Genomic DNA, 46,414 nt, shown 5'->3' with positions numbered 1-46,414 from the left:
CCTGAATTATTCATAGAAAATCATTAATTGGTTACAATCGTTATTCCAATAAGCTTTTTTGTTAAATGTTAATTCACTTGATAAATGAAAAAAGAATCCATTTCTGATAAGGTTAAAACAACGACGAAATAACCACAGAAAGGATTCTTATAATGGCTACTTTACCGCAAATTACCCTTGATTTCAATCGCAAAATTAAATTGTCAAATGATGGAGGGGATCTGTCCTCCGATACTGGTGAATTTCTTTTTAGGGAATTCGATGAGAAAATTGGATTTTCAAAAACACTAGAAAACCATTTGAGGTTAAACGATTCTAGGGCCTATTACCTCCATTCAAACGAGAACTTATTACGTCAAAAGATTTATCAAATGATTGCGGGCTATTCCGAGGATGATGCAGCTGATCATTTAACGAAAGATCCAGTTTTCACCCAAATCATAGGAACGCCAGCGCTCGCTTCACAACCGAGTTTATCTCGTTTTTACACACGTTTTGATAAAGAGTCTATTGATCATTTAAATCAAGCAAACCAAGAATTACTTGATAAAATCCATTCATTTCGGGGGTCCGAAGCTTTATTTATCGATTTGGATTCAACCCATTCTGATACTTATGGAAATCAAGAGGATTCTTCCTACAATACGCATTATGGAACAATGGGTTTTCATCCATTGGTTGCTTTTGATGGTGCTACAGGTGACTTTCTTAAAGCGAAGCTTCGTCCCGGAAATGTATATACTTCAAATGGTATTGTTGAGTTTATTCAGCCATTAATTGAACACTACAACCAAAAGTTCCCTGAAACGAATTTATTCCTTCGTGGAGACAGTGGGTTTGCCGTCCCCGACTTGTACGAATTGTGTGAAAAGGAATCCGTTTTATATGTGATCCGATTAAAATCTAACCTACAATTACAAAGTCTTGCTAAAGAATACCATCCTTCTTCTGCACCACGAGATGTTTCAGAAACAGAGCGCTATTTTGAAGAAGCCACTTATCAAGCCAAGTCATGGTCGAAACCAAGAAAAGTGATTATCCAATCGGTACGACCAGCTGGTGAATTACTTTTTGCCCATTCCTTTTTTGTTACAAATTTTGAAATAGCTTCTCCAAAAGACATCGTACGAGCTTATCAAAAAAGAGGAACGATGGAAAACTATATCAAGGAATCAAAGAATGGCTTTTATTTGGATCACATGAATAGTCATTCTTTTCAAGTCAACACGGTAAAAATGATGCTAAGCCTGCTTGCTTATAATTTAACGAATTGGTTACGAACCATTTGCTTTCCACAAGGTCAAAAGATGATGCAAATTGATACCATACGTACAAGGCTTATTAAAGTTGCCAGTAAACTAGTGAAATCAGGTAGATCTTATTACTTTAAATTGTCATCAAGTTTTGTCTATCAGAAATTCTTTTGGAACGTATTGGGTCAAATACAAAAACTCCAGATTGAGTAGCTTAACTTGGTTTTACCAACTGAAAAAAATTTAAATTTCAGTTAAGGGGAGAAGTCTGCCTAAAAATAGGACATTTCCAATGGGAAATAAATTAATTAGATTTTAAAGGTTAGAAAATGTTCAATCTTATAAAAAGATAGAAAACTCTCACCTGCATTTTAGAAAAACGTGCATCTTTTAAAGTGCTATGAATATTTCAGGATACAGTATGTAAAACAAGAATTGACAATGAGAAATTACCGTGCTAATATTTTGTTAATTCGAAAAAGTACATAAAAAACTCTTATGTAGAGAGGTGGAGGGACTGGCCCGTTGATACCTCAGCAACCATTCTTTTTTAAGAAAAGGTGCTAATTCCAGCAAAGCGATGATGCTTTGAAAGATAAGAGGGGGATAAAGATACACGACGAAACCTCTCTTTTTTATAAAGGGAGGTTTTTATTTTTTATTATAGAAATGAACTGAAAATTAAATAGCGCAAATAGGTGCTTATGAATTCCCATTCATGGCTTAAAAGGGAAGACCGGTTAGAATCCGGCGCGGTCCCGCCACTGTAAGGAGGAACAAATTCTCATATCCACTGTCTTAACTAGATGGGAAGGAGAGAAGGAGTGATGATCCTAAGTCAGGAGACCTGCCTATTTGTAAGTAAGCTACTCTACGTGGATATAGAGGAGGGAGAATATGTGTTGGGAGAAGAATTGTCTCAACTCTAGTTAGTGCTGAACTTAAATGAGAAATCTCATAAGAGTCTGACTCCACTGTTTATCTAGGAAGCAAGAAAGTAGAGAGCTTCTATATAGATATGTGGACGTCCGGCTCTTTTTTTGACTAACTTTTGCTAGAGATAAAAAAATCGGAAATGGGGAAACAGCATGTATAAAAGTTCTAATTTAGGCTATCCAAGAATTGGAGAGAAACGAGAATGGAAAAGAGCATTGGAGCGTTATTGGAAGGGGGAGAGTTCGGAAGAAGAGCTGCTGGAAGAAACGAAAAAGCTTCGATTAAAAAACATACAAAAGCAAAAGCATCAAGGAATTGATTTAATTCCTGTTGGTGATTTTAGTCTCTACGATCATGTATTAGATACGGCTGCGATGTTTGGGCAAGTGCCAGCTAGATTTGCTTATAATGGGGGGAAGGTTCCCTTGCAAACTTATTTTCAGATTGCTAGAGGAAATAAGGATGCAGTAGCATCAGCCATGAAAAAATGGTTCAATACAAACTATCACTATATGGTGCCAGAGCTGGGAGAAAGAAAGCCACTATTAACAGAGAATCGCCCACTGGCATTTTTCCGGGAAGCAAAGGAAGCATTAGGAATCGAGGGAAAACCGGTATTGTTAGGACCACTGACCTTTATAAAATTAGCAAAAGGCTATGAAGAAGATAAGCTAGAAGAAACAGTGGAATCTTATCTCCCTTTATATGCACAAATTTTAACAGAGCTAGAAAGAGAGGGAGTGGAATGGCTTCAAATAGATGAACCATATTTAGTTACAGATGTCACACCAAGAGAATGGAACATTACACAGCAAATCTATCAAACATTGCAAAAGGCGGCCCCAAAATTAAAAGTGATTCTTCAAACCTATTTTGACGCTGTGACAGATTATAAAACGATTATTTCGTTACCTGTCGCAGGAATTGGTTTAGATTTTGTTCACGATGACGGAGAGAATTTAGCATCTATTCAGCAATATGGATTTCCAAAAGAGAAAGTCCTTGCTGCAGGTATTATTGATGGCAGAAATGTGTGGAGAGCTAATTTGGAAGAAAAGGGAGAGCTGCTTGCAGAAATACAGAAGGCTATCGGAAGTGACAAGATAATCATCCAGCCGTCATCAAGCTTGCTTCATGTACCAGTAACGGTGAAGGAAGAGCAAATAGATTTGATTTTAAAAGAGGCACTTTCCTTTGCAGATGAAAAATTACAAGAAATAAATACGTTAACAGAGGGAGCCAGAAAAGGAAAAGCAGTCATTCGAGCTCAAATCGATAAAAGTAAAGAAGGGATTATTAGATTGAACTCGTCCAGTGCAAGAAATAATCAAGTTCTTCAAGAAGAATTAAAAAGGGCTGCTGGCAAACCAGAAAGAAGCGATAATGCAAAAATAAGACAGCAAGCACAACAAGAAGCTTTCAAACTTCCAATTCTTCCGACAACGACAATCGGAAGTTTTCCACAGACGAAGGAAGTGCGGAAGGAGCGGTTAAAATGGCGAAAAGGAGAAATAACCAATGAAGAGTATGAGACTTTTATTCAAGCAGAAATTAAAAAATGGATAGAGATACAAGAGGATTTAGAGTTAGAAGTATTTGTTCATGGAGAATTTGAACGGACAGATATGGTGGAGTATTTTGGTGAGAAGCTAGCCGGCTTTCAGTTTACTAGGTTTGCTTGGGTTCAATCCTATGGTTCTCGTTGTGTGAAGCCACCCATTATTTATGGTGATGTCGCATATGAGAATCCAATGACCGTGAAAGAAACGGTCTATGCGCAAAGTCTGACGACTAAACCTGTAAAAGGAATGCTGACAGGGCCAATCACCATTTTGAACTGGTCATTTGTAAGAGATGATATTTCAAGAGCAGAAGTAGCGAAGCAAATCGCTTTCAGTCTCAAGAAAGAAGTGGAGGAGCTTGAGAGAAACAATATTCGTATGATTCAAGTAGATGAACCAGCTCTTCGGGAAGGACTGCCACTAAAAAAAGAAAAATGGAAGAAATATTTAGATGCAGCTGTCTACTCTTTTAAACTTGCAACAACGTCTGTGGAAAGAGAAACGCAAATTCATACACATATGTGCTACTCGAATTTTGAGGACATTATTGATGCCATTGATGCACTCGATGTCGATGTGATTTCTATCGAAACATCCAGAAGTCACGGGGAATTTATTCAAACATTTGCAAAGAAAACATACGAAAAAGGAATTGGACTTGGCGTATATGATATACATAGTCCAAGAGTGCCAACAAAAGAAGAAATTACCGAAAACATCGAAAACGCTCTAGCTGTTCTTGATCCACGCTTATTCTGGATTAATCCGGATTGTGGCTTGAAGACAAGGAATGAAGAGGAAACAATCGGTGCACTAGAAGTAATGGTAGAGGCAGCAAAGGGAATGAGAGAAAAGCTATTAGTGCAAAACCAGTGATAGATATAAAAACTTGTAACTTTTTATTTGTTGCAAGTTTTTTGTATTAGGCGCTGTTATTATTCATTGTGATTTTTTAGTAGCAGGAGAACGAATAAGCGGAGAATTTCCGACTAATGTATAGAGAAGGAGCCTAAATAGCGGATATAAAAGTAATGTTAGAATTTTCTCTGGACAAATTTGTCTAAGCTTTGCCACAAAGTTTTTAACAAAAAGCTGAATAAAATGGCCATTTCATGTATAATGTTAGTGGCTTTAAGAAATGGCAGGTAGATAAACGCGAAATACAATCAATAAAAGTTGAAGAAATGCTGTGTTTTTATCTATAATAAATAAGTTGAATGTATAAGCAGAAAGAGAGTGTTCATAATGGGTCGTAAATGGAACAATATTAAAGACAAAAAAGCTTCAAAAGATGCAAATACTAGTCGTATTTATGCAAAATTCGGCCGTGAAATTTTTGTAGCGGCAAAACAAGGGGAACCAGATCCAGAATCTAATCAAGCGCTAAAAGTTGTCCTAGAGCGCGCAAAAACATATAGTGTACCAAAACATATTATTGACCGTGCAATTGAAAAAGCAAAAGGCGGTTCCGAAGAAACATATGATGAGCTTCGCTATGAAGGCTTTGGTCCTAACGGTTCGATGGTAATCGTTGATGCTTTAACAAATAACGTAAACAGAACAGCTTCAGATGTTCGTGCCGCATTTGGTAAAAATGGTGGAAACATGGGAGTAAGTGGTTCCGTTTCTTATATGTTTGATGCAACAGCCGTTATTGGGGTAGAAGGAAAAACAGAAGAAGAAGCATTAGAGCTTCTAATGGAAGCAGATGTAGATGTACGCGATATTATGGAAGAAGAAGATTCTGTTATTGTATACGCAGAGCCAGATCAATTCCACGCTGTACAAGAAGCATTTAAACAAGCTGGTGTAACAGAATTCACCGTAGCCGAGCTAACAATGCTTGCACAAAACGATGTAACATTAGATCCAGACGCACAAGCACAATTCGAGAAAATGATTGATGCGATTGAAGATTTAGATGATGTGCAGCAAGTATATCATAACGTCGATTTAGGCGAGTAAGCTAGATAAGGATAAGGGAAAACTCACTTTTTGGTATGGAATTGGAACCATACAGAAAGGGAGTTGGAGCTTAAGCTACGATATACTATATCAAAAATCATAATATTTATGATGATAAACTAAACTCATTTTTTGTATGAAATTAAATTCATATGGAAAGTGGGTTTTTTGTTTGTTATTAGATGATGTATACTGAGCTGTTAGAGTTACAGATCACGCTGGATACAACGAAGGTAATGGAGTTACTTATAGACCAATATATGCGAGCGAATTCAATCCAGCATCTAGTGTACTTTATAAAGACAATATCGAACCATTCTCAGAGAGTGGTATGGATATTGTAAAAGATCATCCGGTATTCACATATTTCTTGAAAAGTGATTTAAATGAAGGTATATACGACAATAAACAAATAGGTTTTATTGCAGAAGCGGCACCTATGCTTAGAAAAGGTGACACAATTAATATGTATAAAGGTTTATCTATGAACAGGAAAGCTACTCAAGAACTAATAACAAGGTTAGAAGAAGCTGAACATAAAATTGCTGATTTAGAAATGGCGGTGAATTGAAAATGGCTGAGAAAAAACAAGTTACTGTAAATGAACAAATCGTAATGGGGAATCTTGCTCAACAATTGGCTAATTTACAGGTGACCTTAGCAATGAAAGACGCATACATACAAGATTTAGAAGGACAATTAAATGAGTTGAAACAAACAAAGGATACTACTAAATAAAAGTATCCTTTTATTACTTGAAAGGAGTATTATAGATGCCTAATTATCCTTATCCAACATTAGGGACAAATATAAATAGAGATTACCGAAACCTTTTTAATGATAATTTAAAACGTATTGAAGTACCATATAAAAAATGTTCAATCATATGGAGAAGGTTTTCAAGCTCAAGTGGATAAATTAATTAATGAAAATCCTCAACCTTCAGAAGTTGTCGATTTACGAGTTAGTTTGAAAGGACTTGTATATCCTACTGCAAGGGTTTATATAACTTCTTTAGAGCAGCGTATCGAAGAACTTGAAAACACAATTAGTGAAATGGTAAATAACGAATAGCATAAAAAGACTCGGAGTTAAATTTCCAAGTTCTCAAAGATTTCCCCGGAAACCGCAACAACTGACAAAATGTTCTTTATTTCGAATAATTTCCTCCCTGCTATTCTCTTAATATGGTAAAATATAGAGAAATATGGGAGGTAAAGTTATGCCGTGGAATAAAAATGAGAATATTAGACAATCAGCAGAATGGTTATCTGAAAAATACAAATTAATGGATGATAAAGAAAAAATGCTAAATTCACATGCCAGTAAACCAAAAGTAAGAGGTAAAAAGCCACCAATTAGAGATGTTTTTCGTGGTGGAGTGTATTGGGTCAATTTTGGGAAAGGTAATTTGGGTGCTGAGAAAAATAAAACTAGACCTGCAGTAATAGTCTCTCCTAATCACTTAAATACTGGGGAAACTGTAGTGGTTATACCTATATCTACAAAATTCCCTTATAGTGTGGCTCATGGAAAGAAAATACCTAAGTATAAAAATCATTTCTTTTTATATAAAAATAAATACAAGGAATTAGAAGAATTATCAGCTATAAAATGTGAAGATATTAAAACTATAGACATTAGTCGTATTGGTGATTTGATATTTAATATTGAAAAGAAAGATATGAAATTATTGAAGTCCAGATTAATGTATATGTTTGGATATTAAATCTTTGACCGCCTAGCATAATATTGATAATATTGAATAAAATAATAACGTACTCTTTCATAGATAGGATATATGTTTATCTCTTGACATAAAGAAAGTTATTGTTTATTATTAGAGTATAAATTATGTTAGATCACCTTGTCGTGATCGTCTGACACCTATCTATGATAGGGTGTATTGTTTAATGGCAGTTGTTGTCATTACATTTAAAAGGACTCTTACCTTAACTGGTGGGGGTCTTTTTATTTTAAATTATAGAGAAAGGGGAATATAACCTAATCCTCATGAAAAAATGTCTCTTTTATCTAGCTTTAACTTCCAAAGAAAACCTATTATCATTAACGACTAGATAATTTAAATTATAATAAATGTTAATAACTTCATACACTAAATGATTAGTGAAAACATTGATATAGTAATATAAATAGCAGCCTTAATTTAGATGATGTGCAGCAAGTATATCATAACGTCGATTTAGGCGAGTAAGCTAGATAAGGATAAGGGAAAACTCACTTTTTGGTATGGAATTGGAACCATACAGAAAGTGGGTTTTTTGTTGTTTGAAGAAGAATATTTAAGCATATTTAAATTATTAATTTCCAAACTACACATAAATGTGTACGATTCTTGTTCAATAAACAGAGCAAAATTATTTTTCCAAATATATGTATAAGAACGTATATTCGTGTTATAGTTTCATTATAAAGTTATCTGGGGTGAGAATGATGAACTTACGAAACATCCATATGGAAGAACGAATGGAATATTATAATGTAAACGGTTTAAGTATTGCATTATTCGAAGAAGGTCAAATCAGTGGAACAAAAAACTATGGTTTACTTGAAGTGAAAAGCGATAGAAAGGTAAGTGATGATTCTATTTTCAGTGCATGTTCCATTAGTAAGTTCCTGACTGGAATAATAGCAATAAAGTTACTGGATGAAGGGCTTCTTGATTTAGATGAAAGTGTAAATGAAAGACTTGTAACGTGGAAAGTGTCTGAAAATAAATATACAAAAAATAAAAAAGTTACTTTAAGAAACTTACTTAGTCATCAATCGGGAATCAAGGACCCTGAAGGTAGTTTTTTTGAACAGAATTTAGATATAGGGTTTCCCTCGATGGTTGAATTGTTAGAGGGAAAATCCCATTATTGTAAAGTTCCTATTGAGGTGCAATTCGAGCCAGAAAGTGAATTTCATTATTCTGACGCGGGCTATTGTATTATTCAGCAACTAATAGAAGATGTAACGAAAAAGCAGTTTAATCATGTGGTAAATGAGCTAATATTTAAGCCATTGAAAATGGAAAATAGCTATTTAAATACAACGATGTTCGAGATAGGTAAAAAGGAGTTTTCTTGTGGTCATAATAAAAACGGTAAGTTGGTAGAAGAAAAATATCCTATCTACCCTTATCCTGCAGCTGCAGGATTATGGACGACTGCATTAGATTTAGCTACACTAGTCCTTGAGTTAATGAATGCATTAAAAGGAGAAAGTAAAATTGGAATTTCAAAAAGATTAGCTAAAGAAATGATAACTTCTCAAATAGGAAAAAGCTGGACTGGATTAGGTGTATTTTTAGATGGTTCCGAAAAAGAATTAGAAATTACATCTATGGGATGGGGAGTAGGTTTTCAATGTATGATGGTGGCGTACCCACACATAGAGAAAGGTGCCGTTATTATGACGAATGCAGAATTAGGTGTGCATCAATTGAAAGGGATTATTGGAGAAATTTATAAATCTCTTTTATTGTAATAAGCGTTAAATGTCTTATTGAACTAGCACTTTCTTTATTATTCCCAATAGGTTTTATCATAGGATTAAGTTTGCTTTTAGTAGGAATATTTAAGAAATCAGATACAAATAATTCCATGTGATAGATATTTGATTAAAGGAAATTGACATAAGTTGTTATTCTTTTTTTTGATTATTTCAGTAACTAAAGGGGTTAGTTGAAATAATAGAAATATAAAAGGGGAAGATAAACGATAATCAGGTTCTTTCAGTAGTATAAGATTTTGTGAAATGATGTACTTAGAGTAACGGAGGCCTTTCTTTAAAAAGAAAGTATATTTAATATATTGATAGTTCCTAATATTCCTAAAAAAGTTAGAAGAATTTATTTGTAGATGATTGTATCTGAAAATATAGTATGAATGGGAGTAGCAAACACAAGTTTTGCTACTCCATCTTTATCTAGGAATTCATTTCTCTTTGGACTAACAGGGTAGCATGGTTGAATAAGCTGAATTTTCTTGTATTATAAAAGTGAACATACGTTCGTTTGATTTTTTCCTAACTTTGGGGGGGCTTAGAAAATGAATAAAATCAATCAATATGAAGACATAATTGAAAAATTATTTGAATTAAAGGACTATCCTGAAAAAATCCTTAATGAACCTATTTCAGAAGGAAAGTGGTCCATTAGAGAGATAGTGGGACATTTGTTTTATTGGGATAAATTTATATTAGAAAAGATGGTACCTTTGATGGCTAACGAGATGGTTTTACCGCCTTTTCCCAATCACGATTTACATAACAAGGAAGCTGTCGCCCATTTAAAGAAATATAAAAATGTTAGGGAGATAATCGATGATTTCGCAAAAACACGGAAACAATTAGTGAAAGAGTTAAAAGAGCTTGATAGGGATATCGAATTTTATATCGAAAATGAGCCAAACTCATTTTCACCAGAAAAATTCATTGAAATATTTTTGGAACACGATATCCACCACTTAAACCAAGTGAAAGAAAAACTTAGATAATTAATGCTCTTTTAGCATAGGAATCTTCAAGGTTTTACTGGAATAGAATTGGAAAGTTAAAGAAGAATATTCTTAAAATGAGCAGAGTAGATAGGTTGTAATCTTCCGAGTATGGTTTTGTTATGTAGATTTAGGTTATTTAATGTACATAACTAAAAATTGGGTGGGATTTAAATGACGATTAGTCTAAGTTTTGTTTTTGCAATTGGCTTTATTTTTATTCATTTCTTTTCTAAAGCAATGAAGTTTATCAAAGATTCACCTAGAAGTAGGTTTCTCTCCATTGCGGGAGGGATTGCTGTTTCTTATGTATTTATCCATCTATTGCCCGAATTAAGTAAACATCAAAGAGTATTGGAGCAAGCAGGAGCTAAAGGAGTCTTTCACCTATTTGAGAATCACGCCTATCTGATAGCTCTACTGGGATTGACTATTTTCTATGGACTAGAAAGAATGGTGAAGAATTCAAAAAAAGAAAGTGGTATGAAAAAAACGAAACCCGGTGTATTTTGGATTCATATAACATCTTTTTTTGTATATAATGCGCTAATAGGCTACCTTTTGATTAGAGAAACATATAAAAGTCATTGGGGGATGTTTTTCTACTTCTTAGCAATGGCGGTTCATTTTGTTACCAATGATCACAGTCTAAGGAAAGATCACAAAGAAATATATGACCATTTTGGAAGATGGTTACTGACATTGGCAATATTATTAGGATGGGTGGTTGGAGTATTTACAGAATTAAAAGAAGTTTATATCTCATTGCTCACAGCATTCTTGGCAGGTGGGATAATATTAAATGTACTAAAGGAAGAGTTGCCAGAAGAAAGAGAGAGCAGTTTCGTTGCTTTTTTTCTTGGTTTGGTGAGTTATTCTGTCTTGTTATTGCTTATTGAGCTAAGGGGGAAATAGGAATGTCCACAGTGCAATAAGGTATTATAAAGCGGATTTAGGAGAGCAAGGTTATAAGTGAAACCCACCTTTGAATGATTTGAAAATATCTAAGGGGTGGGTCTTTTGGTTGTTAAACGATGTCTTCAAATGATACTTTTTTTATCCTTTTGATAGAGGTAATGCATCCAATACAGAGAATAGGGGGGATAAAATTTTTATAGTGACCAATAATATAATTCAAACAAGAAAAAATTACTTAAATTAAAAAAATATCGATAAAAGGATGGTTAGATGTCAGATTCTCGTATTGAACTATTTGACAAGGCGGTGAAATTGAGAAAAGAGTCTACCAAAGCTTTTGTAGATAATTGGTTAGATTATTCCCTTTATACAACTTTTGAATTTTGGTTATTGGTCCTCCTCTTTTTTGTTCCATTGATACTTGTGATATGGAAAATTGATAAGGAAAAGATTTTTGTAATTGGATTTTATGGATATAGCGTGCATATTTTTGGTCATTATATAAATTTAATAGGAATTAATACCGGAATTTGGAACTATCCTATTTCCTTAATTCCGCTAATTCCCAGTGCATCCTTTGACGCATCTGTGGTGCCAGTCACATATATGTTAGTATATCAATGGACATTAAATAAGAAAAAAAACTACTATTTTTATCTCTTCTTTGCTGCTATGGTCTTCGCCTTAGTTTGTGATCCAATTTCAGTAAAGTTAGGGCTACTTAAGATGTACGGAAACGTTAATTTTCTATACAGTATCGGATATTATTTATCTATAGCATTAATCGCAAAAGTTATCACAAATGTTTTTATTAAATTATCTAATATTACAATAATTAACAATTAATGCTGTTGATTATTGTAACTATACTTTCTCGAAGGAATCTTCATATAATTAAAGAAGGAGAGTAGCGTTTTAGCAATAGAATCTCTTCTTCATATGTCCCTATAGGCAGCCTATCTCCTTACCACTCGCGCAATAAGAATAAATTGATTATCATCATTCATATTCAATGATCAAGTTGTGAAACTATGCAATCGAATAAAATGACATATAGAGAATAACTCATTGTGGCTGCCCCCTAAGTTTAGGTGGTCTTATTTCATCAAGACCTCACTAAGATAGGTTCATTTCCAGTAAACCAATGACAATTTTTCGAATGGGTTGGAAAAGATAACATGTTGAAAATTTAATATTGATTTCGCTTTTACCCGGTTGGAGCTTTAAGCAAATAGTGGGGCTGTATTATTGGTATAAAAAGTGTAGTTGGTTTAGGAAGATTTTTTAATAAACAAGCTTAGCGATGTATTATTAGATTTATTCAGGATAACATATTATTAAAAAGGAAAATAATACAAACGATGATTTTTCTATTTATTTCCATTATTTTATTTAATTTAATTGCCTTTCAAAAAAATAAAATAGCTAGCATGAATGCAATGTTTAGTATTTGGATATTTACCATTGCATTTCAGAACGTTTTTGATGTGATGGTCGAATTCAAGTACCATGGATATTGGTATTTTGATAAAGGTATTGATTGGCTTGGTGTCCTTGCACATACATTACTGATTCCTCCAGTAAACATCCTATTTTTAAGTTGGTTTCCTTTTGTATCCGATTTGAAAAGAAAGGTAATTTATATTGCTAGTTGGACAGTGGGAGTTATCATTTATGAAGCACTTGTTTTACTTCCAGAACCTTGGGGATATTTCCATTTGGGTTGGTGGCATTTATGGTATGAATTAATTGTTGTACCTATCCTTCTACTTATCTTATTAGTTTATTATAAATGGATTGGAAAGTTAGAAGTGATACTATTGGAAAGTTATAAGTATAATAAACAGTAATACAATTTCAGTAGGATGTAATCTTTTTAGAGAATTTAGCGATGAAAGGTTAGCTGAGGGAACATGGTTAAAAAGATAATGATAAAAGAAAACTCACTTTTTGTATGAAAAGGTCATACGAAAGGTGGGTTTTTTGTATAAAAAAAGAGTTATAATGGATGGGAAATATTAACTGAAGGAGTTTTTCAAAAAGGAGGAAAAGTATGAAAAAGCTTAACTTAAAAGTATGGATTCCTAGCATTGCTATAGAAGGAGCACTAGAATTAGTTGAGTTCAAATACTCAAAGGGCTTACAAATAACGTTAGAAGATATTCAGAATAATACTTATCAAATACAATTTAATAAAGAAAAGAATGGAAATTATATTTTAGCCTGTAGATTTGCAGATGAAATGAAGCGGAGTGATTTAGCAGAACCAGCTTTTCAGGCTCGTAAAAACGAAGTGGATACAGTCAGAAAATCATGGTCCTTATATAAGGCTATAAATTCAGATTTTGTAGATTGGTATGATCAACTACCTGGTCCAGGAAGTGAGCATTATCATATAGACCATTATATTATTGTTACCTCGGATGAAACCTTTGAAATTTTGAGTGAAGTAGAACCAACCATCATTAAATTAGCTTAAAAAAAGGTGTTAGATTAAAACTATTTAAAGATTCTCGTTATAAAAAAGAGCAGTTTTACAAGTGTTCATGAATCTCCTTAGCGAAAATATAAAACGTAGGAATGATATCAGGCCAAATTATAATATATGATCCAAACTCACAATTAATCACCTAACCAAGCAAGAATGTTAGCCAAATTGATATAGTGTAAATTGCTAAAAGAAAAAGGATATCTTTTCCTTTTGTCGAATGAAAGTATGAATCTTATATTATCCCAAAAGGAGGATCAAGATGAATACAATCATTCACAGAGTTGGAACAATCTATCTACCAGTTGAGAATCCAGAGTTAGCTTCAAACTGGTATCAAGAAAAATTAGGTGCAATTGAAAATTTCAGAAATGAAGAGAAAGCCATTCTGGATTTTGCGAATCAAAGCTTCTTTCTTGTTAAATCGCAGAAAGGAGAAAAAGCAGCCTTTCAAGATGGCAAAGATAAGGAGCATTTCTTTCTGACATTTGAAGTAGACGGTATAGAAGATTTAAAGAAACTTCATTACGTGTTAATGGAAAAAGGTGTAACGGTAGGGGATATAGAGGATAGAGGACATCCAGGTAATAATTTTGTCTTTTTCGATATGGATGGAAATAAATTTGATGTATGGAGTGAGTTAAGTCCAAGTTTTAAAGAGAAATACTTGATTAGTCAGGATTAATGAAAAATTCCAATTGAAGCTGTCTTTTAGATATTAAAGAAAGGAGACGATTAAAGATTGCGTTTTGTTTCCTTTAACTAAAAAGGTTTAATTGCACCTTGTATAACACAGAAAAAGAGACCAGGGTCCCCACCAACCTGGTCTCTTTTGTTTCAGTGTTTTGAATGATTTTGAATCATTATTAGGAAATCTTAAACTTATTAATCTGCTTATTTAATCTACTAGCTAAAATGTCTAATTCTTTAGCAGCACTAGCAATGGTTTCAGTTGATAGTAACTGTTCTTTTCCTGTTGCGGATATTTCTTCTGTACTTGCTGCAAATTCCTCCACACGGGATGTTAAATCTTGAATTTGATTCGACACCGTTTGCGAACTTCCATTAACCGTCTTCATAGCAGTTGCAGTTTGTTTAAAGCCGTCTACAATTCCTTCATACATTGTTCTAATTTTATCAAAAGCTTTTTCCGTAATATTTAATGCATCTCTTTGTTCATCGATTAATTTATTGGATTGTTCAATATTTGCAACAGCTAAATCGGTTTTCTCAGAAGTCTTTTCGATAATAGATGTTATCTCTCTTGCTGAATGGGAAGACTGTTCTGCTAATTTCCTTATTTCATCTGCTACTACGGAAAATCCTTTTCCAGCTTCACCAGCTCTGGCAGCCTCTATAGAAGCATTTAGTGCCAATAAATTCGTTTGTTCTGCAATAGAGGTAATAATTCCAACAAATCCTGTAACTTGATGAATCATTTCTTTTAGTTCGTTAATAGAATGATTAACTTCATTTGATACAAGAAGTGTTTCCTCCATTTTCCTCGTTTGTATATCAACGCTTAATTGGCCTTCATTGATAGAATCCAATGAATGAGTAGCTTGTTCTGCGTTTTCAGATGTTTTCGCAGCTATTCCATCAATTAAAGAAACGACATCTGCTAAAGTCCCGCTAATTCCACTCATGGTGTCTGCTTGTTCGGAATTTCCGAGTGCTAGCTGATCTATTGTATTAACGATTTGTGTAATGGAGCTCACATTTTCATCTGTGTTTTTAGTAAGGTGATTGGATTGATTAGTAACCGTGGAAGACACTATTTGCAGTTCGGAAGTAATATTCTTAAGTGCTTTTCTAGTTTCATATAGTGCTCTTGCCATATTCCCTGTTTGGTCTTTTATTTCTACTAATTTTTCTAAGTCATCATCTGTATCAGCCAAATCTAAATCGGCTGTTTTCTTTGCAAATTCCGTCACCTTCACAATCGGTTTTTCGATTGCTTTGCCTAAAATATAAGATAAGATAATACCAATAATTAATGAAATAATTAATCCCCATAATATGGGTGTAGGAATCATAAAGCCAGTTTGCATTGGCTGTGCCGCGCCAATACTTGGATCAGCAGTAGCTGTATCGCTGCCACTCCCATTCATAAATAAAGAGGCACTTACATTAATAATAGCTACTAACACTGAGTTTAATAAAGATAAAAGGATAATCTTTGTTGATATTTTTTTCATATAGTTATGACCGCCGTTTACAATTTAATTTTTGAATGACCAATATAATTATATTGGAATTTCTTAGATGTAAAATATATAATATTCAAAAAGATTATATATTTCTAGCCTAATCATTAGGAAAATAGTTATCTTGTTTTTCCAATTCTCTTTAAAACTTGCTAAAAAGTCTTCCGCGATCCTCCTTAATGTGAAAATCTGAGTATAAAGTCCTGTTTATGGTTCTTATTATTACTATTTAACCTTAATTTATCCTTAAGAGAGAATATAGGCGGAAGTCTGATAGTAGGAAATTAGTTGAAAAAGATAGAATAGTGCGGAGAAATAATTTTAAAATAAGCAAATATGGCAACTAATACAACGAGGTGAGTAAATGTTTTTTGAAATGACTTATCAAATAAGAGTATCGGATATAGTGAACGGAATAAAGTGGTACAGTACTTTTTTTCAAAGGGAACCGGATTTTGTTCCCCATGAAGGGTTTGCAGAATGGGAAATACTGCCGGGATGCTGGCTGCAAGTGGCAGAAGGTATTCCATCCGAAGGAAGCGGACCGCTCCGCTTTGCCGTAAAGGATATTAACTTCGAGCAGGATCGGTTAAGGAGCGAGTTAGAAATAGAAGGTTTACAGATAGAAGGGAGGGCAGAGGTGCCAGTTAGATGGGGAACTTTCCAGGATCCATGGGGAAATCAGATTGGTTTGTTTGAATACAACGATAAAGAGGAAGAACGAGAACGAATGATGGCTATTTTAAGCAAACAGCTGTAAAGGAAAAGAGGGACTAATTTGCAAGATAAGATAAATGCTATAGTAGAAAACATGCTACCAACGGCAAAAGGGAAAAGAGTAGTCGTAGGTATAGACGGGCTAAGCCGGTCTGGAAAAACAACCATGGTAAAAAAACTAGAAGCAAGTCTCCTTGAAAGAGGACTTTCTGTGAAAGTTTTACATATAGATGATTATATTGTAGAAAGAAATCGGCGTTATCATACTGGTTATGAGGAATGGTATGAATACTATCATTTACAATGGGATGTCCAAGCATTACAGGAAAAACTTTTTAAAAAGCTCAAAAATGCAACAGAAATACAGTTGCCTACATATAATTCCCAATCGGATACCCAACAAATAGAAATAATTTCATTGTTACATACTGACTTAATCATAATGGAGGGAGTTTTTTTACAACGAATAGAATGGAGAGATTTTTTTGACTTTATTCTTTATTTAGATTGCCCAAAAGAAATTAGGTTTTCACGAGAAAGGAAAGAAACGCAGCTGAATCTAGATAAATTCAAAAATAGGTACTGGAAGGCAGAGGATTATTATATTGAGAAAGAATGTCCGAAAAAACGCGCAAATATCGTATTTCACGTTTAAGGGAAAAGGGCGACAAGATAGGGCAAGTGATTTTTTTTTTGCAATATGGTGGATTCTCCTCATTGTTGCCCCTTTTTTGGCTGTAGAAGAGTAAAGAGTGTCCTCTATTGGGAAAGAAGAATAGAAGAGTGCAAAGGAGATAGACTTTGTATTAAATAGTCATCACTAGAATGTAAAGGTAACTTGACGTTAAGTTTCCTTTACATTTATACTGTAAAGGAATATAGGTGGTGATGAATTTGAAAAATAAATTAAGTGAACATAGAAATCAATTTGGTTTGTCTCAAGATAAATTAGCTGAAAAGTTAGGTGTTTCCAGACAAACAATTATTTCAATTGAAAAGGGGAGATACAATCCATCCCTCCCTTTAGCAATGATGATCGCCGAAATATTTCAAACAAATGTGGAAAATATTTTTATCTTAGAAGAAGGAGATTATAAATAAATTTTGCTTACAAATTAGGAGGGAGTATATATGAAATCAAGGTTAGGTTATATAGTCATTGGTTTTCTTTTATTGATAGAAAGTGGTTATTTCCTATATGGTGGAATGACAGGTGATTTTCCATTATCTCCAACTTATGCACTAATTCTTGCGTTATCTGTTATGTTTCTTTCTCTTGGTTATTTGCATCCACAATTTAAGAATAAAGATGAAAGAATGAAAGTAATACGAGAAAAAGGAATGTTTTACTCCTATTTTATTATAATGTTTTATTTTTTTCTGTTTATTATATTAATTCACTTTCAAGTTATTAGTATAAGTGCAATGGGAATTGTTTTAATTCTTGCTGCACTTACTATTATGACAGTCTTCCTTTCGATGGTTGTTTTATCTTTGATTTTATGATGAGGGGATTAACTAATAATGAAAGTGGCTGCTAATTTCCTTGTTGTTTCATATGGATTCTATTTCATGTAAATTTAACGATTTATGGTAAAATAAGGTTATGTTTTAACGGGAATATAAGTTATTTGACTGAAGAAGTTAGTTTTTATTCAGACAGAATGAGGTGATTTTTTTATTGAAAACGTTAGAGCAAGATTCTCAGTACATTAGGTCTGTAAGTCTTAAAAGAGACCATATTTTATCTTATGACAACTTTCCGCTTAATCTGCCAACTATTCAGAACTTAAATGAATTACAGTTTCATCCTAATGTTACTTATATTATCGGTGAAAACGGAATGGGAAAATCAACATTACTAGAGGGGATTGCTATTGCATTAGGATTCAATCCAGAAGGCGGCACATTGAATTTTCATTTTTCGAGTTATGACTCTCATTCAAATTTAGACGAATACTTACGTTTAATCAAAGGAGTAAACCGGCCAAAGGAACACTTTTTCTTTAGAGCTGAAACTTTTTATAATGTAGCAACCAATATAGAAGATTTAGATAAAGAAGAACCATTTTTGGATCCCAAAATTATAGATTCTTATGGAGGTAAATCACTTCATGAACAATCCCATGGAGAATCATTCTTTGCCGTATTTAACGAGCGTTTTCAAGGAAATGGTTTATATATTTTAGACGAACCAGAAGCAGCCTTGTCACCCTTAAGACAAATGACGATGCTGGCTAGAATCAATGAACTTGTTAATAAAGGATCTCAATTTATCATCGCTACCCATTCGCCGATAATTATGGCATATCCAAATGCTAAAATCATCCAAATTACAGAAGAAGGATTAAGTGAGTCTAAATTGGAAGATACTCAACATTATTCTATTATGAAACAGTTTTTTGCAGATAAGAACCGAATATTACACCACCTTTTCAATTAACAAGAATTTATAGCATAGGACAGATTATACTTATCTAGTATTGGATAGATAAGTTAACTAGGCATCTGAATAGCAATGATTCAATTAAAATGTTCGAATTGTTCATTAAGCTAGGGATGCAATCCTAACAATCTAAACAAACTTGACAATACGAAGCAAAGACAGGAGTGAGGTTATGAAATTTCTGCTTACATCTGGAGGCGTCAATAACAAAATCATACACGACGCACTGGTTGATATGCTAGGAAAGCCGATTGCTGAGGCAAACGCTCTGTGCATTCCCACAGCGATGTATGGACATCCTTGGGTTGGCCCTGGAGTCAAAGCATGGCAGTTCATCAGTGGAAAAGAAGAGAATCCCATGGTCAACCTTGGCTGGAAGTCAGTTGGCGTGTTGGAGCTTACAGCACTTCCAAGTATCGACGAAAACCAATGGATACCACTTGTTCAAGAAACAGATGTACTGCTAGTGTCAGGCGGCGACGCCCTTTACCTGTGCCACTGGATGCGTCAATCTGGACTGGCAGACCTTTTAACATCACTGAACTCAGTTTATGTGGGAATGAGTGCTGGGAGCATGGTTTTGACACCTAGAATAGGAGAATACTTTGTTGGCTGGACTCCACCAAGTGGAAGTGATGGAACACTGAGAATAGTTGATTTTTCCATTTTTCCGCATCTAGATCACGAGATGCTGCCAGGAAATACCATGGCTGCTGCAGAGAGATGGGCAGTCGAGATACAGGGACCTGCATATGCAATTGATGATCAAACTGCAATCAAAGTAGTTGACGGAGCGGTAGAAGTTTTATCTGAAGGGCAATGGAAACTATTTACACCTTGAGCATGATATACGCCCGCTTCTTTAAATAATTTCATGGAATAGTGGGATAGTTCGACATGTTTGGTGGCGTTGCTGTGTAGCTTACCTAGCAAGGGCGGATGATCATAACTCAGCAACTACTGTCTAAATTCAATAGTAGCAAATGGTGCTGAATTTTTTAACGCTCATTCAGAATTAATAGATCCTTTAAAATAGGGAAGATTAGAGGCATAAAACAAAAGAGACCAAAAGGAAGTAACTATCCTTTTTTGGTCTCTTTTATTTTTATAGGGATTTCATAAATTATGCTTCATTATTTAAATTGCTATTTAAATAGAGCAAGCCTTTTTTGAAATGATAATCTTTCACACTTCCAATAAATATCTGCTGAAATAATGCTAATCTTAGAATATACTATTATCATTGGGTTAATGTTGTTAATTAATCCTAACATTCCAAGATTTTTAGCAGGAATAATATAAAACTACCATGGGAGAGCATAGAATGAACAAAAAAATGAACTATTTAATCATGATTTTAATGACGATTGTTATGGTTGGTTGTGCCAATGTAGAAGATACTTCAAATAAAAATGGAGAAACAGAAATACAAGAAGTAACCACTGTTAATACAAATGAAAATAGTGAAGAAGAAACGAGCACGAAGGATGACGATGAATCAGTAGTAGAAGAGACACAAACCGAGCCAAATAATGAACTGTTCGCAGGGTATAAACTTATGGAAGTTGATGGAGGAGATCTGTCTGGACACCGTGAATCAAACGTTGTCGTTGACATTGGTTATGGCGACCGTGAATATTGGGCATTTACCAATGAATACGGGCAATTAGTACGTGTTGTAGCTGATGAAATCATTCTTCAAGATGACGATAATGAACCTGTATTATCTTCTGGCAGATACTATCCCGACGAGGCGAAGGTTCCTGGTGTGGAAAGTGATGTTTTAGATGAAGGACATATCATTGCCGATTCACTTGGAGGGGTCTCAAATGCTTATAATATTACCCCACAAGATAGTACGCTAAACCGACATGGTGATCAAGCTTATATGGAAGAAGTGATCCGCAAGGCAGGCGGAGCGACAAATTTTGAAGCAATTATCACCTATCCGAATACAGAAACGCAAATTCCCTCCAGTTATCAGTATACCTATACAATAAAGGGAAATGTCATTACGGATTCATTTGACAATGTGAATCCTGATGAAGTAAACGAATCTCTTGGTTTAACAGATAGTGAGCCTACCGATTCAAGTAGTTCCAACACAAATGAGGATATTTCCAGCATTGATACAAATGGAAATGGTATGGTGACAATCGCAGAAGCAAAGGCAGCCGGTTTCAGTATGCCAATAACAAGTGATCATTGGTTAAATTTAGATATTAATTCATAGGATAGTTAGTCTAATATGAGGGCTGGTTATCCATTTTTATTTACATAATTTATTGGATAAATAAAGGTTGAAAATATTGTATTAATAGTTTAATATGAAACCATAAACAAGAACATTTGTTTGTATTGCTGGAGGACGTAGCCTCGGTGCGAGGACCTTAAAGAAACAACAATAACGGTAAACATTATAAGTAGCAGCACTATCGTAAATTTCAATTGGTTGGAGATGCTTTTATGAAGGTAGAACAAATATTGATTGGGAATAGAAAAGTATATCTGCTTATTGATTCAAATGGAACGCCAGTTAAACCCGTTGCGAAGTATATGAAATTTCACTATAACAAGGAGAGTAGTAGCAATACTTTACAGACTTATTGTACAGCTTTGAAATATTACTTTACATACTTAGAACAAACAGAAATTGATTATCAGCAAGTTAGCTTTCAAATAATATCTGACTTCGTTGCTTGGCTCAGAAATCCATATGAAAGCAATAAAGTAGTACCTCAAAAAGAAGTTAAGGCTAAACGCAGTGAAAGAACAGTAAACACTTACCTTACGGTAGTGACATCATTTTATGATTATCTATACAGAGAAGAATTAGTTGAATCAAATGTTGTTGAAAAGTTGATGAAGAAGATGTTTCAAGGTGCCAGTGGAAATGGATATAAGGATTTTTTATATCATGTAAATAAAGAAAAACCACGTTTCAAAAATGTGCTTAAATTAGACGAACCTAAAGTAAGAGTGAGGATATTTACAAAGGAGCAAGTTAATGAAATCTATAAATCTACTACTAATCTTAGGGATAGGTTTCTAGTAAGATTGCTTTTTGAAACTGGCTTACGTATAGGTGAAGTTCTTTCCTTATTTCTTGAGGATTTTCAATTTGATGCCATACAAAGGAAGCACAAAATCCAACTAACAGATAGAGGGGAGTTACCAAACGGGGGAAAATTGAAGACTGGAGAACGAAAGATTGACATCTCTCAAGGACTAATGGACTTGTATGATGATTACTTATACGAAGTGCTAGATGAATATAATCCTAACCATAACTTTGTATTTGTGAAGATTTGGGGTAAGAACGTTGGAGAACCTTTAACTTATTCTGATGTTTATGCCACTTTTAAGGAGATAGAAAGAAAAATAGGCCTATATATTACTCCGCATTTATTCCGACATACCCATGGAACCATATTTTATCTTCAAACAAAGAACATAAAGGCTGTACAAGAACGTCTAGGTCATGCACAAATACAAACAACCATTGACCTATATGTTCACCCTTCCGAAGATGATATTCGTAAGGAATGGGAAAAAGCCTCTCATGCCTTTGAAATTAGGCGAGGCGTGGAGAACAAATAGGAAGCGTTTCAAACAGGTTTACTGACGAAGTAGCACCTTTTTAGAGCGATATTAGTATTTTAGGAGGGCAAATATTGGATAATATCATACAGAGTAATTCAATCCTTAAAAGCGAATATTGGGACTTAATCACTTCCACTCTTTCCTCTTACGAGGTTAAAGAAATTTCCAACGATGGAAAAGTAACAAAAAGAGTTGTGAATGATGATTACTTTTTAGTCAATGATATTTGGAATATACACGAGATTGGTAAAATCCCTAATTTTGAAGAGCAATATAACAAGAGAAAAGGAATAGTAAATAACATTTACTTCAACTGCGAAAATCCAAACGTCAACATGGAGATTAAGTTTGTTTACTACAATCAAATTTTTTCAGACCGTTGGGGAATAAGGACTATATTTAAAAGTATCTCAGGCTCGTTAAAAAAACTGGCTGAGTATTTAAACGAAAAGCACCCAAATCTCACTTCCCTTCTTGATTTAGACATCAATAAAGAGCAAAAACTTTGGACCTTTTGGTTGAATGGTAAAGGAGAAAAGACGAGTTACATCAAGAAGTGGAGAGGGAAAGAAATCGTAGCCCGTACGGAAATAGATGGCTTTTTAGCACGGATTTATAATACACTTTTTCAATTAACAGACACCCGTGATGAATGGGAGAAGGACCGATGGGATATACGGGTGCTGTATAAAAAATATGGGATAGGATTCAATGAATCAACAAGTGGTTATCACATTGATTTTTCAAATATAGAGAATAAAAATTTCCGTAAAATATTTAAAGAATATTTAAAAGGTCGTCTAATCAGCGGCAAAAACTTCACCTGGGGTACAGCTCGAAGTTATGGAACATACACTATTCCTTTTTTAAACTCAATTTCAAAACAAAATCCAAAATGGAACGATTTTAAAGAACTTGAAAGAAAACATATAGAAAAGTACATAGAAGAGTTAAATGAATATATAAAGACCAAATTAAATAAGAAAAATTCCAATCCTAAAAAATATGTTCGTCAAGCATTAAAGTGTGTTCGTGCCTTCATAAGAGATCTTCAAATTTTAGAGAAGTTCGAGGATTTTGCACCTGAAGAAATGGTGTTTCGTCTAATATATCCTGAAGACTTTCCTAATCTCCCTAAAAAATCATTGGATGATATTGATTACATACCTGACTATGTATTGGAACAACTGTTTAATAATCTAAATGACCTTCATCCAGATGTACAGCCAATTGTCTGGATTGCTTTCAAAACAGGGCTTCGCATAAGCGATACATTGGGATTAACGCAGGATTGTTTAGGTAAAATAAATGGAAAGTCAAATCTTACAACAGATATTGAAAAGACGTATGTAATAGGTCATAAAATCCCCATTGATGATCATCTAGCGGATATAATTGCAGTTTTAATTGACCGTTCCAAGCAAAACAGCAATGATGATAACAATCCTGAAAGATACCTTTTTGTTCGCTACCGAGGTCCTCGTAAGGGAAGACCCTTTAGTCAGAATTTTGTTCGAGAAGAACTAAACAAATTAGCGTTAAAAAAGAATATAACAGATGAATCAGGAAATTTATTTCACTTCAAAAATCACCAGTTCCGACATACTTATGGAGTAAAAATGATAAATGGTGGAGCTGATATTATAACGGTGCAGGAGTTATTAGCCCACGCATCACCCGAAATGACCATTCTATATGCTCGTCTATTAGATGATACGAAACGTAAAGAATTTGAGAAAGTTGTGAGACAAGGTGTATTTGCCTTTGACTTAAATGGGGAAATTCATCAGGTCTCCGAAAAGGAACAAATCCCTAAAGACATTCTTGATATGTTGTGGAAAGATGAGAAGTTAAATGCCTTAGATAACCCTTATGGGACCTGTCGAGCAAGGGTCAATGGGAATTGCCCATTGGCAGCAGAACCACCTTGTCTCACTGCGAACGATGGAAAACCTTGTTTTGATTTAGCGGTAGGTATGACAAGTTTTGATGTTAAAAAGTACGAACTTCTTATAGAAACTACCACAAAGTGGATTGAAGCATCTAAAGAGTATGGTCGTGAAGATATGGTTAAGGCAAACGAAAAAAACTTGGAAAGGTACCAAAATATTTACGAAACAATCAAAGAAGGTAATGTTATTTTTGGTCGATTTGACCGCATGAAGAGACAATTAGAACGTAAGAAAAAGAAAGGTGTTAGACATGGCTAGTTTTGATCGTGAGGAGCAATTAAGGCGGCTACATGAAAAGAGAAAGCAAGAAACTAAAGATAAGGTTGAAAAAGCTATTAAACGCCTTATAAAGAGTTCTAAGGCAATTAACTTTAATAGCGTAGCGAAAGAAGCTGGAGTGAGCAAAGCAACGCTGTATAACCATTCAGCTCTTAAAGAGCGTATCAATTTCTTACGAAATCAACAAGAAGAAAAGTTTGTAGATTCAAGGATAAAACGGGATGAAAATAATCAAAACGCTGTAATAGCTTCACTTAAAAGAAGGATTGAAAAACTGGAGAAAAAGAATAAAGAACTTGAACTAGAAAATAAGCAATTAAGTGAAAATGAAAAAGAAAAGCTGGCTAACTATTTTGAGAGTATATAATCCTTATTCAACTACCATGAAAATAAACTTCTGTAATTTCGTGAAAAAGGCAATACTTAAGAAGACGCAGCTCATTCATTTTTTTAAAAGGGAAGCGCGCCTGATTCATGGATCTATTGTAGGAATATGGACTGGATTAAGATGCTTCAGGTTCTTGTAAAGTAACTGTGTATCCTAAACTTTCAAGTCTTCGGAGTGAATGTCGCACGATGGATTGCTGCCTCTGTTTATCAAAGTAGTCTTCGCCTAAGTCTACATACATCTCTTTTCGAGTTAAGAGGTAATAAGCAATTCTCAACATGGCATGGGCTACTACTATTCCAGCTCGTTTCTTACCTTTTCGTGAGGCTGTACGCCTATACAGTGCTCCGAGATAGTTCTTAGATCCTCTTACAGAATGGGCTGCTTCTGTTAATGCTGATCTCAAATACTTGTTCCCTTTTTTTGTTTTAGCTGATTTCCTTTTGCCGGCACTTTCGTTGTGACCTGGAACCAAACCAGCCCAAGAACACATATGAGCTGCACTTGGGAATTGTTTTTTAACATCAGTTCCAATTTCTGATAGAATCTGCTCAGCCATTCTTGTAGCTATGCCAGGAATTGAATCTAGTAGGTCCACGTCTTCTTGATGGGAGCTAACTCTTTCAGCGACCTTTTGGTCGAGCATCTCGATTTGCTCAGTTAAAAAATCAATATGCTTCAAAATTGTTTTCAACATAAGGCGTTGATGTGAATTGATATAGCCTTTTAGGGCGAGCATTAGTTCATCTTTTTTCTTTTTCATTGTACGTCGAGCGAAGTTTGCTAGTTTTTCAGGATCTTCTTCGCCTTCGGCAATAGCGTTAAGCATATCTCGAGCTGAAACTCCCATAACGTCCGAAACAACAGAAGCTAGCTTAATATTTGCACCCTCTAATACCTTTTGAATGCGATTATGTTGCCTAGCTCGTTCTTCAATAATACTCCTGCGATATCGAACTAGTTCACGTAATTCTCGTTGATTACGATCAGGAATATAACTAGCTTTTAAGAGTCCATGACGAAGAAGCTTGGCAATCCATTCTGCATCTTTGACATCAGTTTTACGTCCTGGGACTGCCTTCATATGTTGGGCATTCACAACTAGAAACTCAATATCTTCCGCTTCTAGTAAATTCACAATAGGTTTCCAGTATACACTCGTACTCTCCATGGCAACATGAGTACAGTTATGCTGTTTAATCCAGTCAACCAACTGTAATAGAAATACAGTTTTAGTAGAAAACGTTTGAATCTCCTTTCCTTCTGGGGTCATAATACATGCAGTAATATTGTCCTTATGAACATCCATACCACATGCTCTTTCAATGACTACATCCATTGAAAACATCCTTCCTACGGCTCTGAATATAATTGGAGGCTGGTGCAGCAACCAGAATGGGATTAATCTACCATGTGTGCTTCCCGAAAGGGAGCGACAGTCAGTGGTGCACCGTGGTCGTTGGAGTCAGACTAACGGATGGGCTCTAACGCACCATAGTTAAGCGACCTTCCTCTCCCAGCCGTAGAATCAGTATTGACGGTTCTTAACCATTTTCATTCTCTGTGGTGAAGCGCTGATTTTTCGCTTCATGGATGGCTAACGGGGCAGTTATGTTTAAGATGCTTTAAAATTTGGTTAAGCTCTCTAAAAAGATTGGTTTCTAACATTAGAAACCAATCTTTTTTATTGTAATATTAATATATAATAATCAAACAATCATTTGACTATTTGCTTATGTTGGGATATATTATACTCATCAAACAAACAGTCATTTGAATAAGGAGGGTAATTATGATGAAAGATATGTGTGAAGTTACCTGTATTCACGAAGATAAAGTAAACAGGGCTAAAAAAGACCTTGCTAAACAGAATCCTATGGATGTAGCGAAAGTTTTCAAGGCTCTGTCAGATGATACAAGGGTTAAAATTGCTTACGTTTTATCTTTAGAGGGAGAGTTATGTGTTTGTGATGTAGCGAATATTATTGAATCTTCAACGGCTACGGCATCCCATCATTTAAGATTATTGAAAAACCTAGGTATAGCAACATACCGTAAAGAAGGAAAATTAGTCTATTATTCACTAGATGATGAGCATGTTAAACAGCTCGTAGAAAAAGCCTTCGAGCATCAGAAGGAGGCTACGAAAGTTGGATAATACAGCAAAAACCTTAATAGAAGATAAAAATGTTTATCGTGTGGAGGGTTTCTCCTGTGCAAACTGTGCAGGGAAATTCGAAAAAAATGTAAAACAACTACCAGGAGTACAGGATGCTAAAGTCAATTTTGGAGCTTCTAAAATTGATGTATTTGGAAATGCAACCGTTGAAGAACTAGAAGAGGCTGGTGCTTTCGAGAATCTTAAAGTGGTACCAGAGAAAGCAAGAAGACGGGTCGAACCTGTGGTAATTGAAGATAAAAATGTTTATCGTGTTGAGGGATTTTCCTGTGCAAACTGTGCTGGAAAGTTTGAAAAAAATGTAAAACAACTATCAGGAGTTCAGGATGCAAAAGTAAACTTTGGAGCTTCTAAAATTGATGTTTTCGGAAATACAAGCCTTGAAGAGCTTGAAAAAGCAGGTGCTTTCGAGAATCTTAAAGTATTTCCTGAAAAACTGGCGAATCAAACGACAAAAGAGACCAGAGAGGACAACAAGGTTCAAAAAGAAGAGAAAATACCATTTTATAAAAAACATAGTACATTACTGTTTGCCACATTACTAATTGCTTTTGGTTACCTTTCTCACTTTGTAAATGGAGAAGATAACCTCGTAACTTCCATGTTATTTGTAGGTTCAATTGTAATTGGCGGATATTCACTATTTAAAGTTGGTTTTCAAAATTTGATACGCTTTGATTTCGACATGAAAACCCTGATGACAGTTGCCGTTATTGGAGCTGCCATCATCGGTGAATGGGCAGAGGCGTCCATTGTTGTCATTCTGTTTGCAATCAGTGAAGCTCTTGAACGTTTCTCTATGGACAGAGCAAGACAGTCCATTCGTTCATTGATGGATATTGCCCCAAAAGAAGCACTTGTTAGACGAAATGGTCAGGAAATAATGATCCATGTAGATGATATTGTTGTAGGCGATATTATGATTGTCAAACCAGGGCAAAAAATTGCCATGGATGGGCTAGTTGTTAATGGCTTGTCGGCTGTCAATCAGGCAGCTATAACAGGAGAATCAGTCCCTGTTTCCAAAACGGTAGATGATGAAGTATTTGCAGGTACGCTTAACGAAGAGGGATTACTTGAAGTAAAAATCACCAAATATGTAGAAGATACAACCATTGCCAAAATTATTCATCTTGTTGAAGAAGCACAAGGGGAGCGTGCTCCAGCCCAAGCATTCGTAGATAAGTTTGCAAAATATTACACTCCGATCATTATGGTTATTGCAGCCTTGGTTGCAGTCGTTCCACCTTTATTCTTTGGTGGAGGTTGGGATACATGGGTTTACCAAGGATTAGCAGTACTTGTAGTTGGGTGTCCTTGTGCATTAGTAATTTCTACTCCAATTTCGATTGTTTCGGCAATTGGAAATGCTGCTAAAAAAGGTGTGTTGATTAAAGGCGGTGCCTATTTGGAGGAATTGGGAGCCATCAAGGCAATCGCATTTGATAAAACAGGAACACTGACAAAAGGTGTACCAGTGGTAACAGATTTTAAAGTATTAAATAATCAAGTGGAAGAAAAAGAGCTATTTTCCATTATTACAGCTTTAGAATATCGTTCACAACATCCACTTGCTTCAGCAATTATGCAGAGGGCTGAGCAAGATAATATTCCTTATTCGAATGTGCAAGTGGAAGACTTCACTTCGATTACTGGGCGAGGTATAAAAGGGGTTGTAAACGGAACAACTTATTATATTGGTAGTCCCAGACTTTTTAAGGAATTAAATGTTTCCGATTTTAGCCTTGAGTTTGAAAACAATGTGAAAATCCTACAAAATCAAGGAAAAACAGCCATGATCATTGGAACGGAACAAACAATCCTCGGTGTAATTGCGGTTGCAGATGAAGTACGTGAGACAAGCAAAAATGTGATTCAAAAACTTCACCAGTTAGGAATTAAGCAAACAATAATGCTAACTGGTGATAATCAAGGTACCGCAAATGCAATTGGTGCACATGTAGGCGTATCTGATATTCAATCCGAACTGATGCCACAGGATAAATTAGATTTTATTAAAAAAATGCAATCGGAGCATGGTAACGTAGCTATGATTGGCGATGGCGTTAATGATGCTCCTGCACTTGCTGCATCCACTGTCGGAATAGCAATGGGCGGGGCTGGTACAGATACTGCAATCGAAACAGCTGATATAGCCTTAATGGGAGACGATTTAAGCAAACTTCCATTTGCAGTAAGACTCAGTCGAAAAACGCTAAATATCATCAAAGCTAACATCACTTTTGCTATTGGAATTAAATTAATTGCTTTACTATTGGTTATTCCAGGCTGGTTAACGCTTTGGATTGCTATTCTTTCAGATATGGGAGCTACTATTTTGGTAGCATTAAATAGTTTACGACTGATGAGAGTGAAGGATAAATAGGTACTATATGTGTGAAATTTACGGAAGGGCTTTTCAATTTGAAGAAAAGTCCTACCCTAAAATATTGGAGATGGAAAAATGATCGCAACGATACTGACGGCTGCTGCGGTATATGTAGCAACAGGAATTGATTATCTCGTCATATTAATTCTTTTGTTTTCGCAAGTAAAAAAAGGTCAGGTAAAACATATTTGGATAGGACAATATATAGGGACTGCAATTGTGATAGGAGCAAGTCTTTTAGTTGCACAGGGGGTTGTGAATTTAATTCCGCAGCAATGGGTTATCGGACTACTTGGACTTTTACCACTTTACTTAGGTGTGAAAATATGGATTAAAGGAGAAGAGGATCAAGATGAAAGTAGTATTTTATCCTTATTCTCCTCTGAAAAATTTAATAAACTATTTTTGACGATGACTTTCATCGTATTGGCTTCCAGTGCGGATGACTTTTCCATTTATATACCGTACTTCACGACCTTAAATATGTCTGAAATCTTTATTGCTTCTATTGTCTTTTTAATTATGGTTGGAGTTTTGTGCTATGTCAGTTACCGTCTAGCTTCATTCGATTTTGTATCGGAAACAATTGAAAAATATGAACGTTGGATTGTACCAATTGTATTCATAGGGTTAGGGATTTATATATTGTTTGAAAATGGAACATTTAATGCTTTATTCTCATTCCTATTTTAACAAACGGGTGCTTATCTTAAAAGATAAGCATTTTTTCTTCTTGAATTTATTAAAGACAGAATTGTTGAATAGAACTCTTAAAGTGCTTGAGTATAAATAGTAATTAAATTACGATTGATATATGAGCATGTATTCATATATTAATCATAAAGTATTGGAGAGACGAAAAATGTATGACACAATTGTAATTGGTGCTGGTCAAGCTGGTCTTTCGATAGGCTACTATCTAAAAGAATATAATCATAACTATATTATTTTAGATAAAGGGAGCGAAGTGGGAGAAATCTGGAAAAAGAGATACGATTCTTTAATTTTATTTACCCCTCGAATTTATAACTCTTTACCTGGAATGTCTTTTGAAGGAGATAAACAAGGTTTTCCTACTAAAGATGAAGTTGTTACTTATCTAAAAAATTATGTCGAGAGATATGAGATACCAATTCATTTTCATACAGAAGTTGTAAGCGTCTCTAAGTTGAATGGTAACTTCTTAATAAAAACAAATCAAGGTGAATATCAAGCAAAAAATATTGTTATTGCAACTGGTCCTTTCCAAACACCTAAAATCCCATTATTTTCAAAAGAGATACCATCTACTATTAATCAAATTCACTCATCACAGTATAAAAATTCAAGTCAATTGTTGGATGGGAATGCGTTAGTAATAGGGGGAGGTAATAGTGGAGCACAGATAGCTGTGGAATTGTCTAAGGAAAGGGATACTTACTTAGCAGTTAGTAAAAATCTTAGTTACTTACCATTAGTTTTAATGAGAAAGAGTATTTTTTTTTGGTTTGATAAATTAGGAATATTGAAGGCAAACAGTAATTCGAGACTTGGAAGAATAATTCAAAAGAAAGGAGACCCCATATTTGGCTTTGAATTAAAACGGGCAATTAAAGAAAATGAAGTGAAAGTTAAGAAAAGGGTTATTGGTGTAAACAAAAATAAGATTAAATTTGAAGATAATACAATGATTAAAGTATCCAATATTATATGGGCAACAGGATTTGAAACCGAATTTCCTTGGTTACAAATAGATGGGGTTCTGGATAACGAAGGCAAAGTAATACATAGTAGAGGAGTATCAAAAATTCAAGGGTTATATTTCATTGGTTTACCATGGCAATATCGACGTGGATCTGCTTTATTACAAGGTGTAGGATATGATGCAAAACATATTGTTAAAAAAATAGAAGAAAGGTTATATTAACGAACTGGTGCTTTAGTTGAAGAATGAAATAAAATTGGACCATACATATTAGATATACCTAATATGTATGGTCCTTTTAATTTCAACTGTTTCACTTGCCTAACCTAAATATAACATTGGTTGTACAAATATATGCGCGATAATGATAACGACGGGATGGTAGGAGAATAAGCGACTAGAACTTTAGAAGATTGGAAAACTCCTCCCATACTAGGGGAATGATTTGAATTCATTCATCGAAGCAACAGATAAAAAGTCCAAAGAAAAAGATTGTTAGCACTTTGTGGGTAATAAAAGGGAGAGAAATTAGTAACAGTTTCCATTAGAAAAATAGGAAACAAATTATACGAAAAAATGCAGCTGATACAATCAGTTGCATTTTTTTTTATACTTATAAACATATTAATAGACACCTAATTTGATTTTTGAAAAGCACTAAGTTAGCTCACTTGTTCTGTGTTTGAGTCACCTTAGCTGCAGTTGATTTCACAATGTATGCTTATAATGCTACTATTGTGAATCAAAAATCTGATATGGTTTTCACACATCTTCTTGGAGAAAGGATAAGGTTAAAATTTTTAGAGGGTAAGAGAGAGTGAGGAGGGTTGTAACCTAAGTTATTAAAATATGCATAAGCAGGGAGTATAGAGTGTTTGAAATCCTTCTATATAGATTTTTGGCACTTTTTATTTATATTTTAATTGGTATGTCAACACTAAACTGAACAAAATTATTAAGGAACACATACCATATAGTTTCTAAATAATTGGTACTTAGACGAAAAACAGTGTGTGCTGTTTGTCACTTGACTCGGAGCCTCTGCGGGCAAGATTATGAGCCAGGAAGCAAGATTTATCAAATAATCTGGCTCAGCCATCAAAGCTATCACGCCCGCCTCTCCAAGTAAAGTGGGTGCTTCTTACTTAATATGACTCGTTTTTATTAGATGCTTGCGCTTATATTCTTTAGGGGTTAAATAGTCCAGTGATCCATGAATTCGAATATTATTAAACCAATTAACGTAATCAAATAGCTCTAGATCAAGTTTTTGTTGACTATCGAAAACCTTCCCATTAACGAACTCTGTTTTAATAGTTTTGAAGGTTGCCTCGACAACTGCATTGTCATAAGGTGCCCCTTTTTCACTTAAAGATCTCGCAATACCAAACGTCTCTAATGCCTCGTCTATCAGTTTATTTTTAAACTCACTTCCTCGATCCGTGTGAAATAATTCGAGGCGGTTTAGGTTATGTTTTACCGATGAAAAGGCACGTTGAACTAGCCCAGCACTCTTATTAGGGCCAGCACTGTAACCAATAATTTCACGATTATATAAATCTACTAAAACACAAATATAATGCCAGTTTTGCTTCACTCGAACATATGTTAAATCACTCACAATCACTTTCAATTCCTTGTCTTGCTTAAATTCACGATTCAAGACATTTCCAATTTCGGACTCATTTACGATTGATTTTCTAGGTTTGTATTGGGCAACTGTATATTTGGAGACAAGTCCTTGTTCTTTCATTATTCGCCCAATACGACGACGTGACACTTTCCATCCTTGCTTTTGAAGTTCTTTTTTTATTTTTCTTTGTCCATAAATATTCCGACTATCTTTAAAAATTTTAACAATTATAGCTGTTAATTCATCATCCTGATTATCTCGGATTTCCGCCTCATAATAGTACGTGCTTCTAGGTAGTTGTAGGACGGCGCACATTGCTGATATCGAGTATTTGTGAAGGTTATTCCGAATCACATCTACTTTCGTCCCATTATCAGCGCGGCTTGCTTTAAAATATCATTCTCCATCATTAGCCGTTGATTTTCTTTACGAAGCCGAATTAATTCTTCTTGCTCCGGAGTTCTATTGTCTTTTTCCTCAAACGATCCACTTGTATTATGCTGGCGAACCCACTTATCAAAGGCAGATAGCGTCAGCTCATATTCTTTGATAATCCTTCACTTCTAGATTTACCTGTAAGGTGCAGCTGAACAATTTGTTCTTTAAATTCTTTCGTGAATGTTCTTCTTTCTCTTTTGGTCAGACTTCATTCTCCCTAACTTTAATGAATTAAGTTTATTTGACCTTAATAAATCTGTCCAACTAAGTGTAACCTATCCAAATTTAGGTTAAGAAGGATTTTAAAAGTAAAAAATGAATATAAAACATACTCATCCAAAATTAGGGGGAAATGAAATGTGGAAAGAATTTGTCAACTCCATTTCTAAGGACTATCACTTTAAAGACCCTGTAACAAAGATTGAGCTTGCTCAGATTCAAAAAGAATTAAATGTTGAATTACCAGAAGAATTAACGGCCATTTTTAATGAAACAAATGGTGTGTTTGACAACAGGAATTGTCCTTTGGTTTGGTCAGCTTCCCAAATTATGAAGGACAATCTATTTTATAGAAATTTTGAAGATTATAGAGATATTTATATGCCATTTGATAATCTTCTCTTTTTTTCAGACGCAGGCAATGGCGATTTATTTTGTTATGCAATATTAAAAAATGGAACCATTGAAAAAACCGATATTTACGTTTGGAATCACGAGGATGATAGTCGTACTTGGGTTGCAGCGTCATTAAAGCATTTTATTGAAGGCTGGATTACTAGTGAGATTGGTGTTTAGTCGGTTTGAAAACAGAGTTTGTTAAGAATTACACTTAAAGTAACGGAGCAGTTTAGTTGAAGAAGAAAAATTAAATATTAAGATAAAGATGCTCAGAATATTTTCTGAGCGTTTTAGTTTGCTGTTCTTTTATAATTTTTCACTTTTACAATAGAACTTGATCCGAATCAATTTTTATTTCATAGAAACATCCTATACTAGAGTCATCAACAAGGAATACAAATGAAAATGAAATTGGAGGGAATCAACATGCAAAGATATATATTAAGTAAAAAGAATTCCATTACACTGATCAGTGCAATTTTGATTGCACTTGCATTCTTCGGACGATTTTCCTTAGACAACATGGCCATTTTCAATTGGTCGCTCATCATTGCATCTATTCTTGGTGTAGCACCAATTGCGATTCTAGCCTATCAGGCATTAAAAGTAAAAGTTGTCAGTATTGATGTTTTAGTTACCATTGCAGTAATTGGGGCAGTATTGATTCAAAATTATGAGGAATCAGCCATCGTTACTTTCTTATTCTTATTTGGTTCTTACTTGGAGCAACGTACCTTGAACAAAACACGTTCTGCCATTAAAGAATTAACAGAGCTGGCACCAGAAAGTGCTTTAAAGCAAATGGAAAATGGAGAATTTGAAGAAGTTGATGTCGATGATGTAGGTGAAGGTGACATTTTATTAGTCAAAACGGGTGCAAAAGTCCCCGTAGATGGAACCGTGTTAACAGGTGAAGGTCACATCAATGAAGCAAGTATTACTGGAGAGTCAGTTCCAGTAAGCAAAAAGGTTGATTCTGAAGTATTTGCGGGAACAATCTTAGAAAATGGAACGATTCAAATTCAATCTGACCGTGTAGGGGAAGATACAACATTTGGTAGAATTATCGAATTAGTTGAAGAAGCACAGGATTCCAAATCAGAAGCAGAGCGGTTTATTGATCGATTCTCTAAATATTATACACCAGCTGTTTTAGTCCTTGGTTTTATTGTTTGGCTATTCTCAAAAGATATTGAACTAGCTATCACGATTCTTGTTTTAGGATGTCCAGGTGCATTAGTTATCGGGGTTCCTGTATCCAACGTTGCCGGTATCGGAAACGGTGCACGTAATGGTGTCCTCCTAAAAGGTAGTGAAGTTATCAATGACTTTAGCAGAGTAGATACTATCGTTTTTGATAAAACAGGAACATTGACAGTAGGAAACCCTGAAGTTGCCGAAAAAGAATTTTACGGAAACAATACTGAAGAAGTTCTAGGTTACTTAGCAAGTGTGGAGCGTGAATCGGACCACCCACTAGCAAAAGCTGTCCTACAGGATATTGGCGAGACAACTTTATCTACTGTTGAAGAAACCGAAGTCGTTAAAGGTGGCGGAATTGTAGCAAAAATAGGTGTTCATCGTATAGCCGTTGGTAACGTAGCTTTAATGGAAAAAGATAATGTGAAATTAAGTGAAAAAGCTAAAAAAGATGTCGAACGCTTTGAGAAAAATGGGAATTCTCTTGTGTTAACTGCGGTCGACGGAGAATTAAAAGTTCTGATGGGTATTCGGGATCAAATCCGCCCAGGTGTTAAAAAAAATCTTCAAAACCTAAAAAAACTTGGAGTCAAAAACCTAGTCGTTCTTTCAGGGGACAACCAAGGAACCGTAGATTTAGTTGCTCGAGAACTTGGATTAACAGAAGCACACGGTCATATGCTTCCAGAAGGAAAATCAGCATATATTGAAAAAATGCAAGCAAAAGGCCAAATCATTGCCTTTGTCGGTGACGGAGTGAATGATAGTCCTTCATTAGCCTTAGCGGATATCGGAATCGCCATGGGAAGTGGAACAGATGTTGCAATTGAAACATCGGATGTCGTTTTAATGAATTCTGACTTTAGTCGTTTACCACACGCATTAGGCTTGACAAAATCAACTTCAAGAAACATGAAACAGAACATTACCATAGCAGTTGGTGTGGTAGTAGTCTTACTTGCCAGCCTACTATTTAGTGAATGGATGAATATGTCAATCGGGATGTTGGTTCACGAAGCAAGTATCTTAGTAGTCATCTTGAATGGTATGAGATTGCTTCGATACCGGTTGAGAGAATAATTTTAATAGAAAGCGGTCTTGATGAATGATAAAGGGGAAGTATTCAGGTAGGAAGAACAAAATACTCCCCTACTTTTTTCTTAAAACTTGATTTGCGTCAATTTCATTTCGTTGAACCTGAGCTATACTTAAATTGTAAAGAAGAAGAGGGAAAACAAAAAAATCAAAGATAAGATGAAAGGAGAAATAATTCATGCAAAAAGCAGTTATTCAATTAGAAACATTATCTTGTCCATCTTGTATGCAAAAGATTGAAAATGCGGTGAAAGGATTAAACGGGGTTAATCAAGATAGCTTAAAAGTATTATTCAATGCCAGTAAAGTAAAAGTAGATTTTGATTCAAAAACGATCACCATTAACGATATCAAAAAGGCAATTGAAGACTTAGGATACCCCGTCGTTAAATCAAAAGTAAAATCTGCCTAAGACAAACACACATAACAAAAATTATTTATAGAAAGAGGGAAATAATAATGTCTGAACAAACATTTAACGAAATAATAACAAACCATTTTGAAAAACTGGATTTATACACTACTGCGATTACACGGGCCCATGGTAAGAACCATCCAGAAGCCTTTGAAGTACGTGAACTATTCGATAAAATCAGTAAAAAGATAAAGGACGCAGGTACGAACAAACCTGACTTAGATGCTGAATTTGCTCAATTACGAAAAATCACAGACAACTACACCATTCCTGGAGATGTTTGTGAAACATATGCAGGCACCTACGAAATGTTATCAGAAGTAGATAATGCCTATCAGGCTTAAAATAACTCAAAACCAAAAGAATGAACTTGGTTTACGATCGTTAAAATAAGAAAGGGGAAATGATTTATGCAAAAAGCAACCATTCAATTAGAAACCTTATCTTGCCCATCTTGTATGCAAAAGATTGAAAATGCGGTGAAAGGAATAAACGGTGTTCATCAAGGTAGCTTGAAAGTATTATTCAATGCAAGTAAAGTAAAAGTAGACTTTGATTCAGATGCAGTCGCTATTAACGATATCGAAAAATCAATTGAAGACTTAGGATATCCTGTTGTCAAATCAAAGGTAAAACCTGCTTAATCGAGTAAATAGAATGGAAGCCTAAGATGCCCTCTTGGGCTTTTTATAAAAAGGAGAGGTTATTTTGGAACAAAATCAATGTTGTCATCACCAACATGGACATACAGAATGTATTCGTATCGTTCCCATTTTCAACCATCTGGAAGACTCACAAATGGATTTGATTGCGGAATCTGCCAAGACACTTCATCTACAAAAAGGGGAAATGTTATTCCGTGCAGGTGAGGAAGATGACACCTTATATATTATCAATTCAGGTAAGGCTCGGATTTACCGCTTATCGGATTCCGGAAAAGAACAACTTGTTCGCATTTTAAATCCAGGTGATTTTACAGGTGAAGTGGCCATTTTCCAACCTGGAAGTGTTCATGAAAATTATGCGGAAGCACTACAAAATACATCCATTTGTTTAATTAAACGAGAGGATTTACTGAAGTATTTGGTGGAATATCCGCAGATCCCATTAAAAATACTGTCAGAAGTAACGATACGTTTGAAGGATTCTGAAAAACAAACCACACAAGTAGCAATTGAAAATGTAGAATCCCGCATTATATCCTTTTTAGCTGAAAATGTTGAAAAGGGAAGTGGCAATAGTCCAACGGTTACCTTACCAATGTCCAAAAAGGATTTAGCCTCGTATCTTGGTACCACACCAGAAACAATCAGCCGTAAATTTACTACTCTAGAAGAACTTGGATTGATTAAACAGTTACCGAAAAAGAAAATTAAAATAATGGATTTAGATCAATTGTTACTTCATACTGAATAAATATAAGCAGAGCAGCGTGCCATCATACTAACTTGGTTCGGTTTAATAGTACAAAACATAAAATAACAAACCTTTTAGCAATCCCATTAGCATATAAAATGGATTGCTAATTTTTGTTGGTTTAACAATGTTTATCTACAAAAAGAAAGAGAAATGGCTACTTATTTGGCACTTATTTTACCAAGATGACATAAATTTGTGTCAACTGAATAATTCATTAGCAAAACACGCCCTAATAACTAAGCTAATTCCTCTGATAAATAACTAAGGAATTGGCAACTTATGTTAAAATTATAATTTGGATTGTGAATTAGTATACTTAAAGTAACGGGGGCATTAATCCAAGATGGATGAATGCCCTTTTATCTAATAAGGTACTAATGGGGCAGGTTACTTGAAGAAGGAATCCAAATAATCGGTATCGAATTATATTATAAATTTCATAAGGAGATAACAAACGATGAAGTTCAATACCGTACACATTGATAGATTATTTATATAAGGTACGAAAGGCTGGAATAAATCATGGCAAAAAAAGAAGCACCGAAAATTCAAACAGAACGATTGATTTTACGTCCGAGAGAGGGAAAAGACATTCCCAATATGCTTAAAATGTTTAACAATGATGAAGTAAGAGAATTTCTTGGAAGTAATCCCCCTCGTGATAACACTCAATGTTAGAAATGGTTAGGAACCGTAATGAAACAAAATGGACTGTCGCATTAAAAGATACTGATGAATTCATCGGTGATGTAATGATTCCAGAAATAGCAGAAGGTATCTTGGCGAAATTGGTTATCGCTTCATGAGGGAGCATTGGGGATGTGGTTTTGCGTATGAAGCGGTTTCCGCGGTCATTGAGCATTGTAAAAGCACATTAAACCTTAAATGCCTATTTGCTACTATAGATAATAAAAATATGGAGTCAAAAAAGTTAATTGAAAAACTCGGATTTACTTTGGTAGCGGTGTTGCCTGAATCGAATTTACTCGGCAGAGTTACCGATGTAGCTTACTATTTTCGTATAGTATAAGCATCCTTACACTCTCCTGAGAAAAATGAACAAACAGGTGAGTGTTTAAAGGTGATATTTTTGGTCAAGCGATATGATTTTAGTGAAGAGGATTAGGCGGTCTACTTTAAAACAAAGGAGTTGACTTTTTGAATTTATTAAGCATCAATGATTTGTCTGTAAAAAAAGTAAATCATATATTCAATTTAGCTGCAAAGATAAAAAATCAAGGTAATATCAATGTTTTAAATGGAAGACAATTTGTATTATTCTTCCCGGAATCAAGTTTAAGGACAAGAATTACTTTCGAAAAAGGAATAAAAGCCTTGGGTGGGGAAGCAATGCTTTTTCCTCCAGAAAGTTTAGATAAAAGAGAAGAATTAGAGGATGTTATACAATACGTCTCTAATTGGGCAGATGGGGTGATTGTCAGACATTCTGATTTTTCTAAAATACAGGAATTATCAAGGTATTCAACAGTCCCTATAATAAATGCTATGACTTCGGAAAATCACCCTTGTGAAATTTTATCTGACTTGTATTCAATTAGGGAAGTAAAAGAAAACTATAGAGATTTAGTTTATACCTTTGTTGGACCAAAAAGTAATATTTCAAGGTCTTGGAAGAACATTGCAGAAGTAATGGACCTAATTTTAATCAAATTTGTATCAGGGGTTTTGAGTTAGGGTCAGACAATCGGAATTATAAATTTCATACTAAACTTGAATCTGTTTTATCTTTTAGCGACATTGTTTTAACTGATTCGTTGCCATCTGAATTAAGAACAGAAAAATACATAAACCAGTATCAAATTACTTTAGAAAAGATGAAATTAGCTAATAAACATGCAATGTTAAACCCCTGCCCACCTTTTTTTAGAAATGAAGAAGTAAGTAGTGATGTTATCTCTTCAAATTATTTTGTTGGATACGAATTTAAAAAGAATTTAATATATGTTCAACAAGCAATCATTTTATTTTGCTTAGGTATAACACTTGAATAAAGTGGTGAGCTAGTTACTTGTTCAGCTAACGGGGGCTATTCTTCAACCCTCGTTCCATTCCAGCGCAGGTGAACAGGAACAAATAAAAGGAGAGATAGGTTAACGCAAATTAAAAATATTGGACGTTTTTGTCCGAAGGATATTAAAGGATTTATAATAAATGATTCAAGTCTAAACAAAATTAAACCTGAATTTTACAAGGTGATTGAAAAGATAGTAGAAAAATGCAAAACTCACTTAGGAGAAGACCTACATAGTATATATATTAGAGGATCCATTTCTCGTGGATTAGGTATAGATAGTGTTTCAGATTTAGATACATTTGCCATTACGAATAAAGAAATCAATGATATAGACTTAAAATGGATAGACAAGGTTGAACAAGAATTAAACAAAAAATACATCATAGTAAATGGAGTGGAACTTAGTTACTATTACATAAAAGATGTTTTAGAAACAAATAAATTTTCTATAATACCTTTTATGATTAAAACGCATAGTATTTGTGTATATGGAGAAGATTTAAGCGGCCATTTACCTAATTATAAGGCAGATACAACACTTGGTAACGAACATCTAATGAACCTAAAGAATCAAGTTCATCAAGCAAAAGAAGACCTCGATGGAAATGAAAATATTGAAGATATATTGGATTGTTGTGGATGGGTTATGAAAATCATAGTTAGGGCAGGGCTTGCACGCTCTAAAGTTTGGGACACAATGCATGGTTTTGAAATAAGAACTAATATACCAGATGTGGATGTTATATATTTTGACGAAAAAAATATTGACGAGAGGACCGAAAAAAATTTAGAAGCTGAATTGAGAGTAATTCTACCTGATATACCTTGGTCTGTTAAGAATGAAGCAAGAATGCACGTTCTCAATGATATCCCACCTTATATATCTTCAGAAGATGCTATTTCAAAATTTCCAGAGACTGCAACTGCTCTTGGAGTGAAAGTAGACAAGAATAATAAACTAATTCTTACTGCTCCTTGCGGTATAGAAGATGTATTAAATTTAGAGTTAAAGCCCACACCATATTTTAGAGAGACGAAAGAACGAGCTGTTATTTATGAGGAAAGAATCAATAAGAAGAATTGGAAAGCTGTTTGGCATAAAATTCAAGTCCACCATATTGAAATTTATTAAATTATATGGTGATTTTTTATAAAGAAAAGGTGCATTTCTCTTATGTCGCTATCGGGGGAGTTTAACTTTACAAAGGGGTCAGATTAATTGAAAAGATTTTACGTTGCATCAAGTTTTAAAAACATTGAAATAGTTCGCTTAGTGAGTAAGAATTTACAAAATAAAGGATACATCTATACATATGATTGGACGGTAAATGAGAGTGCCTCTACAATTGAGGATTTAAGAGAAATAGGACTAAATGAAAAAAATGCTGTCATAGATGCTGATATTATAATCGTGATATTACCAGCTGGTAAAGGAAGTCATATCGAATTAGGTATTGCTCTTGGACAAGGAAAAAGAATATATCTCTATTCACCAAATGATGAAGTAAATAATCTAGATACTACTAGTACATTTTATCATTTATCGGAAGTCCAAAAATGTATGGGAACTATTGAAGAGTTGGTTGAAATAGTCACAACAAGCTAATTCTTATTAAGTAGTGCTTTCTCAATAAAGAGTTGATAAGGAAGTGTTTATCGAATAGCAATAGCTTTACATTCCTATTTCTGAACCAGTTGCTAATGATTACCAACTGAGGAATATCCGCATCATTGGTCTGTTAACAAGTAGAGTGTCCTGAAAAATAACGGCACTAAAAATGAATACATTATTGGTGTCTAAATTCAATGCTTTACATATCTCAATCCATATATATATCATGATTAAAAGTAACAGAACCCACCACGCCAAGGTGGGTCATTTTATTTATTCAAGGAGAAAATGCTTTGGATTCTGAAAAATATAGGCATAAAATTAAGATATTTACCACCGATAAGGAACAAGTTGAATAGTTTAAAAAAGAAATTTACCTATATGACATTCCTTCTTATAGTGTTGTACATTTTCTTTATTATTCAATAATAGAAGGATTAACACGTACTTCTTACATAATACTGCGCAATAGTATAAAGCCAAACAGAAATTCTAGCTGGAGTTAGTACAAGCTTAACTATTTTGCCATTTCCCAGCATTGCATTAATTGGTGAATGCTTGCCTCGATTTTCTCTAATGGGATGCCTCCAAATCCTAACAGGAATGTTGGATGCTTATATTCGATTGGTTTTAACAGATAATCGCTTAAAGGATAAATGGAGATATGACTTTTTGCTGCGATGGCTTTTAACTCATTTTCACTTTTTTGTAGCGGAAGGGAAATTAAAATATGCATCCCGGCTTGATCTCCAGTGATGATAACTTCAGGATAATGAGTTTTAAAAATATGAGTCAGTTTATCATGTTTCTTCCGATAAATTTTCCGCATACGGTTTAAGTGTTTTGAAAAATAACCGTCTCTCATGAAGCTGGCTACTATATGCTGGTCGAATCTTGGGACAGTTGCTGAATAATAACTGAATGTTTCCTTATATTTTTTCAGCAAGGTTGTTGGTAAAAGAAAATAGGCCAATCGCAATGATGGCATTAATGACTTGGTGAATGTACTTAGATAAATTACCTTATCGTTTTGGTCCATCCCATGTAAGGCGGGAATGGGTTTACCAGTGTAACGAAATTCGCTGTCGTAATCGTCTTCAATGATATAGCGATTTTTACTTTTTGCTGCCCACTGCATTAACTGTGTTCTTCTTGTTGCGGAAAGAACGGCACCTGTGGGAAATTGGTGAGATGGCGTAATGTAGACGACATTCGCATTTGTTTTTTCAAGGTGTTCCACCATCAATCCGTCTTCATCAACTGGAATAGGGATCGCTTTATTTTTTAGTTGAATCCTGGGGCTTGCTGAATAGCCAGGATTTTCAAGGGCTATGTTTGAATCATGATCTAGCAACCTTAAAATCATAGGAAAGAGTTGTTCTGTTCCTGAACCAATCACAATTTGCTCCGGCTTACATACAATCCCACGCGATTGATATAGGTATTTGGCTATTTCCGTCCGTAAAGTGTATTCCCCTTGGGGTTCTCCAATTTGTAGCAATTCCTTCGACGGGGTATCATATAAATTTTTTGCATACTTTCTCCACTGTGAAAAAGGAAAGGAGTCTGTATCGATTTTTCCAGGGTGAAAGTCAAATTGGATTGTTTTTTTCTCCGTTTCCTCCATAGGCAACTCAACATGTTCTGTCTCAATATAAGGTAATTCATTTATATCCTCTACAAAAAAACCAATCCGCGGCTTTGATACAATAAATCCCTCTGCAACGAGCTGAGCATATGCCACTTCAACCGTTGTTTGGCTGATATTTAAAAAATCAGCCAATTTTTTTTTGGAGGGTAATTGTGTTCCAACTTCAATTTGCTGGCTCAAAATAGCGGTTTTGATACCTATATAAAGCTGCTCATACAAGGGTTTTGTTGTGTTTTTATTCAATTCAAACATAAGCATATCCATTCGAGACCCCTCCTCTCTGACCATGTTATTTTTATAAAAATTGACACTTTTTATATTGTCAGTTTTTATTATACTAGTAATCATGGAAGAAGAGGAGATTCTTTTTTTTAAACTGAAAAACTAACACTTGAAAGAAGAGGATGATTTGCATGTTTACGACTGAACAAAACAAAACGAGAATGCTGGTTCTCAATGCTCTATTTATTACTTTAACGTTTCTTGCTACAATGTTTATCAACATTAGGCTGCCATTAATGGGAAATGGGGGACTAATCCATTTGGGTAACGTTCCTTTTTTGATTGCTGCGTTTATTTTTGGCAAGAAGTCAGGTGCAATTGTAGGAGCTTTTGGAATGGCTTTATTTGATATAATGTCAGGATGGACATTATGGGCTCCGTTCACATTTGTTATCGTTGGTACTATGGGGTATATAGCTGGACTTATTGTGGAAAAGATGCCTGGCAAAAAATCTCTTGTATATGTACTGGCAGTTGCTGTTGCCATGATCATCAAAGTTGTCGGCTACTATTTTACAGAAGTAATCCTTTATGGAAACTGGATCCTGCCATTCGGCTCCGTCCCAGGTAATATCATGCAACTAGTCATCGCCGGTATTATCGTTGTGCCACTAACAAAAGGGTTTAAGCAAAGAATCATTAAGAGTGCCAATTAGGGGTGCCTAGTATAGTAAATAGGTCAAATAATTAGAAAAAAGCCACCGTTTTCATTGTAAAATGGAAGTACCTATCACAGAACTTCCAATCTTACTACCCTTACCAAGGAGATGAAAACGATGGCATATTCAATATTTAACCACATTCAAGGTAAAAAAGGAAGTCGATGGGCAGAGTTCTTGAGAGAGACAGGGACAGAAAATTTAATGTTAGTGGCGATTGATGCGGCAAAGTTTACACAAAAAGCATTGATTTGTACGTTTTATGGGGACATTTTAGTCAAACCTTTCGAGTTTGATGCTTCTATGACTGGTTTCGACTATTTAAAGAGAATCATTGAGTCGGAAAAGAATAAAAACAGACTGAAAGAAGTAGTAGTGGGGATTGAAACGACAGGGCATTATTACGAGGATCTTGTTAGAAAAAGTCATTCGCTTGGCTATCATGTTCGAACTTTGAATGCAGCTACTACTGCCCAGGAAAGACAAACCCTATTAAATTGGTCTAAGACGGATAATTTAGATCTAATGGCCATTGTTCAATCCATGATTCATGGCCGGGGGACATCCAACGAGTTAGCTTCTGGTGATGTGCTAAGCCTACAGAAACTTACACGTGCCCGACGCGAATTAGTGGGGGAACGAACAGCTACTCAAAACTTGATTCGTATGCATTTAGACCATATTTTTAGGGAATTTCAGGGGAAATCCGTCTGGGTAAAAGGAAAGCGTGAAAAAGTGGAACCATTTAGTAATTTGTTTGGAAAAGCACCTCTCTACCTCATGAGGCATTATCCCCATCCAAGCGATATTTTAAAGCTTGGGGAAAAGGGATTACGTGATCTTTCCATTCGTGAAAACTTAAAAATAAGAGACAACACCATTCAGATTCTATTAAACTATGCGGAAAATTCGATATCTCAACCCAAAGCATCTTTAGAGGGGGACATTTTTCTCCTAACTCAAAAATTGGATCGTTTTGAATTATTGAATAACCAAATTGGTGAATTAGAACGTAAAATTGAAGATTTGTTTGTTGGTATGGAGGGAGCAGTTATTCTAAGTGTTCCTGGGATAGGAGTGGTTACTGGAGCTGAATTATACGCTGAAATGGGCGATATCTCCGATTTCGAACATGCGGGGCAATTAATTAAATTGGCAGGGACCAATCCTATTGTGAAGCAATCGGGAGGGAAAAGACCATCTTATTTCTGTATTTCTAAACAAGGAAGAAGAACATTCCGAAATATCACCTACCAGGTAGGTAAATCCCTAGCTGTAAATAATCCCGAAATGAAACAAAGATATAAAGCCTTTAAGGAGCGTGGAAAACTCACGGGTCAGGCCTATATAGCCTTAGGAAACCGAATGATTCGCCTAGCCTTTTCCATGATTCGAAACCATACCTTATACCATACGGATCAAGAGAACTATGTTCTAGTAGATGAAATAAGTAAGAAGCTTAGAGTCGCTAACACAAAACGGTTTTATGAAGTCCACGTCTTGTCAAATACTTGCCTATCAGCTTAATTTAGAAGTTTATCGTACCATTATTTAACCTTTTATAAATTTATTATTGTTTGAGCTAAAATGGGGCTCCTCTAGGACGTTAGATCACATTGTATTTCGTGCCTGAGGCTTTAGACCTCGTGTGCCAGCGTTATGGATCTTGTCCTGCAAATACGAATAATACGTGAAAATCGAAGTTTATATTCGCTAGGCGGTATCCCTGTAGGATGAAACGCAAGGTCCTTTCACGCTCTAGAGGAGCCCTATAATAATACTCTGTGATGGTTGATTCTTCCTAAAAATGGAAATAGGGGACTTTTCTTAAAGTTTGTCTTTTTTCTAAGAAATTTCCATTTGACTTATTTACCATTATACGCTGGCAC

General features: G+C 34.8%; 46 protein-coding genes, 1 pseudogene and 2 riboswitches. Of the genes and pseudogenes, 43 read left to right on the top strand and 4 right to left on the bottom strand.

The features are described from left to right. The first annotated feature begins 152 nt into the window (after nucleotides 1-152). From ADJ83_RS12745 to ADJ83_RS12690, 14 genes are all read left to right on the top strand, one after another. On the top strand, nucleotides 153-1,466 hold the full coding sequence (locus tag ADJ83_RS12745) for an IS1380 family transposase (protein WP_016205278.1): 1,314 nt from the start codon (nucleotides 153-155) through the stop codon (nucleotides 1,464-1,466). Nucleotides 1,467-1,746: 280 nt separating this feature from the next. Continuing rightward, nucleotides 1,747-1,855: riboswitch (SAM riboswitch) on the top strand. A gap of 77 nt (nucleotides 1,856-1,932) precedes the next feature. Further along, nucleotides 1,933-2,122, top strand: a riboswitch (cobalamin riboswitch). A gap of 219 nt (nucleotides 2,123-2,341) precedes the next feature. Then, a complete protein-coding gene (metE, locus tag ADJ83_RS12740; RefSeq protein WP_031538041.1) occupies nucleotides 2,342-4,627 on the top strand; it encodes a 5-methyltetrahydropteroyltriglutamate--homocysteine S-methyltransferase in 2,286 nt (761 codons plus the stop codon). Between the two features lie 369 nt (nucleotides 4,628-4,996). Next, nucleotides 4,997-5,716, top strand: coding sequence for a YebC/PmpR family DNA-binding transcriptional regulator (locus tag ADJ83_RS12735; RefSeq protein WP_031538040.1), 720 nt, complete (start codon nucleotides 4,997-4,999; stop codon nucleotides 5,714-5,716). A gap of 256 nt (nucleotides 5,717-5,972) precedes the next feature. Then, nucleotides 5,973-6,287 carry a tail fiber domain-containing protein gene (locus tag ADJ83_RS12730; protein ID WP_328283833.1) on the top strand — a complete coding sequence of 105 codons (315 nt, stop codon included), beginning with the start codon at nucleotides 5,973-5,975 and terminating at the stop codon, nucleotides 6,285-6,287. 2 nt (nucleotides 6,288-6,289) lie between these two features. Continuing rightward, complete coding sequence (locus ADJ83_RS25625) at nucleotides 6,290-6,454, top strand: hypothetical protein (protein ID WP_155986756.1); 165 nt, start codon at nucleotides 6,290-6,292, stop codon at nucleotides 6,452-6,454. Nucleotides 6,455-6,625: 171 nt separating this feature from the next. Continuing rightward, complete coding sequence (locus ADJ83_RS25230) at nucleotides 6,626-6,790, top strand: hypothetical protein (protein WP_155986755.1); 165 nt, start codon at nucleotides 6,626-6,628, stop codon at nucleotides 6,788-6,790. Nucleotides 6,791-6,938: 148 nt separating this feature from the next. Next, nucleotides 6,939-7,445, top strand: a complete 507-nt coding sequence (locus tag ADJ83_RS12725) for a type II toxin-antitoxin system PemK/MazF family toxin (RefSeq protein ID WP_031538038.1) — start codon at nucleotides 6,939-6,941, stop codon at nucleotides 7,443-7,445. Between the two features lie 725 nt (nucleotides 7,446-8,170). Then, nucleotides 8,171-9,208 carry a serine hydrolase domain-containing protein gene (locus ADJ83_RS12720; protein ID WP_031538037.1) on the top strand — a complete coding sequence of 346 codons (1,038 nt, stop codon included), beginning with the start codon at nucleotides 8,171-8,173 and terminating at the stop codon, nucleotides 9,206-9,208. 563 nt (nucleotides 9,209-9,771) lie between these two features. Next, entirely contained in the window at nucleotides 9,772-10,218 is a 447-nt protein-coding gene (locus ADJ83_RS12715) for a DinB family protein (protein ID WP_031538036.1), read from the top strand. A 174-nt stretch (nucleotides 10,219-10,392) separates the two neighbouring features. Further along, on the top strand, nucleotides 10,393-11,133 hold the full coding sequence (locus ADJ83_RS12710) for a membrane protein (RefSeq protein WP_031538034.1): 741 nt from the start codon (nucleotides 10,393-10,395) through the stop codon (nucleotides 11,131-11,133). 273 nt (nucleotides 11,134-11,406) lie between these two features. Next, complete coding sequence (locus ADJ83_RS12705; protein WP_031538033.1) at nucleotides 11,407-11,982, top strand: CBO0543 family protein; 576 nt, start codon at nucleotides 11,407-11,409, stop codon at nucleotides 11,980-11,982. Nucleotides 11,983-12,497: 515 nt separating this feature from the next. Further along, a complete protein-coding gene (locus ADJ83_RS12700) occupies nucleotides 12,498-12,986 on the top strand; it encodes a hypothetical protein (protein WP_031538032.1) in 489 nt (162 codons plus the stop codon). A 203-nt stretch (nucleotides 12,987-13,189) separates the two neighbouring features. Continuing rightward, on the top strand, nucleotides 13,190-13,615 hold the full coding sequence (locus ADJ83_RS12695; RefSeq protein WP_031538031.1) for a hypothetical protein: 426 nt from the start codon (nucleotides 13,190-13,192) through the stop codon (nucleotides 13,613-13,615). Nucleotides 13,616-13,886: 271 nt separating this feature from the next. Further along, nucleotides 13,887-14,309: a VOC family protein gene (locus tag ADJ83_RS12690; protein WP_031538030.1), complete on the top strand. Its 423-nt coding sequence runs from the start codon at nucleotides 13,887-13,889 to the stop codon at nucleotides 14,307-14,309. 181 nt (nucleotides 14,310-14,490) lie between these two features. On the opposite strand, the gene ADJ83_RS26865 is transcribed toward ADJ83_RS12690, so the two are convergent. Beyond that, complete coding sequence (locus ADJ83_RS26865) at nucleotides 14,491-15,123, bottom strand: methyl-accepting chemotaxis protein (protein WP_414630340.1); 633 nt, start codon at nucleotides 15,121-15,123, stop codon at nucleotides 14,491-14,493. 1,072 nt (nucleotides 15,124-16,195) lie between these two features. Between ADJ83_RS26865 and ADJ83_RS12680 the strand changes: the two genes are divergently transcribed. From ADJ83_RS12680 to ADJ83_RS12635, 10 genes are all read left to right on the top strand, one after another. Further along, nucleotides 16,196-16,591: a VOC family protein gene (locus ADJ83_RS12680; RefSeq protein WP_031538028.1), complete on the top strand. Its 396-nt coding sequence runs from the start codon at nucleotides 16,196-16,198 to the stop codon at nucleotides 16,589-16,591. An 18-nt stretch (nucleotides 16,592-16,609) separates the two neighbouring features. Continuing rightward, the gene (locus tag ADJ83_RS12675; RefSeq protein ID WP_081836652.1) at nucleotides 16,610-17,203 is read left to right on the top strand and encodes a kinase; all 594 of its coding nucleotides are present in this window, start codon (nucleotides 16,610-16,612) and stop codon (nucleotides 17,201-17,203) included. 239 nt (nucleotides 17,204-17,442) lie between these two features. Continuing rightward, nucleotides 17,443-17,649 carry a helix-turn-helix transcriptional regulator gene (locus ADJ83_RS12670; RefSeq protein WP_031538026.1) on the top strand — a complete coding sequence of 69 codons (207 nt, stop codon included), beginning with the start codon at nucleotides 17,443-17,445 and terminating at the stop codon, nucleotides 17,647-17,649. Between the two features lie 30 nt (nucleotides 17,650-17,679). Continuing rightward, nucleotides 17,680-18,054, top strand: coding sequence for a hypothetical protein (locus ADJ83_RS12665; protein WP_031538025.1), 375 nt, complete (start codon nucleotides 17,680-17,682; stop codon nucleotides 18,052-18,054). 175 nt (nucleotides 18,055-18,229) lie between these two features. Continuing rightward, nucleotides 18,230-18,991 carry an AAA family ATPase gene (locus ADJ83_RS12660; RefSeq protein ID WP_031538024.1) on the top strand — a complete coding sequence of 254 codons (762 nt, stop codon included), beginning with the start codon at nucleotides 18,230-18,232 and terminating at the stop codon, nucleotides 18,989-18,991. 175 nt (nucleotides 18,992-19,166) lie between these two features. After that, nucleotides 19,167-19,835, top strand: a complete 669-nt coding sequence (locus ADJ83_RS12655; protein ID WP_031538023.1) for a Type 1 glutamine amidotransferase-like domain-containing protein — start codon at nucleotides 19,167-19,169, stop codon at nucleotides 19,833-19,835. A gap of 483 nt (nucleotides 19,836-20,318) precedes the next feature. Then, the gene (locus ADJ83_RS12650; RefSeq protein WP_031538022.1) at nucleotides 20,319-21,227 is read left to right on the top strand and encodes a DNA/RNA non-specific endonuclease; all 909 of its coding nucleotides are present in this window, start codon (nucleotides 20,319-20,321) and stop codon (nucleotides 21,225-21,227) included. 233 nt (nucleotides 21,228-21,460) lie between these two features. After that, nucleotides 21,461-22,594 (top strand): tyrosine-type recombinase/integrase, encoded by a 1,134-nt coding sequence (locus tag ADJ83_RS12645; RefSeq protein WP_031538021.1) that lies wholly within the window; start codon nucleotides 21,461-21,463, stop codon nucleotides 22,592-22,594. A 74-nt stretch (nucleotides 22,595-22,668) separates the two neighbouring features. Then, nucleotides 22,669-24,807 carry a tyrosine-type recombinase/integrase gene (locus ADJ83_RS12640; RefSeq protein WP_031538020.1) on the top strand — a complete coding sequence of 713 codons (2,139 nt, stop codon included), beginning with the start codon at nucleotides 22,669-22,671 and terminating at the stop codon, nucleotides 24,805-24,807. Beyond that, complete coding sequence (locus tag ADJ83_RS12635; protein WP_031538019.1) at nucleotides 24,800-25,195, top strand: DUF6262 family protein; 396 nt, start codon at nucleotides 24,800-24,802, stop codon at nucleotides 25,193-25,195. Before ADJ83_RS12640 ends, ADJ83_RS12635 begins: the two co-directional genes overlap by 8 nt. A 136-nt stretch (nucleotides 25,196-25,331) precedes the next feature. Here ADJ83_RS12635 and ADJ83_RS12630 read toward each other — a convergent pair whose 3' ends face one another. Beyond that, nucleotides 25,332-26,555 (bottom strand): IS110 family transposase, encoded by a 1,224-nt coding sequence (locus tag ADJ83_RS12630; protein WP_031538018.1) that lies wholly within the window; start codon nucleotides 26,553-26,555, stop codon nucleotides 25,332-25,334. 453 nt (nucleotides 26,556-27,008) lie between these two features. On the opposite strand from ADJ83_RS12630, the gene ADJ83_RS12625 reads away from it, so the two are divergent. The 4 genes from ADJ83_RS12625 (at nucleotide 27,009) to ADJ83_RS12610 (ending at nucleotide 31,690) form a co-directional block, all read left to right on the top strand. Continuing rightward, nucleotides 27,009-27,374: an ArsR/SmtB family transcription factor gene (locus tag ADJ83_RS12625; RefSeq protein ID WP_031538017.1), complete on the top strand. Its 366-nt coding sequence runs from the start codon at nucleotides 27,009-27,011 to the stop codon at nucleotides 27,372-27,374. Further along, complete coding sequence (locus tag ADJ83_RS12620; RefSeq protein WP_035416501.1) at nucleotides 27,367-29,781, top strand: heavy metal translocating P-type ATPase; 2,415 nt, start codon at nucleotides 27,367-27,369, stop codon at nucleotides 29,779-29,781. The genes ADJ83_RS12625 and ADJ83_RS12620 overlap by 8 nt, the downstream gene beginning before the upstream one ends. 78 nt (nucleotides 29,782-29,859) lie before the next feature. After that, entirely contained in the window at nucleotides 29,860-30,477 is a 618-nt protein-coding gene (locus tag ADJ83_RS12615; RefSeq protein WP_031538015.1) for a CadD family cadmium resistance transporter, read from the top strand. A gap of 169 nt (nucleotides 30,478-30,646) precedes the next feature. Continuing rightward, nucleotides 30,647-31,690 carry a flavin-containing monooxygenase gene (locus ADJ83_RS12610; protein WP_031538014.1) on the top strand — a complete coding sequence of 348 codons (1,044 nt, stop codon included), beginning with the start codon at nucleotides 30,647-30,649 and terminating at the stop codon, nucleotides 31,688-31,690. 919 nt (nucleotides 31,691-32,609) lie between these two features. On the opposite strand, the pseudogene ADJ83_RS12605 reads toward ADJ83_RS12610, so the two are convergent. Then, nucleotides 32,610-33,744, bottom strand: a pseudogene (locus ADJ83_RS12605) (IS3 family transposase). A gap of 152 nt (nucleotides 33,745-33,896) precedes the next feature. Here ADJ83_RS12605 and ADJ83_RS12600 point away from each other — a divergent pair. From ADJ83_RS12600 to ADJ83_RS12555, 13 genes are all read left to right on the top strand, one after another. Beyond that, the gene (locus tag ADJ83_RS12600; protein ID WP_031538011.1) at nucleotides 33,897-34,334 is read left to right on the top strand and encodes an SMI1/KNR4 family protein; all 438 of its coding nucleotides are present in this window, start codon (nucleotides 33,897-33,899) and stop codon (nucleotides 34,332-34,334) included. A gap of 249 nt (nucleotides 34,335-34,583) precedes the next feature. After that, nucleotides 34,584-36,437 carry a heavy metal translocating P-type ATPase gene (locus tag ADJ83_RS12595; RefSeq protein WP_031538010.1) on the top strand — a complete coding sequence of 618 codons (1,854 nt, stop codon included), beginning with the start codon at nucleotides 34,584-34,586 and terminating at the stop codon, nucleotides 36,435-36,437. A gap of 193 nt (nucleotides 36,438-36,630) precedes the next feature. Continuing rightward, complete coding sequence (locus ADJ83_RS12590; protein WP_031538008.1) at nucleotides 36,631-36,864, top strand: heavy-metal-associated domain-containing protein; 234 nt, start codon at nucleotides 36,631-36,633, stop codon at nucleotides 36,862-36,864. A gap of 47 nt (nucleotides 36,865-36,911) precedes the next feature. Next, nucleotides 36,912-37,211 carry a hypothetical protein gene (locus ADJ83_RS12585; protein WP_031538007.1) on the top strand — a complete coding sequence of 100 codons (300 nt, stop codon included), beginning with the start codon at nucleotides 36,912-36,914 and terminating at the stop codon, nucleotides 37,209-37,211. A gap of 66 nt (nucleotides 37,212-37,277) precedes the next feature. Continuing rightward, nucleotides 37,278-37,511, top strand: coding sequence for a heavy-metal-associated domain-containing protein (locus tag ADJ83_RS12580; protein WP_031538006.1), 234 nt, complete (start codon nucleotides 37,278-37,280; stop codon nucleotides 37,509-37,511). Nucleotides 37,512-37,575: 64 nt separating this feature from the next. Next, nucleotides 37,576-38,283, top strand: a complete 708-nt coding sequence (locus tag ADJ83_RS12575; protein WP_031538005.1) for a Crp/Fnr family transcriptional regulator — start codon at nucleotides 37,576-37,578, stop codon at nucleotides 38,281-38,283. Nucleotides 38,284-38,808: 525 nt separating this feature from the next. After that, a complete protein-coding gene (locus ADJ83_RS25620) occupies nucleotides 38,809-38,964 on the top strand; it encodes a GNAT family N-acetyltransferase (RefSeq protein ID WP_155986754.1) in 156 nt (51 codons plus the stop codon). Continuing rightward, complete coding sequence (locus ADJ83_RS26540) at nucleotides 38,958-39,092, top strand: hypothetical protein (RefSeq protein WP_269320385.1); 135 nt, start codon at nucleotides 38,958-38,960, stop codon at nucleotides 39,090-39,092. The genes ADJ83_RS25620 and ADJ83_RS26540 overlap by 7 nt, the downstream gene beginning before the upstream one ends. Further along, nucleotides 39,089-39,316, top strand: coding sequence for a GNAT family N-acetyltransferase (locus ADJ83_RS12570; RefSeq protein ID WP_048717872.1), 228 nt, complete (start codon nucleotides 39,089-39,091; stop codon nucleotides 39,314-39,316). Before ADJ83_RS26540 ends, ADJ83_RS12570 begins: the two co-directional genes overlap by 4 nt. Nucleotides 39,317-39,444: 128 nt before the next feature. Further along, a complete protein-coding gene (locus tag ADJ83_RS26005) occupies nucleotides 39,445-39,981 on the top strand; it encodes a hypothetical protein (protein WP_197030888.1) in 537 nt (178 codons plus the stop codon). Beyond that, nucleotides 39,915-40,298: a hypothetical protein gene (locus ADJ83_RS26860; protein WP_197030887.1), complete on the top strand. Its 384-nt coding sequence runs from the start codon at nucleotides 39,915-39,917 to the stop codon at nucleotides 40,296-40,298. Before ADJ83_RS26005 ends, ADJ83_RS26860 begins: the two co-directional genes overlap by 67 nt. Before the next feature lie 669 nt (nucleotides 40,299-40,967). Then, on the top strand, nucleotides 40,968-41,453 hold the full coding sequence (locus ADJ83_RS12560; RefSeq protein WP_396953872.1) for a nucleotidyltransferase family protein: 486 nt from the start codon (nucleotides 40,968-40,970) through the stop codon (nucleotides 41,451-41,453). 87 nt (nucleotides 41,454-41,540) lie between these two features. Next, complete coding sequence (locus ADJ83_RS12555; protein WP_031538001.1) at nucleotides 41,541-41,927, top strand: hypothetical protein; 387 nt, start codon at nucleotides 41,541-41,543, stop codon at nucleotides 41,925-41,927. A gap of 523 nt (nucleotides 41,928-42,450) precedes the next feature. Here ADJ83_RS12555 and ADJ83_RS12550 read toward each other — a convergent pair. After that, nucleotides 42,451-43,848, bottom strand: a complete 1,398-nt coding sequence (locus ADJ83_RS12550; protein WP_031538000.1) for a PLP-dependent aminotransferase family protein — start codon at nucleotides 43,846-43,848, stop codon at nucleotides 42,451-42,453. Nucleotides 43,849-43,997: 149 nt separating this feature from the next. On the opposite strand from ADJ83_RS12550, the gene ADJ83_RS12545 reads away from it, so the two are divergent. Continuing rightward, complete coding sequence (locus ADJ83_RS12545; RefSeq protein ID WP_031537999.1) at nucleotides 43,998-44,522, top strand: ECF transporter S component; 525 nt, start codon at nucleotides 43,998-44,000, stop codon at nucleotides 44,520-44,522. A 120-nt stretch (nucleotides 44,523-44,642) separates the two neighbouring features. Beyond that, nucleotides 44,643-46,052 (top strand): IS110 family transposase, encoded by a 1,410-nt coding sequence (locus tag ADJ83_RS12540; RefSeq protein ID WP_016205067.1) that lies wholly within the window; start codon nucleotides 44,643-44,645, stop codon nucleotides 46,050-46,052. Nucleotides 46,053-46,414: the final 362 nt, after the last annotated feature.

The organism is Bacillus sp. 522_BSPC (genome assembly GCF_001076885.1).
GTDB lineage: Bacteria > Bacillota > Bacilli > Bacillales > Cytobacillaceae > Niallia > Niallia hominis.
The sequence above is the reverse complement of the archived record's forward strand: the minus strand, read 5'-3'. Positions and strand labels throughout refer to the sequence as shown.

Bases quoted from the DNA above. Each gene is read 5' to 3' on its own strand.
- ADJ83_RS25625 (WP_155986756.1), top strand. From the start codon at position 6,290: ATGGCTGAGAAAAAACAAGTTACTGTAAATGAACAAATCGTAATGGGG.
- ADJ83_RS12680 (WP_031538028.1), top strand. From the start codon at position 16,196: ATGTTTTTTGAAATGACTTATCAAATAAGAGTATCGGATATAGTGAAC.
- ADJ83_RS12625 (WP_031538017.1), top strand. From the start codon at position 27,009: ATGATGAAAGATATGTGTGAAGTTACCTGTATTCACGAAGATAAAGTA.
- ADJ83_RS12615 (WP_031538015.1), top strand. From the start codon at position 29,860: ATGATCGCAACGATACTGACGGCTGCTGCGGTATATGTAGCAACAGGA.
- ADJ83_RS12665 (WP_031538025.1), top strand. From the start codon at position 17,680: ATGAAATCAAGGTTAGGTTATATAGTCATTGGTTTTCTTTTATTGATA.
- ADJ83_RS26865 (WP_414630340.1), bottom strand. From the start codon at position 15,123: ATGGAGGAAACACTTCTTGTATCAAATGAAGTTAATCATTCTATTAAC.
- ADJ83_RS12720 (WP_031538037.1), top strand. From the start codon at position 8,171: ATGAACTTACGAAACATCCATATGGAAGAACGAATGGAATATTATAAT.
- ADJ83_RS12560 (WP_396953872.1), top strand. From the start codon at position 40,968: ATGAAAATCATAGTTAGGGCAGGGCTTGCACGCTCTAAAGTTTGGGAC.
- ADJ83_RS12745 (WP_016205278.1), top strand. From the start codon at position 153: ATGGCTACTTTACCGCAAATTACCCTTGATTTCAATCGCAAAATTAAA.
- ADJ83_RS12690 (WP_031538030.1), top strand. From the start codon at position 13,887: ATGAATACAATCATTCACAGAGTTGGAACAATCTATCTACCAGTTGAG.
- ADJ83_RS26540 (WP_269320385.1), top strand. From the start codon at position 38,958: ATGTTAGAAATGGTTAGGAACCGTAATGAAACAAAATGGACTGTCGCA.
- ADJ83_RS12705 (WP_031538033.1), top strand. From the start codon at position 11,407: ATGTCAGATTCTCGTATTGAACTATTTGACAAGGCGGTGAAATTGAGA.
- ADJ83_RS12715 (WP_031538036.1), top strand. From the start codon at position 9,772: ATGAATAAAATCAATCAATATGAAGACATAATTGAAAAATTATTTGAA.
- ADJ83_RS12700 (WP_031538032.1), top strand. From the start codon at position 12,498: ATGATTTTTCTATTTATTTCCATTATTTTATTTAATTTAATTGCCTTT.
- ADJ83_RS12650 (WP_031538022.1), top strand. From the start codon at position 20,319: ATGAACAAAAAAATGAACTATTTAATCATGATTTTAATGACGATTGTT.
- ADJ83_RS12595 (WP_031538010.1), top strand. From the start codon at position 34,584: ATGCAAAGATATATATTAAGTAAAAAGAATTCCATTACACTGATCAGT.
- ADJ83_RS12735 (WP_031538040.1), top strand. From the start codon at position 4,997: ATGGGTCGTAAATGGAACAATATTAAAGACAAAAAAGCTTCAAAAGAT.
- ADJ83_RS12600 (WP_031538011.1), top strand. From the start codon at position 33,897: ATGTGGAAAGAATTTGTCAACTCCATTTCTAAGGACTATCACTTTAAA.
- ADJ83_RS12590 (WP_031538008.1), top strand. From the start codon at position 36,631: ATGCAAAAAGCAGTTATTCAATTAGAAACATTATCTTGTCCATCTTGT.
- metE (WP_031538041.1), top strand. From the start codon at position 2,342: ATGTATAAAAGTTCTAATTTAGGCTATCCAAGAATTGGAGAGAAACGA.
- ADJ83_RS12635 (WP_031538019.1), top strand. From the start codon at position 24,800: ATGGCTAGTTTTGATCGTGAGGAGCAATTAAGGCGGCTACATGAAAAG.
- ADJ83_RS12570 (WP_048717872.1), top strand. From the start codon at position 39,089: ATGAGGGAGCATTGGGGATGTGGTTTTGCGTATGAAGCGGTTTCCGCG.
- ADJ83_RS12540 (WP_016205067.1), top strand. From the start codon at position 44,643: ATGGCATATTCAATATTTAACCACATTCAAGGTAAAAAAGGAAGTCGA.
- ADJ83_RS12645 (WP_031538021.1), top strand. From the start codon at position 21,461: ATGAAGGTAGAACAAATATTGATTGGGAATAGAAAAGTATATCTGCTT.
- ADJ83_RS12550 (WP_031538000.1), bottom strand. From the start codon at position 43,848: ATGGATATGCTTATGTTTGAATTGAATAAAAACACAACAAAACCCTTG.
- ADJ83_RS12585 (WP_031538007.1), top strand. From the start codon at position 36,912: ATGTCTGAACAAACATTTAACGAAATAATAACAAACCATTTTGAAAAA.
- ADJ83_RS12545 (WP_031537999.1), top strand. From the start codon at position 43,998: ATGTTTACGACTGAACAAAACAAAACGAGAATGCTGGTTCTCAATGCT.
- ADJ83_RS12725 (WP_031538038.1), top strand. From the start codon at position 6,939: ATGCCGTGGAATAAAAATGAGAATATTAGACAATCAGCAGAATGGTTA.
- ADJ83_RS12655 (WP_031538023.1), top strand. From the start codon at position 19,167: ATGAAATTTCTGCTTACATCTGGAGGCGTCAATAACAAAATCATACAC.
- ADJ83_RS12580 (WP_031538006.1), top strand. From the start codon at position 37,278: ATGCAAAAAGCAACCATTCAATTAGAAACCTTATCTTGCCCATCTTGT.
- ADJ83_RS25620 (WP_155986754.1), top strand. From the start codon at position 38,809: ATGGCAAAAAAAGAAGCACCGAAAATTCAAACAGAACGATTGATTTTA.
- ADJ83_RS12695 (WP_031538031.1), top strand. From the start codon at position 13,190: ATGAAAAAGCTTAACTTAAAAGTATGGATTCCTAGCATTGCTATAGAA.
- ADJ83_RS12610 (WP_031538014.1), top strand. From the start codon at position 30,647: ATGTATGACACAATTGTAATTGGTGCTGGTCAAGCTGGTCTTTCGATA.
- ADJ83_RS12710 (WP_031538034.1), top strand. From the start codon at position 10,393: ATGACGATTAGTCTAAGTTTTGTTTTTGCAATTGGCTTTATTTTTATT.
- ADJ83_RS12630 (WP_031538018.1), bottom strand. From the start codon at position 26,555: ATGGATGTAGTCATTGAAAGAGCATGTGGTATGGATGTTCATAAGGAC.